This is a genomic window from Chitinophaga sp. 01L420 (genome assembly GCF_056399985.1).
Map to the genome: position 1 here is coordinate 1 of NZ_JBFTSK010000001.1, position 57,671 is coordinate 57,671.

At 43.3% G+C, this 57,671-nt stretch carries 57 protein-coding genes and 3 tRNA genes (1 of these 60 running past the window's edge); 26 read left to right on the forward strand and 34 right to left on the reverse strand.

Annotated features, from left to right (window positions below; translation table 11 throughout):
- Positions 1-603: 603 nt before the first annotated feature.
- Positions 604-1,482 (reverse strand): LysR family transcriptional regulator, encoded by an 879-nt coding sequence (locus AC1DP6_RS00005; RefSeq protein WP_477053043.1) that lies wholly within the window; start codon positions 1,480-1,482, stop codon positions 604-606.
- Positions 1,483-1,567: 85 nt separating this feature from the next.
- Between AC1DP6_RS00005 and AC1DP6_RS00010 the strand changes: the two genes are divergently transcribed.
- Entirely contained in the window at positions 1,568-2,164 is a 597-nt protein-coding gene (locus AC1DP6_RS00010) for a thioredoxin fold domain-containing protein (RefSeq protein ID WP_477053044.1), read from the forward strand.
- Between the two features lie 85 nt (positions 2,165-2,249).
- Here AC1DP6_RS00010 and AC1DP6_RS00015 read toward each other — a convergent pair whose 3' ends face one another.
- Positions 2,250-2,717: an ester cyclase gene (locus AC1DP6_RS00015; protein WP_477053045.1), complete on the reverse strand. Its 468-nt coding sequence runs from the start codon at positions 2,715-2,717 to the stop codon at positions 2,250-2,252.
- A 315-nt stretch (positions 2,718-3,032) separates the two neighbouring features.
- On the opposite strand from AC1DP6_RS00015, the gene AC1DP6_RS00020 reads away from it, so the two are divergent.
- Positions 3,033-3,689 (forward strand): GIY-YIG nuclease family protein, encoded by a 657-nt coding sequence (locus AC1DP6_RS00020; RefSeq protein WP_477023239.1) that lies wholly within the window; start codon positions 3,033-3,035, stop codon positions 3,687-3,689.
- An 88-nt stretch (positions 3,690-3,777) separates the two neighbouring features.
- Positions 3,778-4,239, forward strand: a complete 462-nt coding sequence (locus tag AC1DP6_RS00025) for a YybH family protein (protein WP_477053046.1) — start codon at positions 3,778-3,780, stop codon at positions 4,237-4,239.
- Between the two features lie 39 nt (positions 4,240-4,278).
- Here the strand turns inward: AC1DP6_RS00025 and AC1DP6_RS00030 are convergent, their stop codons facing one another.
- A complete protein-coding gene (locus AC1DP6_RS00030) occupies positions 4,279-5,052 on the reverse strand; it encodes a helix-turn-helix domain-containing protein (RefSeq protein ID WP_477053047.1) in 774 nt (257 codons plus the stop codon).
- Positions 5,053-5,238: 186 nt separating this feature from the next.
- On the opposite strand from AC1DP6_RS00030, the gene AC1DP6_RS00035 reads away from it, so the two are divergent.
- The 3 genes from AC1DP6_RS00035 to AC1DP6_RS00045 all read left to right on the forward strand — a co-directional run bounded on the left by AC1DP6_RS00035 (position 5,239) and on the right by AC1DP6_RS00045 (position 6,958).
- Positions 5,239-5,652 (forward strand): BrxA/BrxB family bacilliredoxin, encoded by a 414-nt coding sequence (locus AC1DP6_RS00035; protein ID WP_477053048.1) that lies wholly within the window; start codon positions 5,239-5,241, stop codon positions 5,650-5,652.
- 188 nt (positions 5,653-5,840) lie between these two features.
- A complete protein-coding gene (locus AC1DP6_RS00040; RefSeq protein ID WP_477053049.1) occupies positions 5,841-6,404 on the forward strand; it encodes a Crp/Fnr family transcriptional regulator in 564 nt (187 codons plus the stop codon).
- Between the two features lie 122 nt (positions 6,405-6,526).
- Entirely contained in the window at positions 6,527-6,958 is a 432-nt protein-coding gene (locus AC1DP6_RS00045) for a tetratricopeptide repeat protein (protein ID WP_477053050.1), read from the forward strand.
- Between the two features lie 20 nt (positions 6,959-6,978).
- Here AC1DP6_RS00045 and AC1DP6_RS00050 read toward each other — a convergent pair whose 3' ends face one another.
- Together AC1DP6_RS00050 and AC1DP6_RS00055 are read right to left on the reverse strand one after the other, a co-directional pair.
- On the reverse strand, positions 6,979-7,740 hold the full coding sequence (locus AC1DP6_RS00050) for a LytR/AlgR family response regulator transcription factor (protein WP_477053051.1): 762 nt from the start codon (positions 7,738-7,740) through the stop codon (positions 6,979-6,981).
- Positions 7,721-8,743, reverse strand: coding sequence for a sensor histidine kinase (locus AC1DP6_RS00055; RefSeq protein ID WP_477053052.1), 1,023 nt, complete (start codon positions 8,741-8,743; stop codon positions 7,721-7,723). Before AC1DP6_RS00055 ends, AC1DP6_RS00050 begins: the two co-directional genes overlap by 20 nt.
- A gap of 252 nt (positions 8,744-8,995) precedes the next feature.
- Between AC1DP6_RS00055 and AC1DP6_RS00060 the strand changes: the two genes are divergently transcribed.
- From AC1DP6_RS00060 to AC1DP6_RS00080, 5 genes are read left to right on the forward strand one after another with little or no spacing between them, the layout of a single operon-like run.
- The gene (locus AC1DP6_RS00060) at positions 8,996-9,934 is read left to right on the forward strand and encodes a heme-binding domain-containing protein (RefSeq protein ID WP_477053053.1); all 939 of its coding nucleotides are present in this window, start codon (positions 8,996-8,998) and stop codon (positions 9,932-9,934) included.
- Positions 9,935-9,941: 7 nt separating this feature from the next.
- The gene (locus AC1DP6_RS00065) at positions 9,942-10,412 is read left to right on the forward strand and encodes a hypothetical protein (protein WP_477053054.1); all 471 of its coding nucleotides are present in this window, start codon (positions 9,942-9,944) and stop codon (positions 10,410-10,412) included.
- A gap of 11 nt (positions 10,413-10,423) precedes the next feature.
- The gene (locus AC1DP6_RS00070; protein WP_477053055.1) at positions 10,424-11,218 is read left to right on the forward strand and encodes a DUF1223 domain-containing protein; all 795 of its coding nucleotides are present in this window, start codon (positions 10,424-10,426) and stop codon (positions 11,216-11,218) included.
- Between the two features lie 8 nt (positions 11,219-11,226).
- On the forward strand, positions 11,227-12,264 hold the full coding sequence (locus AC1DP6_RS00075) for an alpha/beta fold hydrolase (RefSeq protein WP_477053056.1): 1,038 nt from the start codon (positions 11,227-11,229) through the stop codon (positions 12,262-12,264).
- Between the two features lie 32 nt (positions 12,265-12,296).
- Entirely contained in the window at positions 12,297-12,719 is a 423-nt protein-coding gene (locus AC1DP6_RS00080) for an organic hydroperoxide resistance protein (RefSeq protein ID WP_477053057.1), read from the forward strand.
- A 118-nt stretch (positions 12,720-12,837) separates the two neighbouring features.
- On the opposite strand, the gene AC1DP6_RS00085 is transcribed toward AC1DP6_RS00080, so the two are convergent.
- Positions 12,838-13,662 (reverse strand): hypothetical protein, encoded by an 825-nt coding sequence (locus AC1DP6_RS00085; RefSeq protein ID WP_477053058.1) that lies wholly within the window; start codon positions 13,660-13,662, stop codon positions 12,838-12,840.
- A gap of 697 nt (positions 13,663-14,359) precedes the next feature.
- On the opposite strand from AC1DP6_RS00085, the gene AC1DP6_RS00090 reads away from it, so the two are divergent.
- Together AC1DP6_RS00090 and AC1DP6_RS00095 are read left to right on the forward strand one after the other, a co-directional pair.
- Positions 14,360-14,839 carry a DUF2975 domain-containing protein gene (locus tag AC1DP6_RS00090; protein ID WP_477053059.1) on the forward strand — a complete coding sequence of 160 codons (480 nt, stop codon included), beginning with the start codon at positions 14,360-14,362 and terminating at the stop codon, positions 14,837-14,839.
- A gap of 3 nt (positions 14,840-14,842) precedes the next feature.
- On the forward strand, positions 14,843-15,055 hold the full coding sequence (locus AC1DP6_RS00095; RefSeq protein WP_477023254.1) for a helix-turn-helix domain-containing protein: 213 nt from the start codon (positions 14,843-14,845) through the stop codon (positions 15,053-15,055).
- A gap of 141 nt (positions 15,056-15,196) precedes the next feature.
- Here the strand turns inward: AC1DP6_RS00095 and AC1DP6_RS00100 are convergent, their stop codons facing one another.
- From AC1DP6_RS00100 to AC1DP6_RS00110, 3 genes are all read right to left on the reverse strand, one after another.
- The gene (locus tag AC1DP6_RS00100) at positions 15,197-16,387 is read right to left on the reverse strand and encodes an MFS transporter (RefSeq protein WP_477053060.1); all 1,191 of its coding nucleotides are present in this window, start codon (positions 16,385-16,387) and stop codon (positions 15,197-15,199) included.
- A gap of 83 nt (positions 16,388-16,470) precedes the next feature.
- Positions 16,471-17,043 (reverse strand): Crp/Fnr family transcriptional regulator, encoded by a 573-nt coding sequence (locus tag AC1DP6_RS00105; RefSeq protein ID WP_477053061.1) that lies wholly within the window; start codon positions 17,041-17,043, stop codon positions 16,471-16,473.
- 273 nt (positions 17,044-17,316) lie between these two features.
- Positions 17,317-18,264, reverse strand: coding sequence for a GlxA family transcriptional regulator (locus AC1DP6_RS00110; protein WP_477053062.1), 948 nt, complete (start codon positions 18,262-18,264; stop codon positions 17,317-17,319).
- Between the two features lie 87 nt (positions 18,265-18,351).
- Here AC1DP6_RS00110 and AC1DP6_RS00115 point away from each other — a divergent pair, with 87 nt between their 5' ends.
- Positions 18,352-19,326, forward strand: a complete 975-nt coding sequence (locus tag AC1DP6_RS00115) for a quinone oxidoreductase family protein (RefSeq protein WP_477053063.1) — start codon at positions 18,352-18,354, stop codon at positions 19,324-19,326.
- A gap of 48 nt (positions 19,327-19,374) precedes the next feature.
- Here the strand turns inward: AC1DP6_RS00115 and AC1DP6_RS00120 are convergent.
- Positions 19,375-19,448 (reverse strand) — tRNA-Pro (locus AC1DP6_RS00120).
- Between the two features lie 127 nt (positions 19,449-19,575).
- A complete protein-coding gene (locus AC1DP6_RS00125; RefSeq protein ID WP_477053064.1) occupies positions 19,576-20,454 on the reverse strand; it encodes an MBL fold metallo-hydrolase in 879 nt (292 codons plus the stop codon).
- Positions 20,455-20,612: 158 nt separating this feature from the next.
- Between AC1DP6_RS00125 and AC1DP6_RS00130 the strand changes: the two genes are divergently transcribed.
- A complete protein-coding gene (locus AC1DP6_RS00130; protein WP_477053065.1) occupies positions 20,613-21,119 on the forward strand; it encodes a GNAT family N-acetyltransferase in 507 nt (168 codons plus the stop codon).
- 193 nt (positions 21,120-21,312) lie between these two features.
- On the opposite strand, the gene AC1DP6_RS00135 is transcribed toward AC1DP6_RS00130, so the two are convergent.
- From AC1DP6_RS00135 to AC1DP6_RS00150, 4 genes are all read right to left on the reverse strand, one after another.
- The gene (locus tag AC1DP6_RS00135; protein WP_477053066.1) at positions 21,313-22,287 is read right to left on the reverse strand and encodes a hypothetical protein; all 975 of its coding nucleotides are present in this window, start codon (positions 22,285-22,287) and stop codon (positions 21,313-21,315) included.
- Positions 22,288-22,779: 492 nt separating this feature from the next.
- Positions 22,780-23,355 (reverse strand): ASCH domain-containing protein, encoded by a 576-nt coding sequence (locus AC1DP6_RS00140; RefSeq protein WP_477053067.1) that lies wholly within the window; start codon positions 23,353-23,355, stop codon positions 22,780-22,782.
- Positions 23,345-24,202, reverse strand: coding sequence for an SDR family oxidoreductase (locus tag AC1DP6_RS00145; RefSeq protein ID WP_477053068.1), 858 nt, complete (start codon positions 24,200-24,202; stop codon positions 23,345-23,347). Before AC1DP6_RS00145 ends, AC1DP6_RS00140 begins: the two co-directional genes overlap by 11 nt.
- Positions 24,203-24,263: 61 nt before the next feature.
- Positions 24,264-25,067 carry a DUF6597 domain-containing transcriptional factor gene (locus AC1DP6_RS00150; protein ID WP_477053069.1) on the reverse strand — a complete coding sequence of 268 codons (804 nt, stop codon included), beginning with the start codon at positions 25,065-25,067 and terminating at the stop codon, positions 24,264-24,266.
- 92 nt (positions 25,068-25,159) lie between these two features.
- On the opposite strand from AC1DP6_RS00150, the gene gcvH reads away from it, so the two are divergent.
- Positions 25,160-25,552 (forward strand): glycine cleavage system protein GcvH, encoded by a 393-nt coding sequence (gene gcvH / locus AC1DP6_RS00155; RefSeq protein ID WP_477053070.1) that lies wholly within the window; start codon positions 25,160-25,162, stop codon positions 25,550-25,552.
- 95 nt (positions 25,553-25,647) lie between these two features.
- On the opposite strand, the gene AC1DP6_RS00160 is transcribed toward gcvH, so the two are convergent.
- From AC1DP6_RS00160 to AC1DP6_RS00200, 9 genes are all read right to left on the reverse strand, one after another.
- Positions 25,648-26,772: a 2-aminoethylphosphonate--pyruvate transaminase gene (locus AC1DP6_RS00160; RefSeq protein WP_477053071.1), complete on the reverse strand. Its 1,125-nt coding sequence runs from the start codon at positions 26,770-26,772 to the stop codon at positions 25,648-25,650.
- 5 nt (positions 26,773-26,777) lie between these two features.
- Positions 26,778-28,100, reverse strand: a complete 1,323-nt coding sequence (locus tag AC1DP6_RS00165; protein ID WP_477053072.1) for a DUF5690 family protein — start codon at positions 28,098-28,100, stop codon at positions 26,778-26,780.
- A gap of 141 nt (positions 28,101-28,241) precedes the next feature.
- Entirely contained in the window at positions 28,242-29,717 is a 1,476-nt protein-coding gene (phnY, locus tag AC1DP6_RS00170) for a phosphonoacetaldehyde dehydrogenase (RefSeq protein WP_477053073.1), read from the reverse strand.
- Between the two features lie 94 nt (positions 29,718-29,811).
- Complete coding sequence (gene phnA, locus AC1DP6_RS00175) at positions 29,812-31,059, reverse strand: phosphonoacetate hydrolase (RefSeq protein ID WP_441573326.1); 1,248 nt, start codon at positions 31,057-31,059, stop codon at positions 29,812-29,814.
- Positions 31,060-31,431: 372 nt separating this feature from the next.
- Positions 31,432-31,896 (reverse strand): PIN domain-containing protein, encoded by a 465-nt coding sequence (locus AC1DP6_RS00180; RefSeq protein WP_477053074.1) that lies wholly within the window; start codon positions 31,894-31,896, stop codon positions 31,432-31,434.
- The gene (locus AC1DP6_RS00185; protein WP_477053075.1) at positions 31,880-32,107 is read right to left on the reverse strand and encodes a UPF0175 family protein; all 228 of its coding nucleotides are present in this window, start codon (positions 32,105-32,107) and stop codon (positions 31,880-31,882) included. The genes AC1DP6_RS00180 and AC1DP6_RS00185 overlap by 17 nt, the downstream gene beginning before the upstream one ends.
- A 152-nt stretch (positions 32,108-32,259) precedes the next feature.
- Positions 32,260-32,333, reverse strand: a tRNA-Pro gene (locus tag AC1DP6_RS00190).
- A 166-nt stretch (positions 32,334-32,499) separates the two neighbouring features.
- Positions 32,500-34,896 carry an ABC transporter permease gene (locus AC1DP6_RS00195; protein ID WP_477053076.1) on the reverse strand — a complete coding sequence of 799 codons (2,397 nt, stop codon included), beginning with the start codon at positions 34,894-34,896 and terminating at the stop codon, positions 32,500-32,502.
- A gap of 189 nt (positions 34,897-35,085) precedes the next feature.
- Positions 35,086-35,493: a hypothetical protein gene (locus AC1DP6_RS00200; protein WP_477053077.1), complete on the reverse strand. Its 408-nt coding sequence runs from the start codon at positions 35,491-35,493 to the stop codon at positions 35,086-35,088.
- Positions 35,494-36,073: 580 nt separating this feature from the next.
- Here AC1DP6_RS00200 and chrA point away from each other — a divergent pair.
- A complete protein-coding gene (chrA, locus tag AC1DP6_RS00205; protein ID WP_477053078.1) occupies positions 36,074-37,405 on the forward strand; it encodes a chromate efflux transporter in 1,332 nt (443 codons plus the stop codon).
- Positions 37,406-37,466: 61 nt separating this feature from the next.
- Here chrA and AC1DP6_RS00210 read toward each other — a convergent pair whose 3' ends face one another.
- The 3 genes from AC1DP6_RS00210 to dnaA form a co-directional block, all read right to left on the reverse strand.
- A complete protein-coding gene (locus AC1DP6_RS00210; protein WP_477053079.1) occupies positions 37,467-37,916 on the reverse strand; it encodes a hypothetical protein in 450 nt (149 codons plus the stop codon).
- Between the two features lie 726 nt (positions 37,917-38,642).
- Positions 38,643-38,731 (reverse strand) — tRNA-Ser (locus AC1DP6_RS00215).
- Between the two features lie 388 nt (positions 38,732-39,119).
- A complete protein-coding gene (gene dnaA / locus AC1DP6_RS00220) occupies positions 39,120-40,553 on the reverse strand; it encodes a chromosomal replication initiator protein DnaA (RefSeq protein ID WP_079469646.1) in 1,434 nt (477 codons plus the stop codon).
- Positions 40,554-41,105: 552 nt separating this feature from the next.
- On the opposite strand from dnaA, the gene AC1DP6_RS00225 reads away from it, so the two are divergent.
- From AC1DP6_RS00225 to AC1DP6_RS00240, 4 genes are all read left to right on the forward strand, one after another.
- A complete protein-coding gene (locus AC1DP6_RS00225; protein ID WP_079469647.1) occupies positions 41,106-41,492 on the forward strand; it encodes a DUF3127 domain-containing protein in 387 nt (128 codons plus the stop codon).
- A 161-nt stretch (positions 41,493-41,653) separates the two neighbouring features.
- Positions 41,654-43,213, forward strand: coding sequence for an NAD(P)/FAD-dependent oxidoreductase (locus AC1DP6_RS00230; protein WP_477053080.1), 1,560 nt, complete (start codon positions 41,654-41,656; stop codon positions 43,211-43,213).
- A 56-nt stretch (positions 43,214-43,269) separates the two neighbouring features.
- A complete protein-coding gene (locus AC1DP6_RS00235; protein ID WP_477053081.1) occupies positions 43,270-44,214 on the forward strand; it encodes an ABC transporter ATP-binding protein in 945 nt (314 codons plus the stop codon).
- A 16-nt stretch (positions 44,215-44,230) separates the two neighbouring features.
- Positions 44,231-45,541, forward strand: a complete 1,311-nt coding sequence (locus AC1DP6_RS00240) for an ABC transporter permease (RefSeq protein WP_477053082.1) — start codon at positions 44,231-44,233, stop codon at positions 45,539-45,541.
- 99 nt (positions 45,542-45,640) lie between these two features.
- Here AC1DP6_RS00240 and AC1DP6_RS00245 read toward each other — a convergent pair whose 3' ends face one another.
- Together AC1DP6_RS00245 and AC1DP6_RS00250 are read right to left on the reverse strand one after the other, a co-directional pair.
- Positions 45,641-46,585, reverse strand: a complete 945-nt coding sequence (locus AC1DP6_RS00245; RefSeq protein ID WP_477053083.1) for an NAD(P)H-dependent flavin oxidoreductase — start codon at positions 46,583-46,585, stop codon at positions 45,641-45,643.
- Positions 46,586-46,705: 120 nt separating this feature from the next.
- Positions 46,706-47,698: a sugar phosphate nucleotidyltransferase gene (locus AC1DP6_RS00250; RefSeq protein ID WP_441573316.1), complete on the reverse strand. Its 993-nt coding sequence runs from the start codon at positions 47,696-47,698 to the stop codon at positions 46,706-46,708.
- A 227-nt stretch (positions 47,699-47,925) separates the two neighbouring features.
- On the opposite strand from AC1DP6_RS00250, the gene AC1DP6_RS00255 reads away from it, so the two are divergent.
- The 5 genes from AC1DP6_RS00255 to AC1DP6_RS00275 all read left to right on the forward strand — a co-directional run bounded on the left by AC1DP6_RS00255 (position 47,926) and on the right by AC1DP6_RS00275 (position 52,133).
- The gene (locus AC1DP6_RS00255; protein ID WP_477053084.1) at positions 47,926-49,203 is read left to right on the forward strand and encodes a serine hydroxymethyltransferase; all 1,278 of its coding nucleotides are present in this window, start codon (positions 47,926-47,928) and stop codon (positions 49,201-49,203) included.
- Positions 49,204-49,366: 163 nt separating this feature from the next.
- Positions 49,367-50,200: an ABC transporter ATP-binding protein gene (locus AC1DP6_RS00260; protein ID WP_477023292.1), complete on the forward strand. Its 834-nt coding sequence runs from the start codon at positions 49,367-49,369 to the stop codon at positions 50,198-50,200.
- 9 nt (positions 50,201-50,209) lie between these two features.
- Positions 50,210-51,022 carry a hypothetical protein gene (locus AC1DP6_RS00265; protein WP_477053085.1) on the forward strand — a complete coding sequence of 271 codons (813 nt, stop codon included), beginning with the start codon at positions 50,210-50,212 and terminating at the stop codon, positions 51,020-51,022.
- A gap of 12 nt (positions 51,023-51,034) precedes the next feature.
- Positions 51,035-51,406, forward strand: coding sequence for a GntR family transcriptional regulator (locus tag AC1DP6_RS00270; RefSeq protein ID WP_441573312.1), 372 nt, complete (start codon positions 51,035-51,037; stop codon positions 51,404-51,406).
- Position 51,407: 1 nt separating this feature from the next.
- On the forward strand, positions 51,408-52,133 hold the full coding sequence (locus AC1DP6_RS00275; protein ID WP_477053086.1) for a hypothetical protein: 726 nt from the start codon (positions 51,408-51,410) through the stop codon (positions 52,131-52,133).
- A 128-nt stretch (positions 52,134-52,261) separates the two neighbouring features.
- On the opposite strand, the gene AC1DP6_RS00280 is transcribed toward AC1DP6_RS00275, so the two are convergent.
- The 5 genes from AC1DP6_RS00280 to secA all read right to left on the reverse strand — a co-directional run.
- Positions 52,262-53,437 (reverse strand): M20 metallopeptidase family protein, encoded by a 1,176-nt coding sequence (locus tag AC1DP6_RS00280; RefSeq protein ID WP_477053087.1) that lies wholly within the window; start codon positions 53,435-53,437, stop codon positions 52,262-52,264.
- Entirely contained in the window at positions 53,421-53,861 is a 441-nt protein-coding gene (locus AC1DP6_RS00285) for an SPOR domain-containing protein (protein ID WP_441573309.1), read from the reverse strand. The genes AC1DP6_RS00280 and AC1DP6_RS00285 overlap by 17 nt, the downstream gene beginning before the upstream one ends.
- 31 nt (positions 53,862-53,892) lie before the next feature.
- Positions 53,893-54,561: a deoxyribose-phosphate aldolase gene (gene deoC, locus AC1DP6_RS00290; protein ID WP_477053088.1), complete on the reverse strand. Its 669-nt coding sequence runs from the start codon at positions 54,559-54,561 to the stop codon at positions 53,893-53,895.
- Between the two features lie 91 nt (positions 54,562-54,652).
- A complete protein-coding gene (locus tag AC1DP6_RS00295; protein WP_477053089.1) occupies positions 54,653-55,012 on the reverse strand; it encodes a four helix bundle protein in 360 nt (119 codons plus the stop codon).
- Positions 55,013-55,174: 162 nt separating this feature from the next.
- A protein-coding gene (gene secA / locus AC1DP6_RS00300) for a preprotein translocase subunit SecA (RefSeq protein WP_477053090.1) crosses the window boundary here: on the reverse strand, positions 55,175-57,671 show its 3' portion. 827 nt of this gene lie beyond the right edge of the window; only the last 2,497 of its 3,324 coding nucleotides appear in the window; the start codon falls outside the window, past its right edge — the gene reads right to left on this strand; the stop codon is at positions 55,175-55,177.

Sequence of the window (57,671 nt, forward strand, 5' to 3'; positions counted from 1 at the left end):
CTTATAAGGTATCCTAATTATAAAACACCCTCCTTCAGGAGGGTATTTTATTTCAATATTGACAATATACATTTCGAACCTTTTTATAACAGATTTGTTAAATCAGAAGGCCTCTAAAATAAAATAACATATCCTTTGACTCAAAATAACTTTAAATAGCCGATGCAATAATATACACCCCGATATCAATAATGGAGTTAGTGAAAACCCTTTCCTGCTCCTACACCTGGTTGGCAGCATTCATCTGGAACATACCTGTGTGTATGCCGGTGCTATGTGTACCGGAATCAGATGGTATCCATGCCAGCTCACCGGGATCCAAACTCAATATGATGAACAGGTTGCGGACTGGGACCGCACTATATAGTTAATGCAGATCCAATTATCCAGTGGTGTGGCGATTTTCCTGCATTTCTACCCACACAGGTGGCTAACCTGACGAGCACACTGGCAATGATTGTATAGTATTGTAGGTTCGAATCCTGCCCTGTTCACGAAGTTCTCGTTATACAGCGCCGATCTCACGATCTCACAATCGGCGCTGTGGCATTTTCAAAGAAATAGAGATAAAAAACTCTCACAATCGGATAATAGTTAAGCAACTTATTGAAAATACTCCTTCACTGCAGATACAAACAAAGGTATCAGCGGATGGCTCTTATTCAGGCTGGCCGCCCTCCACACCCTCTTTTTGAGAGGTGATTTCAACGGCAGGGTCACGATATCCTTACTTTTCAGGTAAGGAGCAATTACCCAGGTGGCGAAAATGCCAATCCCCATACCCGCATTGATCATTTCAACGATGGCCTCTGTCAGCTGAATACGGGTAATGCTTTTCGGTCCCGTTTCCCGGAAAAACTCTTTCGAAAAATGGTTATGCGTGCCATAACCATCATATATCAGCAGGTCTTCTGTAGCAAAATCAGCAGCCGTGAGCGCTGTTTTTGTACGCGTATAGGGATGAGCCCGCGGTAACACCACCACCAGGTTATCTGAAAATAAATTGGTGGTATAGATAGCCGGATGATCCGGTTTCTCTGAAATAATCGCCAGGTCCAGTTCTCCGTTCAACAGGTACTCCAGCGGTCTTTGTGTAGCCCCCGCTACAATCGATATTTCCACCTGTTCTATCCGGGATTTTAAGCGGGTAATAATTTCCGGCAACCAATGATAACAGGTATAACATTCCGTGCTGATACGCAGGCTGGATACCTTGCCTTTTTTAAATGCGTGTATATCCTCATTTAAGCGCGACAGTTGCGGCAGGATCGCGCCGGCACTTTCCATGATGCGTCTTCCTGCATGCGTGAGCAGGAGCTTCTTATTTACCCGTTCAAAAACGGGCAGGCCCGTTCTGTTCTCCAGGTCTTTTAGCTGGTGACTTAATGCTGATTGCGTAAGAAACAAGCTATCGGCGGCTTTGGTGAGAGATCCATGTTCCACAATACGTTGCACCAGGAGCAGGTCGTTGCTTATAATCATGAATATTTTTAATTAAAAATACGAAAACTATTCATTTCACTCATGAATGATGACGACCTACCTTTGACAAATAAAAAATCAGATCATGGAAACAGCCATAAAAAAATTTACCGAAGCAGATGTAGACAATGCTTTTGAACTGGCACGGGCCACACAAAAACCGGTGTTGATAGATTTCTGGAACACCAACTGTAAAGGTTGTGAGCGGATGGATGCGATCACCTATGAAGATGCATCCGTACAGGAATACCTGGATCAGCATTATGTGCTGGTGAAATATCATGCCAGCAAAATAAGCAGGGAATTTTCCAAAACCTATCTGCCCAATGCGCTGCAATGGACACCGGCACTATACATATACTCACCGGATGGTGCAGTAGTGCGTAACGTAGCAGGATATCATTCGCCCAAACAGTTTATCATAGAACTATCTATCGGCCGTGGAGCCATGTTAATGCGTAAGGGAAAACATACAGAAGCATTGGAGTTATTAAGTCATCTCACCATCGCAGCGGAATACCCGGTGCTGGATCAGGAAGCCATGTACTGGGCCGGTGTGGCATCGTTCTTTGCCAACCGGAAAGATTTCAGGGATATAGTGCCTTACTGGAACAAGCTGATAGCTACTTACCCTGGTTCTACGTGGGCAGAGAAGGCCGATATTTTACCTGCAGAAATATAGAAAACATTTGAGATCCCGCAGGGGGCAAACAAAATCTATTAACAAGAGCAGGTGTCTCCATTCCATAGGAGACACCTGCCTTCTGTTATTTAACTGTTTTAAGCAGCCCTAATTGCTGCAAGGCAGTAACGCCATCATCCAGCCCTATTTCGGCTACAATTTTACCGTTCTCTATTTTAAGTACAGTGGTTCCGGTAAAGTGCATCTTTCTCCCGGTAGCCGCAGGTAAAGACCCTGCTAAAAAATCACTGAAAGCGGGCCCTGTATGCGTACCTCCACCTTCCCAACGACCCACCACATAATCGCCTTCAGCGATAAGGTCTGCTGCGCCCCAGAAATTAAGATCCGGGAAAGCGGCGCGGAAATCAGTCATAAAAGCTTTGATATCTTCATGTCCTTTCCTGGGTTCGTGCAGCGAATACTGCAACAGCATATCTGGCGCGGCCAGTTCTTCTACAATTGACAGGTCACAGGTGTCACCCCAGAAATTGGTAAACCAGCGTCCTACAATCGCTTTGTTGATTTCTTCTTTTGTTTTTTCGAGCGTTCCCATAATTTGAATGTTTAGTTTTTCAATTGTTTTAATTCACTAACAGATTCAAAATTACGGGCAGCTATAATGGATAGTAACCCGGTTCTTGCGGTTCTAAAATAAAGCGGATATTCCTGATTTCAGCAAGTTCCGGGTTGCGTAAAGTAGCCGATCATCGTATCATTGCAGATGATGCCAACACGGCCATAACAGCCACTAATTAACATCTGTCCCGACTCAAATTATCATTTACCATCATTCTTCAATTTTGTATATAATAATCATAGTCGTAAATTGATATCTTAATTCTCATTTAACAAGCGCGAAAACCACCTCATGGAGCAAGTACAAGTCGGTAAATGTGTGTACATTCTGAATACAGGAAAGAACCTGTATAAGATTGGCAAGACGCAGGACCTGCATAAGCGGTTAGCGGCTTATCATACACACTTGCCCGTTATGTTCCGTGTTATCCGGCAATATGCAGCATTAAACATGACCGACCTGGAAGAAAGTCTGCATATCCTGTTTCAGCATAAACGTGTAAAAGGAGAATGGTTTGAATTAAGTAAAGACGACCTGATCATCTGCGATAATGTAGCCAGAAACTATGCCCTGCAAGGGTTACAAAAACAGCCTCGTAAGTATAATGACATCACTTTTAGCAACAACCCCATGTTACAAGTGATGGAAGCCAATGAAAAATACCTGCAGGATTACTCCCGGATTGTAGATGATATCAAGCTGGGACTTAATAACAATGAAGTTTTTGAGTTACACGAAGGCACTGTTAGCAAAGTTATTATTGAAACCGTCCGGAGACTGATGCGCTACCGTACCCCCAATTCGGAATTCCTGGGCAAATGGCTGCGGGTGGCCAGCGAACTAAGTAGCAATGCCAGTGAGACCAGCATTCTCCAAAAATACAAAGGGCAGGTGAGTCGCTCTACCATACAAATGATCAAAAGGATATTGCATAACCAGCTGTACTGATTCATTTTCAACATTTACTATTTTGTTCGTTTTCTTACAATTCCAGGTGTCTGGCAGTTATGATATTTGTAAGAAACAAACTAAACTTATGAAATCAGCCCTCCCCGTGCTCCTGTTTATCATGGCCATATGCTCTCTTAACGGTATGGCACAGTCACAGCAGCATACCAGTCTGGATGATGCCAAAAAAGCCATTGCAAAGGCCAATGCTGTTCACTTCAGCTTGTTTGCCAAAAATGATGGATCTATTCTGAGCCTGTATACAGAAGATGCCTGTTTATTAATGCCCGGTGCACCTGCCTTCTGCGGACGGGAAGGACTTGCAAAATTCTTTGATGGTGTGTATGCCGCCGGCTCCAGAGACGGAAAAATTATTACCCTTGATGTTTATGGCGATGGAGAAGAATATGTAACAGAAGAAGGTCTCACACAGGTATTTGATGCCAATGGAAAAATGCTGGGTGAAGGCAAATATATTGTGATCTGGAAAAAGACCAAAGACGGCTGGAAGATGTTCAGAGACATGTTTAACAGCAGTCAACCTAAATAGTATGATCTCCTGCCAAACGGGCTTTTTTGCAGGGCTCCATCACCCGCCAGAACGAATGGCGGAGGGTGTTAGCCCTGTAAATCTTTTGAACTCCTTTATAAAATGCGCCTGGTCGAAATAGCCACAGTCGTATGCAATGGTAGTAAGCGATATATCCCCGGACTGAATCAGCTGCAGACTTTTATTGAACCGCTGAATCTGGAAGAACGCCCTCGGCGTAAGGCCCACATTATCGAGAAACAGTTTCTGAATATATCGTTCGGAAAAGCCGTATTTATCAGATAAGTATTTAATATTAAATAATTCCCCTTCTGTGCTGATATGACTGCATATCCGCTCAAGCATGGTGATCTTATTATTCAACTTCCTGCTTTTATGTAATCGTTGAATCAGGAAAAGCTCCAACTCCCTCACTTGCTGCGCTATGGTCCCCGCATGAATCAGCCTGTCATAGAATTCGCCGGACTCCTTTCCTAGAAGACCTTCCAGGTCTACCGAATCATTGGTAAACTCTGCAATGGGGTTAGGGAAAAAGAGTGCATTGGCATAGGGACGAATCCTGGCTATGAGTATCGTTGTACCCTTCGTGGCGGAGAGTCGGGTAGGTACCGTCAGTTGGCCCAGCACCTCTACTTTGGGCACATCAATGGGTCGCCCATTGATAATGGTACTGGCCATACTTCCGGAAATATTGACGGCAAAGTCAATATATCCACTGGGGAAAAATGTTTGGTCTATCATATCCTTTTCCGTAGTAAACACCCAGTAGCCTTGCACGTAGGGTTTCAATATATGGGAAGGAGAGAATTGCATAGGGGCGATGTGATCATTGGTCAGATGAATGTAAGAAAAATGTACTACACCGGAAAAAAAAATAGCCTGTTACGAGAGGATATAAAATCGCGGAAAAGATCCGCCAACAAATTTTGAACCTTTTCTTTGGCATGTTGTTAAATGGGAAGTTTTCAGTCGTATTTATTCACCTCAAAATAATATATCATGCCTTATTCCCCTTTATTAGTAAAACCCTTCAGAGACGAATTAATTACCGTGGGCGTTCAGGAATTAACCACTCCTCAAGCCGTTGATGAAGTAATGAACAAAGACGGTGTTACCATGATTGTCATTAACAGTGTTTGTGGATGTGCGGCTGGCTCAGCCCGGCCGGGAGTCAGACAGGCAATGGAACATAGCAAGAAGCCAAATACGGTTGCCAGCGTATTTGCCGGACAGGATCTTGAGGCTACTGCAAGATTCCGCAGTCATATAGCAGACATTCCACCATCTTCTCCTTCCATTGCCCTTTTTAAAGACAAGGAACTGGTTTACTTCGTTCCTAAACACAGGATTGAAGGACGCGATGCGGCATCACTTGCCAATGATTTAATAGCTGCATTTGATGAATTTTGCTAATCGAGGTATTTTAAAATAAAGAACAGCTAATCAAACAAAAAGGTCCGCCTATGGCGGGCCTTTTTGTTTGATTAGCTGGAGCTGAAAACTTCTTCCATCATTAATATTATCTTCGGATATATATTTAACTAAACACAATGACTAAACTGCCAGCCACAGGCGGCAGGCACAAAAAACGAGCACCCACTATGCAAGAAGTACAGGCCTGGCTTAAAGAGGTCGCCGACTTAACTGACGAAGAGGCTCAGGCCATTAACAGTAAACTGATCCCGCTTCCATGCAGAAAAAATACGATTCTCCTTAAACAAGGACATAGTTGCGAATATATCTATTTCATTGAAAAAGGGTTTGCCAGAGCCTTTCTTACAAAGGATGGGAAAAATGTTACGACCTCGTTTGCCAGGGAAAACGATATCGTTACCTGCATGTATTCTTTAATCACTAAAAGAAAAAGCAACGAAACTATTGAGATCTTAGAAGATGCTGCCCTACTTAGAATTAGCTACGCAGAACTACAAGCGTTGTACAAGACCTATCCAAACATAAACCGGCTCGGCAGAATCCTGCTGGAGAAATACTTTGTTGAACTGGAAGAAAGAACGCTCTCCCTGCAATTTGACAGCGCTTTGGAAAGATACCAGAAGTTAGTAACCAACCAGCCCGATGTACTGCAGAGGGCCTCCCTGGGACAAATAGCCTCCTTCCTTGGCATGTCACAGATTACACTTAGCCGTATAAGAAGCAACATCTAAATACCATTTTTTAGCTTTTGTTAAAAACGGGCGTCCATAATATCCGGATTTTTGTCTTGCAAAAACAATCGGCAGCGATAAATGACGCCGGACAAAATTCATTACTACATCAAATATGATTTATGGAGGACGTTAGAATGGATGATGTACTTTATGGGGAAATTACTGCTTTATCCACAGCAGGAGATCTGCTTTCAGATGCGAATGATTATGAAGGCGCGTTAAAAAAGTTCAAAATGGCGCTTGACCTGGTACCGTTTCCTAAAACGGATTGGGCGGTATCGCTGTGGCTGTATGCCAGTATCGGAGATATCTACTTTTTAATGAAAGCATATAAAGTAGCCGGTGAAAACTTTTCCAAAGCACTACATGCTCCAGATGGACATAAAAATGCTTTTATACATTTAAGGTTGGGTGAGATATTTTACGAAACTGACAACCCGGATAAAGCCATGGATCACTTACTCAGAGCATATGAGTTAAAAGGCCGTGAGATTTTTGAAATCGAACATGAAAAATATTTCGGGTTCCTCAAAAGTCATGTGTTCATATAATTATAACCCCATGTCTTCCTTCAACGATTCTCCATCCATTGCAGAAAATGAGTAATTTTTTCTTTTCCTACCACCAGCGGTTCATCGGTAGGAACGCTTAGATGCAATGCCAGCTTTCGTGCAGAGTAATGTTCTACCTCTTTAATGGCATCAAAGTTCACCAGATACTGCCTGTTCAGCCGATAAAACTGTTTGGAAGAAAGCTGTGACTGTATCTGCTCCAGCGTTTGCGGAATAATGTATTTCTGCTGCTGGAAAGTAACCATATAAGGTGAATCATATTTGATGTACAAATACGCGATCTGATCTGTACGTACGGTGATATACTTGTTATTATGAAATACGAGGAAACTGGTTTTACCTTCATTCTTGTCCAGTCTCTTGATCAGCTCCTCCCAGTCGGACTGCTTACGCTGCTGAAAGAAATCCCTGAAATTGTCCATCTTTTTAAAAGCAGCTTCCAGGTCACCAGCAGAAAAGGGTTTCAGCAGATAATCCACACCGTTTGATTTAATGGCATCCATGGAATACTCCCCAAAAGCAGTACAGAAAATCACAGGAGAAGAGATCTTCACCATCTTGAATATTTCAAAACACAAGCCATCTGACAACTGTACATCCATGAATATCAGGTCCGGCGGTTCATTCGCAGATAAATAGGCCACTGCCTGCTCAATACTATTCAACATAGCATCCACACTTGCATCAGGTTTAATTTTGGCAATCAGTCCTGATAACGATTTGGCCGCTTTAACTTCATCTTCAATAATGATGATCTTCATTGATTACCGGTAATTTTACAGTAAAGGTTGATGTTTCAGGACATATATCAATATTCCTGTTTAACAGATGATTATACCGTTCGTTAATATTCTCCAGCCCAATACCTGTAGATGCTTCAGGCGTGATTTTAGGTTGTACATTATTCTTCACCACAATAAAATCATTCTCTGAATAGACCTCCACATGCAACGGCTTATTGGGTGCTACCACATTATGCTTAATACAATTCTCCACCAGCAACTGTAGCGTAAAAGGTGGAATCATGGATTTCTGCAAACTTTCTTCCACCCGGATATTCACTTCAAACCCTTCTTCAAAACGCGCTTTGAGCAAAAAAATATAAGCTTCCAGAATTTTCAACTCCTCAGATAAGTGTATCAGGTCCAGCTTCCTGTTCTCCAGCGTAAAACGGTAAAAATCAGACAGCTTCAGGATAAAATCAACACTATGCTCATCTTCACTCTCCACCATATATTTGAGTGTATTGAGTGTATTAAATAAAAAATGCGGATTTACCTGTTGCCGTAATAATTCATACTGAGCCGCCAGGTTATCCATCCGGGTACGCTCCAGCTCTATGCTCACCCGCTGGTTCTGATAGGTCTGATACAGCATATGAATAAACATATAAAAGGTCAGGTTAATCAATACCCCTCTCACTTCAAACATCAGCATTACCGGCCCGAAGTTAATATGCGTTAATATCAGCTGCTGTATATACGACAGCAGGAACATCACCACCAGACCGACCAGCAGATTTTTAATCAGGGGATAGAGCGAAAATCCCCTGGCCACTTCATGTGAAGTATATACTGGTAAGGTTTTCATATTATAATACCATACAAACAGGGAGAATACGAATGTAATCAGCGAATTGGCGATCACCTCATAGATATTATACTGATGCTGTATCAGGTTGGGCAATGATACAATCACCCCTAAGAAGAGAGAGCTTAACCATATAATACGGCCTGAAATCTTAAAGGCTTGTCTTTTTTTCATAGCAGACCAAAGATAAAAGTATTTGTACAACAAGGGCAAAAAACAAGACCGTATCTGGCGTTTAACACCCTGAACCGGACATAATCCACCCCGACATGGTCAGGCCGGAAAATGGCCGCTTTTAAGCCAAATAAAGCGGATGCTGTTCAGGTTCCGATCTGTCCGGGTCACCCCCGATTTTGCCGATTACAGGGTATTCTGTTTTCAGGGGCACCCGGGATACTGTCTCTTTGTGTCATAATACTTCAAAACATGAAATTTTCAAACCGGCTAAAAACAATCACCATCTCCGCAGTAGTACTTGCGGTAGTAGTTGCAGTGGCATCCTTCACCACTCCTGTGGCAGACAACCCTCCGGTAACCGGGGAAATACAGGTACCTGCAGAGGTGAAACAAATGCTGCAACGTGCCTGCTACGACTGCCATTCCAACACTTCCAACCTGAAATGGTTCGATAGATTACCTGTTGTGGCCGGGTTGGTAAAAGAAGATATACTCACCGCCCGCAAGCATCTGAACTTTTCCGAGTGGGATAAATTATCAAAAACAGAACAGGAATCTGCACTCTGGGAAGCATATAATATGATCAACTCCGGTAATATGCCGTTGCCTTCCTATGCCGCGCTGCATAGCAATGCGAAAGTCACGCCGGCGGAACTATCCGGCCTCCGCAACTATCTCAACACCAGGCGCGCAAAGGTTGTTCCCGATACCACTAAAGCCGCTGCAGCGGCGCAACAATGGAAAAACCCGGCTGTATCCACTCCACAACTTCCGGTATCGGCGAATGGCATCCGCTATATGCCGGAATTCCGCCAGTGGCAGGTAATGAGTACCACTTCCCGGTTCGACAATACCACCATGCGCGTGATGTTCGCCAACCCGGTTGCCATGCAGGCTATAAAGGAAAATAATATCCACCCATGGCCTGATGGTGCCGTTATCGCTAAAGTAGTATGGGACAAAAACATAGATAATGAAGGTAATATACACCCGGGCAAGTTCCTGAATATACAGTACATGGTTAGAAACAAAGCACTATATAGAGATACCGATGGCTGGGGCTATGCTAAGTTTGAAACACCGAACCTTAAGCCATACGGCACCCTCATGACCTTCAAATCCTGCGCTTCCTGCCACCGCGCAGCCAACAAAACCGGTGGTATTTTCGATCTGTCTACCTTAAACTAATATAGCCATGCGCGTTATACTCTTCATGATCATTGCGGCCACCGCATTCACAGGATGCTCCACCGCTAAAAAAGATCTTCCTGCCATCAGGCCTTATGTGTTCAATGATAGCGGTCTGCATGTGATCACCGCCATCATCAATGAAAAAGCAGGATCTGTTGCCATACTGTACGGCAACAAAGCAGCTGTGGGCTATCATACCAATCACCTGGCCACGCACCAACCGGCAGAACAATATACACTGGTTACCTACCGTGAGCAGGATAACAAACTCTGGTTTGGCAGCTATATCAATGGGGAACTGCTCAGCGTGGAAACAGTAGATATGCATCCACTGGCAAATGGACAACAGCCCGATTATTCAATACGGACATATAGCGGAAACGCAGCTACGGAAAACAACGCTGCCGCCAGAACCACATTCATTACCACCCAGGATCCGGCATGGTATCCCGGAGATCTTCCATCATCCATCTAAAATCATCACACATGAAATCATTGATCGTATCCGCTTTCAGCATAGGAATGCTTTGCTTCAGCACATTGATAGGTTCCTGTAATACTTTATACGGAAACAATTCCACCCCGCTGGTAAATGCCGACAGCACCAAAGGATTTGCAGTAGTAGAACTCTTTACCTCTGAAGGCTGCTCCAGCTGTCCGCCTGCAGATGAATTGCTGGCAAGACTTGAAAAAGAAAGTCAGGGCAAACCACTCTATCTACTGGCCTTCCACGTAGATTACTGGGATCACCAGGGATGGCGCGACAGCTTCAGTCAGCATATCTTTTCTGAAAGACAACAACAATACGCCAGCTGGCTACACCTCCCCAACATATATACTCCTCAGATGGTCATCAATGGCGGCAGTGAATTTGTAGGCTCCGATGTTGGCGGCGTAACACAAGCTATCAGCAAAGCTTTTACACAGGAAACTCCGGATAACTTTTCCCTGCAAACGAAGATGGCCGCGCAACAAATGGAAGTTACCTGGCAATTATCTTCTCCACAAAAAAATACCAGGCTACTACTCGCGCTTGTACAAAAGAACGGACAAAGCAATGTAAGAGCTGGTGAAAACGCTGGCAGAAAGCTTTCTCATGTTCAGATAGTGCAATCACTGACGACTGTAGATATCAGGAAAACAACCACTGCATTGCTGCCTGTTCCGGCTGACTTTAATACGCAAAACTGGGAGCTGATCGGGTTTATACAAAAAGAAAGCAATGGTCAGATCATCGCAGCTACCAGAGCAGATCTTCAACACTTCTCCACCAACAAATAATTACTGACATGAAACCGTCCAAAACATACGATCGCCGTCACTTCCTGGGAATGGGCACACTGGCATTAGGCGCACTGGGTTTACCCTTTCGTTCCCTTGGCGCTATGACTGCCACAGAGAAAAGTAAAAGCACCAGCATTAGCATTCCGTTTAAACCGATAAAACAAATCAATGCCGGCGTACTCAACATAGGTTATGTGGAGATGGGACCAACAGATGGTACGCCTGTAATACTTCTCCATGGCTGGCCTTACGACATACACAGCTATGAAGCCGTGGCGCCGCAACTGGCAGCGAAAGGATTTCGCGTCATCGTACCGCATCTGCGTGGCCATGGCACTACAACGTTCCTTTCTCCGGACACCATGCGGAATGGCCAACAGGCGGTAGTAGCTCTCGATATCATCGCACTGATGGATGCCTTGCACATAAAAAAAGCAATACTGGGCGGATACGACTGGGGCACCCGCACCGCCAACATCATGGCCGCCTTATGGCCGGAAAGAGTACAGGCGATGGTATGCGTAAATGGATATCTGATCAATAACCGCGAGAAAAATAAACAGCCATTACCCCCACAGGCAGAATGGAGCTGGTGGTATCAATTCTATTTCGCTACCGAAAGAGGCAGGGAAGGATTGGAACAGAACCGGGAAGAACTCGCCAGGCTTATCTGGAAATTCAACTCTCCGGCATGGAAATTCGACGACAGCACTTTCAAGGAATATGCCGGCTCTTTCAGCAATGCGGACTATACAAATGTGGTGATCCACAACTACCGCTGGCTGCTGGGTATTGCTGATGGCGATCCTGCTTATGATACGCTGGAAGCCAGGCTCGCAGAGGGTCCCGTTATCAACATCCCCACCATTACACTCGATGGAGATGCAGACGGCATCGCCAAAGCCACCGATGGTCAGGCATACAAAAAGAAATTTGTGGGTATACATCGCCATTACGTAATACCGGGAGCGGGGCATAATCTTCCTGGCGAAGCACCGGAACGCTTTGCCCAGGCTATTATCGAAGCAGCGTCACTTAAGTAATTAATCTATTTTATAAATAAAAAACATTTATTATGAATACCAATACCACCACCACGAAAATACTATACACCGGCAAAACCCGCACTACAGGCGGTCGCGAAGGCAGTTCCAGCAGTACCGACAATCAGCTTAATATTAAACTGGGGGCACCTGGCAGCGGAAAAGGCACGAATCCGGAACAGCTGTTTGCTGCAGGATGGTCCGCCTGTTTCATAGGCGCCATGGGCCTTGCAGCGCATGCACTGCGCATTAAGCTCCCGGAAAATACTGCTGTAAATGCTGAAGTAGATCTCATGAACACAGATGGAGCATATAGCTTACAGGCACGCCTATACGTTGAATTACCAGGAATAGAAGAAGAAATAGCCCGGCAGATCGTTACAACAGCACATGCTACCTGCCCGTATTCAAAGGCCATCCGGAATAATATCCCGGTTGAAATAGTAGTGTCATAAAACCAAGCGCGGTATGCGGTAAGTTGACGGGTAGCCTCTGGGCTGCCAGTTTTTTTATTGCGTTTTATATCTAAACAAGGTAACTAAAGCGCTGGCATGATTCCAGTTCTTCCATATACTATTTGATTAAAAAAAGTCCCAGGGAATAGCTGAACAAATAATTTTGGCCTTTTAACTCAATCATTTTAGGTTGCGTCATATCCTCGCACTTAAACTTATATTTAGCAACCTGATAATATACCAAATAAACAGGGGAAGCTATCCTCCCATTTTGCCACCGGACCAATATATCGTCATCGAATGTTTCCAGCGCTGCTGGTAATTTAGTGAAGTCATTTTTATACAGGTCATCTTGTCTTACGAGCAATACGTTATTCTTTACTTCAAAAACATCACATCTTTCTTTGTGTACCACCTGGTACTCACATGGCTTCAACCCATAAGGTTCCAATAGCTTAATTTCATAGTCATCAAGCATCTTAAACTTTATGCTGTCTGCAAACTGTGGACCCAAAGCCTCAGATTTTTTATCAATACTATCTTTAAAAACAACTGTTTTAAAGTAGTCATGTTTTTTATAGTCTGGATAATCATACTTTTCTCTATTGAAGTACAAACCTCCCTGCTTGTCAAGATAAAATGGCAATTTCCAGTCAAAGGTTTTCTCAATGATCACTGTTCCGTGAGTGTCGATAATTTTAAATGGAAGATGGCTGTCGTCTGGCTTCAATAATATCCTGTCGTCCTTTAAGAAATCCACTTCGGAGAGATGTTCCACACCGAGCACCTTTATAAATTTCGTAGTATCTTTTACAAGATCCGCAAGGAAAGGCAATTCTGGATGTGTATCCTTTTTGGGGAATGGATTACACGCCAACAGCGTTCCCATTAAAAATACCAAACAAACAGCTACCTGAAAGATTGAAATTGGGGCTCTTTTCATATTTTTCTTTTCATCTGGATAACATGACATTGTCTAACAATGCTCTTTCCCAGCATCTAAAATACAATATAAAACAAATAACAGTCAGACAAAAAAATGAACGATAACGAGACAAAACGACTTTCACGATTGACTACAATTTTAACTCAAAATCATTTTTCCAAACAAGCTGTAAGGCTTGTCTTTTATATCAAATCCTCCCGAAAAAAATCTATCACCTGGCGTGATGCTGTTGATGTTAAGTATTGACGGATTTATACATTGCCACCCAAACTGATCGATCCACAGGCATATCCATCTGTCATTCAACTGGAATCAAGCTATTTTGCCCCATTTTGATGAATAAGCCCCTTATACCTGCTTCCTTTAAACAGTACATCTTTTTTATCAGCCAGAGCCTGCTATAGTTACGCTACTATGGCCAGTTCTGAACGTCATCCCCGCATCAAGTCCACCTCTCCTGCACGGCTTCTATATGTCCTATGCCTGTGCCAGGTATAAGCTCGACGGAGTCTACATAATAAAGAGGTAATGCTGACTATAATGATGGGGGTGCCTAATGCCCTATATCTTAAAAGTTATATTTAGAGACAAGGAAGATAACTTTTCCACCATTTCTCAAAAACGCTAAATATTTATTGTTTATCAATAAATATTTATTATTTTTACAACGCCATCCAAAATTCATAAAATCATTATGAAAAGAATTTCAATAATATTTCTTCAGGCAGTCATCGTGCTTATCGGCATGGTAGCACTTGCCATTTTGATTCGACTTCCCTTAAGCGAAGGAAGAGCCGCAAACTTAGATTTGTTTAGCATTTACGCTGACCCGTTCATCTTGTATGGATATGCAGCATCCATCGCTTTTTTTGTTGCGCTATACAAGGCGTTCAGATTACTTGGATATATCGGACAAAATAAAGTATTCTCATCAAGCTCTGTTAAGGCTTTAAAGAGCATAAAGTATTGTGCAATCGTACTAAGTGTTTTAATTGTAATAGCAGGACTATATATAAGGATATCCCACAATAAAGAAGACGACCCTGCGGGTTTTCTTGCCATTTGTATTGTGACTACTTTTGTGTCTGTCGTAATAGCAACTGCTGCAGCAATATTTGAAAAAATATTGCAAAATGCCATAGATATGAAATCCGAAAATGACTTAACAATTTAAGCTATGCCAATTATTGTAAACCTAGACGTGATGATGGCAAAGCGAAAAATTTCTCTAAATGAACTTTCTGAAAGAGTTGATTTGACATTATCTAACCTTTCAATCTTAAAGACAGGGAAGGCAAAAGCAATTCGTTTTAGCACATTAGACGCAATTTGTAAAGCATTAGACTGCCAACCAGGTGACATCCTGGAATATGTAAATGACGAAAAATGACCAACGGACCGCTAACAAACGATTTGGCAGCAGTCAGCATTACAAGCGGAAATAAAAAAGGACAGGATAGCATAAATGCTATCCTGTCCAGTCTGGTCGGGGCAACTGGACACATTTCGAACTTTCTTATCCCAGACTTAATCAGCGTTCAGTAGCCTTGTTTCTCTGATAATTCCAAATCCCCAAAAGCAATGCTACTAATACGAAAACTCCGCCCACCCAAGGCATGGCATGTAGGGAGAATCTGTTCACAACGATTCCTCCCACCAGTGACCCAAAAGTCACTCCAATATTAAATGCAGACACGTTTACAGCAGATGCAATGCCACCACTTCCCGGCTTGTTTTTTTCCGATAGCTGCACTACCAGCAGTTGCAATGCAGGGACATTTCCGTACGCCAGAAATCCCAACATCAATACAAGCGCAATAACAAAAAGCTTACTATCCAATACAAATGACAAAAGGAATAATACAATGGCGTGGAAAAGGAATAGGTACACCAAAGTTCTCGACGGCTTACGATCAGATAACCGTCCTCCGGCAAAATTTCCTATAGCTACCCCAACTCCAAATATCAATAAAACAAGATTAATGGCGTTTCCGGAAAAGCCCGTGATACTTTTTAATATAGGCGATAAGTAAGTGAACAAAACAAAAGTCCCTGTATAGGCAAAAATATTAGACAACAATACGATCAGGACGGAGGAACTTCTGAATACATCAGGAATGTCCCTTAACCTTAATGCAGCCGTTGGTTTAGGCTGTTGCGGTAATACAATGCCAAGCGTTACTAACCCTACAATAGCCCAAATGATAATTGCCAAAAAAGTGTTGCTCCAACCATAATGAGTACCAATATAAGTTCCCAGGGGAGCGCCTACAACTGTAGAAATCATTAGCCCCGAAAAAACCAATGATATGGCGGTTGCTTTCTTGTTGTCTGCAACCATATTGCTGGCCACCACCACTGCGTGTGCTAAAAACAAACCATTGGCAGCACCAGTGATTACCCTGCTCATGAGTAGCATTGAAATGTCTTTTGCAAAAAAAGCGATCATATTTCCAAAAACAAAGGAAAGGAGCGTCAGTATCAGCAGTTTTTTACGTTCTATGCTTCCTGTAAGTGCCGTAAATAGGGGACCTCCTATGGCAATGCCCAATGCGTACATGGTAACCAATAGACCCGTTGAAGAAAGCGGGACGGATAAATCGGATGCAATGGAGGGTAACAACCCTACAACAACAAATTCTGCTGTTCCAAACCCGAATATGCAAAAAGTTAAAGCCCAAATAGCCGAAGGTATCTTTTTTGATGTTGCTTGCTCTATCATTAATCTGAATTTTATTTCTACAAAATTCAGTTTGGAAGAAGAAGCATTAAAGGAAGTAGATCACAAAACGAGCGTGATAAATATCACGCGCTTTGGGACGTTAGCCTGCTCAAGGTTTCTCTCGAAATGCCTAAATAAGAGGCGATCAAATTTTTGGGAACCCGTTGTAAAAGGTCTGGATATTGCTGTATCAGGTACTCAAAGCGTTGCTTCGCATTGAAGCTAATGAGCGACAAGATTCGTTTTTGCAAGGCGATATACCCTGAAGTTGTTTTTTTACGAAAGAAATACTCCATTTTTCGCATTTCCAGACAAAGCTTTTCCTTGTTTTCCAATGAGATATAAAGTGTTTCGCTGTTTTCAAGACAGTCCACATTCAAAGTGGCCAGGGTTTGGCCATAAAAAGCTGAAGGGTCTGAAATCCACCAATTTTCCGTTGCAAAAAGTATAATATGGGTTTTTCCTTTATCGTCAATATCCCAGGATTTCAACAAGCCGCTTATTACAAAATAATCATATCTGGCGTAGTCGCCATTTTGTATGACATACTGATTTTTCAGAAACTTCCTATACGAAAAGTGGGACAGAACATATTCAAACTCATCGTTCGTTAGCTGTACTATTTCTTCGATATGTGCTCTTAGTTGTTGGCTCATTTAACGCTTAATTTGTTTTCAGTGCTTTCGTTATACTTCCCCCAAACGATGATGTACGCTTCATGATATAGCTACGGGTAAAGTTAGTGTAAAGGGCTTATCAGGAATGATAAAATCACCCTACGCCTAAATTTAAACAAAAGATCACAGGTACAGTACAACTAACTCATATAGCAGCCACTATTAACATTTTTATTGTTTGACCTGTAATGTATCCGTTGGTTGCCAGCACTAAGCGCGTGAAATATATTGAACAGAAAAGTCAGCTATCACTCATCTCCCTGTTTCCCTGCGGAATTCCCCTGGCGGCATGCCAGTAATATTAGAAAACAAGCGTGAGAAGGAAGCCAAATCCTCATACCCTACCCGGTAGCAGATTTCGGAAATACTGAGTTTAGTTTCTCCCAATAATTTCTTCGCTATTTCCATTCGTTTTTCCTGGATCCATTTACCCGGACTGGTATCCAATTCTTCCCGGAACTTGCGTGATAACGTCCGGGAAGACATACCCATTTGCCCGGATAGAAAATCCAGACTGAGGATCTCCATATTATCTTTTAGCAGTTTGGTGAGTTGTTTTTCAAAGCTGCCAATCATCTCGGTAGCCGGAATCTCATAAGGGCTTTGAAATTCGCGCGCAGGCGGGAGTACCATTATTTTCCGTACACGTTTCAGCTGCTTTGCAAAACCGAGGTCTGTTAGCAGGCTGCTAATCAATTCCAACCCGGCAAAGCCTCCGCCGGAAGTATAAATATTGTCCTGTTTCACTACAATTCGGGAAGGTTCCCAGCGTACTGCAGGAAACCGCTGTTGTACCTCTCCTTTCAACCACCAGGAGATAGTAGCCCGCTTCCCATCCAGCACACCATTGGCGGCCAGGAGATAAGAGGCTCCGCAGGTGGCCGCAATAATGGCGCCGTGCCGTTGTGCGGCCTTAATAAATGGAGCCGCCCGTTTTGCCTCCAGTGCCAATAAATGGTGTTCGGGGGTAGCCTGTGCTCCAGCACCTGCTAATAAAATCAACACATCTGCTTTTTTAGAAGGTGTTGTTCTTGCATTAAAAGAAATAGCAGAACGTGAAACAGCGTGTGCATGTTTGGACACAAACTCAAAAGTAAAAACTTCCGATTCATTCACTGTATTCATCGCCTGCAATACTTCTACCAAACTGGAGGCTATCGCTGCATAAAAACCGGAAGGTAAATAGATAACGAAATGCATGTGTCTATTTTTGCATAGTAATTGTCAGATAAGACATATCGAAGATAAGAAATGCCCGGTAATATTGTTATTCAAACAAACAAAGCAATGAAAGCAATAACATTTAGCCGCATCGGCGCACCGGAAGAAGTACTCCAATTATCTGAAGTGCCAGTACCGGCTATAAAAGATAACGAAGTATTGATCAGGACAACCGCAGCCTCAATAAACCCAGGAGATTTTCTATTTATTCAGAACCTGTACCCGGAACCCAAAAAACCTGTATTCCCTCATCAGGTTGCGGGCAATCACGGCGCTGGTATTATAGAAAAAGTAGGGAAAGAGGTATCGCTGCAACCGGGCAGCCACGCAGCATTCAGCTATTACAATTCCTGGGCGGAATATGTAGCGGTTCCGGCGGAATGGCTGATCCCCTTACCAGCCGATTATCCCCCTGAACTAGGTTGCCAGTTCGTAAATCTGATTACTGCATGGGACTTGTTGAAACAGTCGGACGTTAAGCCAGGACAGTGGCTGGTGTTGACTGCTGGTAATTCTACCATATCAATATTGGTGTCTCAACTGGCAAAACTTTTAGGAATACGTGTTATTTCCATAGTACGTCGTGTGAAGCAAGCACATTTATTGGAATCACTAGGCGCCACCGTGGTAATAGACCTTTCGGCGGAACAGGAAAATATCATACAACGCATCATGGATATTACCGGCAATAAAGGCGTAAATGGTATTATTGATAATGTCGGCGGTCCGGTTACCGGGGAATTGATCCGGTGCATTGCCTTTGGCGGCAAACTAATTATCAACGGTGGTATGAGTGCGGAGAAATACACACTTCATAATTTCGACATTCTATTAAAAGGTCTCCAGGTTCAACCACATGTGTACCGCTACTTTTTCACGCCACCACTTCCGGAAGATATTGCCATGCTGAAGGAAATTGCAGAAATGACTGCCGGTTTTACTTCAAATGTTTTCGCGGGGCATGCGCTAGAAGATTTTAAAACAGCCATCGAAGAGAGTATACACTTTCCAGAAAGAGGAAAACATATTTTCAGCATGTAGCCGAATAAAAAAGCCATACAGTTCACACTGTATGGCTTTTTTTCTAAGTCGGGGCGGCAGGATTCGAACCTGCGACCTCCTGCTCCCAAAGCAGGCGCGATACCGGGCTACGCTACGCCCCGTCTCCGACCTTTTGTAGCGGGATGCAAATGTAGGAAATAAAAGTTCACAAAAACAAATCCTATGAAAAAAATTTTCGTAAAAGAAATTCCGGGCAACAAACACACACCTTTAAAAACAGCTACTACGCTACTTATTAACCGGATCCCCGGATAATATATCCTTCACTGTTAGTCCGGGTAACAACCGGAATACGGGGATATTTATCGCATATTTCCCGCACAAATCTTTGATGCTGCGATCTATCTGTTCCGCTGAATACCTTGAGGAGAAATGCCCCAGGATGAGTTGTTGCACAGAAATCTGACTGATCATTTCCATTACTTCTTCCAGTTTACTGTGCTTATTTTTATGGGCGATCGCTTTCACGTCTCCTTCACTGGCCAAAAACGTGGCTTCATGTATCAGTATGCCCGACTGATCCCATCGCTGCAGATCTGCTACGGGTGTATCGCCGGAATACCCTACCAGGTTAGTCCTTACCTCCATGGTAGTGCTTTCCTTGCCTTTGTCCATGATAATCTGTTTAAGTGCCGATGCCGGCAAACCGGCCAGCTCCGGTTTTACTTTCTGTTTTACCTGCATCACTTTATAACTCAGACTTCTGATTATATCTTTGTCGGTTGTTACATGTTCATTGCGGATAGGTACTACCACCAGGTCTTCTTTCACCCATATTTCGTCACCGGGAGCAACGGCCTTCCATTGTACACCTGTCGTATTTGGATCAAATTTTTTTAAGAATTCTTCCATGGCCGGAAACGATTTGCTATCGCGTGGATAGCAGATCACTGGAAAACCGTCCCGTGCATTTAACTGGTTAAGTTGCAATAATCCGGTCAGGTGATCCCGGTCGGCATGCGAAATAAATACATAATTAATTTTCCTGCTCTTCTGTAATAATGCGGCTGTTAGTCCATCACCTGCATCCATTAAAATACCCAGCTCTTCTAAAAGATACCAGGTAGAAAACAATGCAGTAGAGTATCCTGATATTGTTAATTTCATCTGTCAGTTATTGTTATATTATAAAGATAGATATATTACATTAAACCTTCTCTATAAAGACTTATCTCAAATCTGATCTGGTATAAATAAACAAAACTGAATCTGTTTTAATTCGCATTAAAGTTTGAATTTTACCATCGCTAAATTCATACTTTATCATGAAAATTATCAACGGCACCATCGAAGACATTGACATCATATTCAGCTTGTATGATGCGGGCACCATCCTGCAGAAAAAAGTGGCCCAGAAGCACTGGCTGGGATTTGACAGGGCACTGATAGAAAATGAAATCCGTGAAAAAAGACTGTGGAAGATAGTAGTAGACAACCAGATTGTATGCGTTTTTTCTATTGCATTTGAAGATCCTTTTATCTGGAAAGAAAAAGATAAAGATCCGGCCATTTATATTCACCGTATAGCCACCCATCCTGATTTCCGGGGTAATGGCTACGTGAAAAGTATAGTGGACTGGGCTAAAGTTTATGCAGTAGAAAATGGGAAAGAGTTTATCAGGATGGATACAGGAAGTGGCAACGACAAACTGAATGATTACTATGTAAGCTGCGGATTCAATTACCTGGGTATTATCGCTACCGGCGATGCACCGGAACTACCAGCGCACTACAGAGGTGGCACTTCCAGCTTATTTGAAATATCCTTGTAATAAACCGGAGGCGCCTGTTATTGCCTCCGGTTTATTGTTTCTTTACTGCTGCACAAATTTAAATTTCTGCGCATTAGAAGTGTTGCTACCACGGGGTTTATAGTATCCACCACCGGCACTAGCTGGTATTATTGGTAGCAGAAATAATTTTATAAGTAGTTCCCGAAATAATACCACCACCACTTGTACCGCATCAAAAATAGAAATCAATTTCGCCGTTGCTGGTGCTGCTGTTTACAATTACGCTGTTATTACCGGAAGGCGTGGTAATAGGTCCACCGGAAACTGACCAGTTAAAAGTAGCTGGAGGTGTGCCTGTGCGGGTAGTAAGCTTTATGTTCTTCATCCTGACCAACGGATCATCGGGCCATTGCGTAAGATCGCTGGTATATGCTTCCCAGCATTCTATTACGCCTGTGGCCTCTGTAGGCCGTGTTACCGTTACATCTGCTGCAGGATACCCGGTAAATGATTCCTTATACACCCAGTCGGTACCATTGTTGGATATGTAGGTAATAACGCCTTGCAGTGCAGTGCCTGGAGATACACGTACGTATTTCCCATGGAAATACTTACCTCCCAAAAAATACCAGTTGGCAATGGCATAAAATGCACCACCTGCAGTCCCGCCCCACATCAACACTGGTTGCAGCGAACCACGAGAAATACCATTCCACAAAAAGGTGGTAGCAGTGCTGCTGGCTTGTTGTGGCACATCGGGTACAATCCAGTTAGTAGAAAAAGATTTGATGTTGCTGGCGGCTGCCGATACCGTATAGCCGGGATAGTTAGTTCCGTCAGCAGCAGCAGCCGATGCAATGCGTTCAGTACCTGCGCCGGCTGCGCTTTTAAATTTTGCCGCATACGCATAGGGATCAGTGGCGGTCAACTCCTCATTTGATAATGCGCCGATGTCCTGGATCACTTTTCCGGAGGCTATTTCCACTTTTTGCAGCCGCCCGTTTGTTATCCTGGCAGTAGTTTTATCATCTACTTCAAATACATCGTCAGCAGATACCATACCATAAGGAGTTTGGACCATTTTGTCCGGTGGGACCGGCATCTTTTCACTGTTGTTGGAGGTAGCCTGATCTTTTTTGCAGGAAGCCATGATACAGGCAATACTCAGCGTGGCGGCTGCCAGCCGGAACAATTGATTTTTTTTCATTGTTTTTATTTTTTGGGTTTTACAATAAATAAATGCTGATAGCCGGCATCATTAATGCGCTATTCATAACAGGGTCATAGTTATTTGTTGATTAGTTAAATAACAAAAAGATACGGGCACAATAATTTCTCATTGTACTGTTTTGAAGGGTTAATGTAAACGGGAAAACTAGTTCATGGGTGTTGATTTGGATAGTGCCATTTTGTTGTTCACCGGGCCTTTCATTGATTGGGTTACTTTTGAGAATATCGCTTCATTGTAGCGCTGTAGTGCTCCCTGCTTTTCATTGATTATAAATCTACATCAAATGTATTGAATTTACAAGGGCCATTAGAAAATACTTATAGTTTTACATCCTAACTGTTTCTATATCATCACTAAAAATAAAACGAAAACTATTTCAGCGGCAAGCTGAAAATTAAGCTCAAACGCTCCCAGGAAAGAGAAGTACTAGTGAGTAAGTCCTTATTTATGCAGTGGCAGGACAAGTAATTATAACCTGCCCAAAAATGCAGTCCCCAATGGAGAAATCGTATAGCCGGGATGCTGACTGATTGTTAATCCCAGGTTCTTCAATTTTCTGACATGTAGTTTCAGCCAATCCTTTTCCATTCCTGTTTTAACCGCGAGTTCCGCCGCCTTTAATTTCGGATGATCACGGATAATAGTTAATAGTGTGGTTGTCCATTCGCCTTGTTTGCTGTACTGATCTAACCGGGCCAGCTTAGTGCGTAGTAACTCAAAATCCTCGGGTGTCAGTACAGTTTGCTCCCGCAGGGATATGCGCGGATCTTCTGCATGATAACGAACTTCAATTTTGTAAATATCTCCCTCCGGAACAGACTGCAATAATTTCAGCAGGTCGGCCAACTGTGCAAATCCAGCGGCCATTGCATCTTTTTTCGTGATGACCGTTAAACTAACAGTGCTTACTTTTCCTATGCGGACAACTCCCACTGCTGTCTTTACTTCGCTGTTTTCCTTCACGGAGAGCCTCTTCCATCTGCGAAAGGCGAGGGAAATTTCCCCGGATTTTATTCCGTCAAGATGTGTTTGTTTAAACAGCATATGTTTTGAGATAATCCGTTAAGGAAGTCCTTTTCCGTTGCAATAATATTTCGAGTGTATCGTCTGTATGAGAAAATTCACCTGTTTTAATTCCTGCCGCCATGCTGACCAGTAAATTAATGATTTCCGGCGGCAAATGGAAGGTCGTTAATGCACTGCGGTAGGTGTCCTCAGTGATATCTACATAATCTAAAATGGTTCCCTTCTGCGCAGACAGTATTGCGGCAATGTCATGAAAACTATATGCCTGTTCTCCAGTGATTTCATATATTTTGCTCTCGTGGCCGTTACGTAGTATCACCTGCGCTAATGCCGCCGCAATATCCAGCCGGGATACAAAACTTACTTTACCGTTTCCTGCGGGATAGTAAATGGCGCCCTCTTCCAGGGCATTACCAATGAGTTCCGGAATCGCTTCCATATACAGACTATTGCGGAAAAAAGCATAGGGAATACCCGTTTTCCTGATGGCATTTTCAGTTTGCAACGCCTGCTGTGTTGGCAGAAAAAAAGCGTTAGGCTGAGGAGCAACGCTGCTGGTATAAATAATGCGTTGCACGCCTCGTTCCTGTGCAGCCATCACCACATTATATTCTTGTTCAATTCCGGTGGCGCCGATACTGGTAGCAGATATCTGCAATAATTGCTGTACACCTTGCAACGCCTGTTGTAATGAATGTTTATCATCGTAGCTCGCCTTGCGTACCTGCACACCAGCCTCTTGAAGTTCCGGCACCTTAGCCGGATCCCTTACAACGGCGATGAGCTGTGTGGGTGGTATCCGTTGTAGCAGGTGGGAGATCGTTGCTATGCCTAATTTTCCATTGGCGCCTGTTATTGCTATCATATACTTTTTCCAACAAAGCTATGACGGCGTAGCACCTCAAAATAGAACAGAACCGGCAACTTTATTTTATCAACTCAGGAAAATTGGCCACTATTTCATTCGTTTGGCGGTGGAAATAATGAGGTATCATACCGGTAAATGATTTAAACTCCCGGATAAAATGCGATTGGTCGGCGTAATTGTTTTCGAATGCGATATCCGACAATTGCTGATATTGACGACTGCGCAACTGGCTTAATGAGGCCTGGAATCGGGTAATGCGGGTATATAATTTAGGGGAGATACCTACCGTTTGTTTGAAAGACCTTTCAAAATTACTTTCAGAAATATAGAGCTCCCGCGGGAAGTCTTTAAGTACTACATTTCCTTTTGCCGCATATATTCTGGATAAACAATATTTCACTTTATTATTTTCCTTTCTTTTATTTTTTTTTATCAGGGAGATGAAAAAAGCAGACAGTACATCTACGCTTTGAGCAATGGATACAGCGTTTAGCAATTGTGCAGTAAGGTTTATACCTGTTACCAAGGCTACATCCAGATGCTGATCTGTTAATTCATTGCCATTGATACCAAAGATAGTACTGATGGCATCCGGATAAAAATAAACACCGACAGATCTGAATGGCCCTATAGCTATTTGTTGGGTATGTTGGGTAGTTTGTCCGTATATAAACACAGACGGCATTTTCTGGCCGCTGCCATCCAGGAAGGTGTTACTATCCTGAAAGATAAGTCCGGGGTTCCCATCGGGGATTATTTTAAAATGCTTTGGGGACAAATCCGGGCAAGTATTTTCCAACACCCAAAAGTACTGGACGTACTGTTGAAGTGCAGGTGTGGGTGGTATTTGCTCGTATCTCATTAATTAATTATTAATTGTAAAACATACTTATAAACAAAATCCGGCCTAAAACGTTCTATTACCATTTCAAAGATAACTAAACCTCCATAACCATGACTACACCTGAAAACTTACGTTATTCACAGGACCATGCCTGGGTGCTTGTGAACGGCAACAACGCCACCATTGGGATTACATATCATTCCCAAAAACAATTGGGCGAAATCGTATACGTAGAGCTGCCGAAAAAAGATAGTATCATTGATACCTATAACGCATTTGGTACTGTTGAATCAATAAAGGCTGTTATTGAACTTTTTACACCTGTAGGGGGAGAAGTCATCGAGGTGAATGAAAGTTTACAGGACGAACCTGCAATAGTAAATGAAGACCCATACGGGAAAGGCTGGATGGTCAAATTAAAAATGAATGCTCCTGATGAGGTGAAAAAGCTGATGACAGCGAAGGCGTATGATGATTTTTGTAAAGAAGAAAGTGCAGGATAAATAAATTATTGCGAAAAAGCCTTACAGGAATCCTGTAAGGCTTTTTTGTGATAATTAAACGATTGTTGCGACGCCGTCGCAACAATACACGTATATCAGGCTACTGCCGTACCATTCGTTACTCCTTCCGCTTTCATCACTTCTTCTATAGCCGCTACCAATGCCTTTACATCCTCCGGAAATATCTGTCCGATATTACCGATGCGAAATGCATTGGCCTTGCCTAATTTTCCCGGATAAATAATAAATCCGCGCGCATTCAGCTGCTCATAGAAGCGTTCAAAGTTAAACGCAGGATCTTCCGGATAAAGGAAGGAAGAAATAATATGTCCCTGGATTTCCGGACGGAGATACTGTTTGAATCCGAGAGCCGACATCCCCTCGTCTAATACAGCCTTATTCTCTTTATACCTTTTTTCTCTTGCAGCAATACCACCCTCTTCTTTCAATTCCTGCATGGCCTGGCGGAAAGCCATCAGACTCAGGGTAGGAGGTGTAAACCTGAATTGTCCGTTTCCTTCCAATCCTGCCCACTGTTCGTATAAATCGAGGCTCAGACTGCGCGCCTGTCCTTTAGCCTTTTCCAGCTCACTTTTTTTGCAGATGGCGAAAGCAAAACCAGGTACCCCTTCAATACATTTATTGGAAGATGAAACTAAGAAGTCTATTTCCATCGCTTTCATATTCATCTCTACCCCGCCAAAGCTACTCATAGCATCTACAATGAATACCTTATTAAACTGCCTGCAAACGGCGCCTATTTCGCCAATAGGATTAAATAATCCGGTGGTGGTTTCACTATGAATACAAACTACATGGGTAATCTCCGGGTGGGCGGTTAATAGTTCTATCGTAGCGGCCGCCGTTACAATTTCATCTTCTGCAAATCTCACCACCTGATGACGCAACTGATGGATACCTGCCATTTTCGCAATCCGGTCGCCATAAGCCCCATTGGCCAGGATGAGTAGATGATCATTTTTACCTACCACACTACTAATTACGCTTTCTACACCAAACGTACCAGAGCCTTGTACCAATACGGTTTCATATCCATCTTCCTTTGTAACATGTGCCAGTGTTAATAATTCGCTACGGATCTGTTTCACCGCATTTACAAATTCATCATCTCTTGATCCCATATCCCGAAGCATCGCTTCTTTCACAGTGAGGGAGGTGGAAAGTGGACCAGGTGTAAACAATAATTTCTTTTGACTCATGTTCATTAAATTAAAGGTTGTAATTTCTTCAGGTTATTCACTTCGGGATTTTTCCGCCCCATCTTACGGTTAAAAAATAAGGCAATCAATAATAGGAGCACTGCACCAGTCAATGTGAGCAGGTAACTGAAATGCATCAGCACTTTAGACCAGCTCATATCTCTCATAAAAAACTCTTTGTATAAAAGCAGCGCTACACTGCCCATATATCCCAGGGCATCGCAGATGTAAATGAAAAAACCCACATTGGCTTTTAGTTTAAATAAGGCAATCATTCTTTCGAAAACGGCTACCTGTATTGGAATGTAGGCTAAAAATAATCCCATGCCGGTGAGCAACATCCACCAGAATGGTGTTAGCTGCCGGAATTGAAAAAGTAGGGTACTACCGCCACAAAGCAATACACCAAATAAGATCAGCCATTGCGTAGCCCAAAAACCTCTGATATTATTTCGTATCAGCGACAAGCAGCCTACTGAAATTAATACTACCAGGCCACTGATCATCTCTGTTTGTGAAAACACCGACTTATCCCAGGAAGGCTGTATTTCATTCCATATTTCCACAGAAAAATTATCACGAAAGTCTCGCATGGTGGCTAAAAAGGCGTACATCAACACAAAACACACCACACCACCTCCCACTTCTTTTAATACTGATCTCTTATTCTCCTTCGTCATAGGTACTCTTTCTACACGCAACAACTTATCTGTTTCTGTAGGAGGAGGAATAGTAGCCAACATCCAGGAGAAAAAAAGAAATAACGGAAGAAAAAGAAAACCGATTAAACAAGGCATCCACATTTCGGAAACAGCAGGCAACCAGTCATGTACAGTAAAGTAGACTGTTTTTAAGATGCCTGAAGACACAATCAGGCTAATACTCAATCCCATGCCCAATGCCTCCGTAAAACGCCGTCCTTCCAGGTAATTAAAAACAATGCCCCATACCATGCCCAATGGCAGGCCATTAAAAAAAAGAAAAATGAAATTATAAGGTGCAGGTATCAATCCAAAAAATAACAGACTTATTTCTGCAAAAAGAATTAAACTAATGATCAGTTTCTGACGATTTTTAGGTTTCAGCTCGGAAATAATTTTAATACCAATAAACTTGGATGTCATATATCCCAATGCCTGTGCAACAATCAATACGGCTTTGTAATCCATTTCCAGGAAATGATGCCCTGCATAAGTACCTGCAGTAAAGGGTTTACGAAAGGCATACATGCAGAAGTAGGCGCCAAAAGCCGCTATCATAGACCATGCAATAAAAAATGGTTTTGAACTGTTAAGTTGGCTGGTAAGCACACTCGATTTTGATTTCATCGAAAATTATTTTTACTAATTTTTACAGATGGTATTGAGTTTCGGCACAACCAGTTATTACACCAGTCAATTCTAAAAAGCCCCGCAAGGAAATAATCCTGGAGCGTCTTTTATTTAAACGAATCGATTATTTTCTTACCATCACCATGGCATTGAAAATGTTTTTACATAGGTGAAACATTTCATGGCTTCGATCACACCTTCCTTTACTCCCAGCCCTGAATCCTTGATACCGCCAAAAGGGGAGCTTTCGATACGATAACCAGGTACTTCATTAATGTTCACTGTTCCTACTTTTAATTCCTTTACAAAGCGGAGCGCATACTCCATGTTGTTGGTAACGATACCGCTGGATAAACCATAGGCCGTACTGTTACTTAAGGCAATCGCATCATCAATATCTTTAAATGTGAGCACAGGAGCCAATGGACCAAATGATTCATGTACCACCATTTCTGCGTTTCTGGGTACATCAATGATCACGGTAGGCCCCAGCAACGCTCCTTTCCTTTTTCCGTCCAGTACTACTTTTGCGCCTTGTTCCACCGATTTCTTCACCACTGTTTCCAGGTAAATGGCCGCCGCTTCATCAATCACGGTACCTACTTTGGTGTTTTCATCGGCAGGATCACCACTGGTATATTCTTTTGCTTTTGCCACAAATTTTTCCACAAAAGCATCTTTTATCTTTTCATGGACCAGTATTCTTTTCACGGCCGTGCAACGCTGACCACTATTACGGAATGCGCCTTCGGCAGCCAGGAATACGGCTTTATCCAGGTCTGCATCTTCCATAATAATCAATGGATCGTTACCGCCTAATTCCAGGATCACTTTTTTGTATCCTGCGGTGGCAGCAATATGTTTACCTACCGCCACGCTGCCGGTAAATGATACTATTTCCACGCGGCTGTCTTTCACCAGCGATTCTGCTATTTCTTTGGTAGGTCCCAGCAGCACGCTCAGCATGTAATGCGGGAGCCCGGCTTCATACAGGAGTTCTACCAGCTTCACAGCAGTGAGTGGTGTTTTTTCTGATGGCTTCAGGATCACCGGTGTACCTACGGCAATAGCAGGTGCGATTTTATGTATTACCTGGTTAAGCGGATGATTAAACGGCGTGATACAAACAGCCAGTGACAAGGGTTCCCGCAGGGTAAAAATTTTACGCGCCTTACCGCTGGGTGAAATATCGCAGGAAAATATCTGTCCATCATCTTTCAATGCTTCAATGGCAGCAAACATCAGCACATCATGTGCCCTGCCTGTTTCATAGCGGGCTTCCCTGATAGCCAGACCGGATTCTGCACTGATCACCTGTGCAAATTCTTCTTTCCGCTCTGTGAGCAGTTGCCTTGTTTTTTCCAGGATCACGTAACGCTCGTACCTGGTTAATTTTTGTCCACCTTTTAATGCCGCTTCAATGGCTTGCTCTGCATGTGTAGCATTCGCCAATGTAACGGTGCCCACTAAACGATTATCATAGGGACTGCGGACTTCCAATACTTTATCTGATTCAATAGCTTTTCCTGCAACATAACATGGTAGCGCGATAACAGATGTGTTGTTCAGGTTGCTGACTTTTTCCTTTATTGTTGGAATGAGAGGCTCGCTCATAATAAATAGTTATTTGCTTTTGATAAGCGGCATTGTCAACCTGCACGGTTACAATGCCTCCTCTGTTTTATTTAAGTAGCAAGTGGCTGCTGTATTAGTTATTTGTTCCGTTCACGGTGAAATCGAAAATGTCAAAATTTCTTGGATCGCCAGCTGCTTTCATTTTGTAGGTTTCATTCAGGGGATGGGAAATGACCATAGGCACCATTTCTTCATAACGTCCGCCGTGGGAGCGTAAAGTACCATCCAGTGCAGAAAGGTCGTGGTATTGTGGACGACGGCCTACTACCACATCTCTTCCGGACAATACTACGAGGTCACCGATGCGGTCTTCCGGCTGCTCCAGCACGTGTACGGCAGTGGCTTTGTCATATACTTCGGTAATACCGGGTTGTATGGCCAGCCAGTCTTTGATTTCAGTGATCTTTGATTTATCATTTACATGTACCACTACATAAGACCCTAAAGCGCCGTGGTGCTTCACATAAGGATCTGTAATAGGGCAGATAACCCGGAAACCATTTTCCCCGAATTTCGCTTCCAGCATATCTTCCACAAATAATACATTCGGGCTGCCGTCGGCTTTTACTTTTGCGTTCATTCCGTGATCTGCAGTAGCACCTACAATGGCACCCAGTTTTATCAGCTTTCCTATTTCCGCATCCATTGCTTCATAAAAATCCAGTGAGGCGGCAGCATCGGGTGCATAGGTGTGCTGCATGTAATCTGTGAGCGACAGGTACAGAAAATCAGCCAGGCCATGTTCTATAAAGGCAACGCCTGCACGAAGTACAAACAAACTTGCATCAGCACTATAAATAACAGGAGTAGGGTGTCCTACAATTTCTTCCACACCATCTACGCCGTGTGTTTCTTTCTTTGCCTGGTTTGCTTTTTCGGCGGAGATAGCAATGCCCTGCATTTTGTGAGAAAGGATATCTCTCAGTTTTTCTTTAGCAGTAACTACCGCCACTTTTCTTCCTGCATTAGCAGCAGCAGCCAGCAACGTCTCTGCTCTCAGGTATTCTGCAGAGTTCATCATCACTTCCTGGTCTTTCGCTGCATCATAGAAAAAATTACCACTGATACCATGTACTGCCGGTGTAACACCAGTTACAATAGATGAGTTATTTACATTGGTAAAAGAAGGTAAAGCGCCACGCACCATCCCACGATAACCGGCTAACGCCATTTTTTTCAGATTGGGCATACGATCAAATGCCATGGTGGTGTCCAGGTACTCATCTGCCGACCCATCCATACAAATTACTACAATAGGTTTTGCAGCTGGTGTATATTGGATACCATTTGCTGAAAACGCCTGCGTTGAAATACTACTCATCACTGATTTTATTTTATATTATGTTATAAACAACATTTAAGGAGCTGCCATCAATGGCTGGCTCCCTGAATAAGGAATTACTTTAGTACACAAATGTTTAGTTATACTTATAAAAGTATAGTATAAATATACAAACATTTATAATAAAAAGTTCACAAATACTAAACTTACGCAAACGCTTGTGTAGGGAGAGGAATGGCGCAGATGATAGAGAAAACGCGGAAAAAGTGATATGGTAGCGCACTAAAGAGTCATAATATTTAATTATAGCGCAAAAACTTCTGCTTTGTATGGGTTGGGCAAGGGGAGCAAGTGAGGGGAGTGTTTTGATTGGTAGAGGCACCGTACTAGATATCTGATACTTGAACGGAATCATTCACCGGCGGTCTTCAGAATTTCATTTAAAACATTTCTTGAAAACCTGAAATTAGTTTGTTGAATACGATCCAGTAAAGGCTTGATGCTTTCGATCAAACCAAGCTCCTTTGCTTTCAATAAGATCCCTAATGTTCCGGTATAAGTAAGATGTAATTTAGCTGCAACCTTTCTTGCTTTCAGATCATCCAATATAAGCAAAGCTGGCTCTTGCTCAAGAGCTAGTGAAATTGCACTAGCCTCACCTTTATCAACTTCTAACTCTAAAATGTCCTGATAATGCAGATCTACAATAGATTTTATTTCAACCCAATCAGGAAGTTGCTTTCCAAATTCTTCAGCTATTGTTAGCGTAGTAGAAATAATGCCAAACACTTTTTGCGACAAATGCAATGAGTCGATTTTATCCAATAAGATAAAACAACTTGTATCAGCAATAACTACATTATATTTTGGAGGCATCGTTAGTAATATCTGAAACGGGGTAGTTAATTAACGAGACATCATAGTCGCCTAATACTTCTGAAAAAGCAACTTTAGAAAGCCCTGCTAATTCAGCCGCTTGTCCTAACGACAATCTTCCGATTTCATATAGCTTAGCCGCAAGAAACCGGGTAGTTTCTCTTGGGTCCAGATCAACCTTCTCAGGTACCTGTAAAGTTATTGTACTCATAAACTCCTCCTTTTTTGCGATACAGACAAGCTATCGCGTTTGAAAAAAAGCGCTTTTTTTCAAATTTAAACAAAAAAGAATTGAAGATGCTTCATTTTGTCAAACATAAAAAAAGCCTTACAGTTTACACTGTAAGGCTTCAATTTTCTAAGTCGGGGCGGCAGGATTCGAACCTGCGACCTCCTGCTCCCAAAGCAGGCGCGATACCGGGCTACGCTACGCCCCGAAATCCCTTCTTAGCCCGTTCTCTCTGCTTTATCGGCGGCCCTTGTGGCACTACCATTGCTTCAATTGCGGAGTGCAAATGTAGGAAAATGTTTCACATAAAAACAAATTTTTTTTGATAAAAAATAGGGAATCTGATAAAACATGCCAGCACAGCGCATTTCCCATTACTCAGATCGCAAACTTTTTACAGGATTAGTCATCGCTGCACGGATAGATTGGTAACTCACCGTCATAAAGGAAATAACGATGGCAATGACGCCGGCAATGACAAAAAACCACCATTCGAGATGAATATGAAAGGCGAAATTCTGCAGCCATTTATTCATCACCCACCAGGCGATGGGAAAGGCAATGATCAATGAAAACGCTACCAGCTTAATAAAATCTTTTGATAACATCCCAACAATACCAGCTACGCTGGCTCCCAGCACCTTTCTGACACCTATTTCCTTAATACGTTTTTGCGTAGCAAAAGTAGTGAGCCCAAAAAGTCCCAGGCAGGAAACAATAACGGAGAGCACGGCGAAGATGTTAAACAACTTGCCCATACGCTGTTCTGCTATATATAACCTGGATAAGTCTTCATTGATAAATCCAAAGGAAAAAGGGAAATCCGAATATACCTGTCGAAATACTTTTTTCATGGTACCCAGCATATGATCCATATTGGCAGGTGTAGTTCTGATAACGATATAACCGGTATTTCCGTTAAAATTCCCTGCACTGCCATTCCTGATAATGAGGGCCTCTATTGGTTGCTGTATTGGTTTAAAATTAAAGTCTTTCACTACTCCCACAATTACCCCTGCTCTGCCATCCATGGCAAGTTTCTTCCCAACAGCAGTTGCCTCTTCCAGGTGCATTACTTTCAACGCTGCTTCATTCACTACAAAATTGTCATCATCTCCCTTAAACGCTTTCGAAAAAAATCTGTCGGTCTTTATGTGCATACCAAAGGTGCTCACAAACTGATCGTCTACCCAGAGTTGCGGGAAAACACGATCATCCTGTGGTGTTTTGGCGTCCCACTCCACCGACCTGGTACCTGTGGCCAAATCAGTGGGCAAGTGACTGATAAAAGAATAATTGGTGATGTCCGGGTATTGGCTCATCGCCGTTCTTATGGCCTGTTGGTTGCCCTGCAGATCACCCAGGCGGGGGATAGGCACATACATCAGGTTCTCTTTATTATAACCAATATCCATGGTACGGATAAACTGCAGCTGTTTATAAACAACAATAGTGCTCACGATCAGGATCACGGCAATAGAAAACTGTACTACAATCAGGCTGTTTCTGAAAAACGTTTTACGACCATGCAGCATTTTCACACCCTTCAACACTTTCACCGGGTTAAAAGACGAGAGAAATAACGCCGGGTAGCTTCCCGAGAGCAGGCCAACAACTACAGCAATTCCGGCAAGCCCTGCCAGCATCTTTACATTAAGTAGATGGATAGCAATAGATTTGGCAGCCAGATCATTGAACAATGGTAACAGCACCACTGCCATCATTAATCCAATCAGCAGGGAAATAAACGACAACAACAGCGCCTCACTCAAAAACTGTATCACCAGTTGGGAACGAAGGGCACCCACTGTTTTACGCAGCCCCACTTCTTTGGCACGTTGTCCGGATAAGGCGGTAGACAGGTTCATAAAATTAATACCAGCGATCAGCAGAATAAAAATGGCGATCAGCGAGAAGATCCTTACATGCGCATAGCTACCCTGCCCCGCTACATCCAGCATATAACTGGAGTGCAGATGTATATCTGACAGCCTTTGCAGGAAAAGCTTCCCATTGGTGCCGGAATGATCATTCTTCCGGTAAACATTCATGATCTGTTGTTGCAGCGATGCCAATGCTGTTGGGGTTGCATGAAAATGATCGTTCACCTGTATATAGGTATACACATCAAAATTAGCCCAGGCCTGCTGCGGATTAATGGTCCTGCCATATAACTCTATAGGCACCAGCATATCAAACTGCAGATGCGAATTATGAGGAATATCTTTTAAGATTCCGGTCACCTGTAAATCGTTTCCGTTATAATCGTTATCGATGTGCAGGGTTTGTCCCATCGCACGGTCGGCACTGCCAAAATACTTCCTGGCGCCACTCTCCGTTAGTACCACCCCATCAGGCCGAACTAACAGACTACGGGCATCGCCCTGCAATACCGGGAAGCTGAAAATGCGGAGGAAGTTGGTATCGGCATAATAGATGTTCTTCTCCTCAAATTTCCGGGTACCTATTGTTACCATGCTTTGCAACGCTGAAATCCGGGAAGCGCGCTTAATAGCGGGAATACCCTCGTTAATGGCGGTACCAATTGGCACAGGCACCACCGCTGCATTAATACCAGACACCTGGCCGGTTAACCGGTAAATACTGCCAGCATTCGCATTAAACTGATCATAGCTTAATTCATCCTGCACCCACAGAAAAATAAGTATGCTACAGGTCATCCCTGTGGCCAACCCAAAAATGTTAAGCCCGGAAAATAATTTATGCCGGAAAAGATTCCGGAAGGCTGATTTCAGATAGCTCCTGAACATACGATAATGAATTATTCCTTTTTGCGGGGCGCCAATAAAATGCCAGTTATAGAAATATTAAAAACAACACCTTTACACATGTAAAAATAAATAACATGTCCGGTAGCAATACATAAATCGTTCAGTTTTAAGGTGCACAAAAAAGGGAGTAGCATACACTACTCCCTTAAAAACGATGATGCCAATCTATTATTCGGCGCTCTTCTTTCCGTTGTTCTGTGCATTAATAGCTTTCAGCTGCGTAAGCTGATCTGCTGTCAGGATTGTCTGATACTGCTGTTTGCGATAGGCAGATATTTCTTTGGAACCTGGTCCGCCTTTCTGGCCACTTGCTTTCAGGGCATCCTTCCGGCGTATACATTCTGTATTTACCGCCAGCACTTTCTGGTATTGATCGTCGGTGAGATGTAATTTAGTCTTTAACTCATCGGTATAAGCAACTGCGCGCTTTTCAGGAGCAGGCAATGCTTTAGGAGCAGGAGCGGCGGCTGGAGCAGGTGCGGCGGCTGGAGCAGGTGCCTGTTTAGGCGCAGCGGTTTGTGCGAAGGCCGGAGATACCGCCAGCAGGATAGCGATTGCAGCAATTAACTTTTTCATGTGCGTTTATTGTTTTAATACCGGCAGTAAACCAATTTCCTTGCCAGCGAACAATAACGCCGCTTTTCGGAGCTTAAAATCTCCTTAAAAGGCAATAAATCCTCTCTCACAGCGACTTTCCGCATGATACTTCCGGAACAATATTTCCCAATCCATGCTACTCAACGTTCCGTTCAATTTTAGCATAACGCCTGCTACAGGAAGTGATATTTAAACACGCCTTTTATTTCAATTCAAAAAAGCAAAAGAGCCTCAAATTTCGCCGCACACCAACCAGGATTACCCCGAGGTCACCTGACTCATTTTAAAGGCCAAAAGACGCCTTATTTTACCGCAAATAAACAACATAAAACCTTGCACAGAAGGCATTTTAAACATACCTTTGCATCATATCATCACCGCTGAAAGACAGCACATTTTTTAATAGCAAAACAATCTTTAAACCGGCGCTTATTGCCGGATAATTCCTTCCGCTTTATACATCTCTCAGATGACGGTAACTGACCACACGTAGTGTTCAATACGGCGATGCTATGTCCGCACTTTTTTGCTGCGCAGGAAGGGAGGTATTTAAATTTATATGGAAAAACAAAAAATAACACCTCACCCGGAGTTTAAAGAAGCGTTGAAATTCTGGTTCAAATTAGGATGGATCAGCTTTGGCGGTACGGCAGGGCATATAGCCATTATGCACGACTACCTGGTGGACAAGAAAAAATGGATCAGCAACAGTAAATTCCTGCACGCCCTAAATCATTGCATGATACTGCCAGGGCCGGAAGCACAACAATTGTCCATTTACATTGGATGGCTGTTACATGGAAAGCGGGGAGGGCTGGCAGCCGGAATATTGTTTGTATTACCGTCTATGTTTATACTGCTGGCACTTAGCATCACTTATGTACTATTTGGCAGCATCCCCTGGGTTACCGCCCTGTTTGCAGGTTTAAAGCCGGCAGTGATTGCAATCATCGTTCTGGCGATGTTTAAGATAGCACAGAAAGCTTTGCATGGTCCGCTGCATTATTTTGTAGCAGTAGTAGCTTTTGTGTGCATCTTCTTTTTCAACACCTCGCTCATTACCATCATTGGGGGCACCATCATGTTCGCTATTTGCTACAGACTGATACGTCCTGCTGCATTACAGGTAAAGCCACCGCAAGCCGAAGCAACAGGTGATGAAAGCGGATATGTGCTGAATAAAAATACACTGACTGCTGACAGTGGATTAAAAATAAAGCCGGTATTACAACTACTGGGCGTGGGGCTCCTTCTCTGGCTGCTTCCCTTTCTCCTGTTCTTTTTGTTCCTCAGCGATTTTAGTTTCTGGAAACACCTGAGTCTCTTCTTTACACAAACAGCCTTCGTGACCATTGGCGGCTCCTATACAGTGTTACCTTATGTGGCACAATTCAGCGTTACGAAACTGAACTGGCTGAGTAAACTGCAAATGATGGACGGATTTGCACTGGCAGAAACAACACCCGGTCCATTGATCATCGTATTGTCTTTTGTGGGTTTTATGGCAGGATACAACCATTTTGGCGGGTCTTTATGGATGGGAACAGTGGGATTGCTCGCCACAACTTACTTCACGTTTTTACCCTGTTTCCTGCTTATTTTCATAGGGGCGCCTTTAATTGAAAAAACGCATGGCAACGCCATGATTGAAAATACACTGGGACTAATCACCGCTGCAGTAGTGGGTGTTATACTGAACCTTACTCTTTATCTGGGTAAAGATGTATTATTCCCGGATGGCATCATGATCAACAAACTGGATCACCTGGCATTGGCCTGGATACTGGTTTCACTGGTATTGATGCACCAATTCAAATTGAATATTTTATACCTGATTGGATTAAGTATGGGGTATGGGTGGCTGCATTATTTACTACAGGGAGTATGGTAGCGAACACTGGACACTAAACAACAAGCCTTGCTATTGCCTTGCAGCAAGGCTTGTCAGCTTTTTATTCCGGCAGTAAACCATTCTCCTTCAACAAACCTTCTTCATCTCCGGCAATAAAAGCAAAGATCTTCGGTTCATCTCCTGTTTTCTGCAGGAAATAAATCACATCAAAATCAATAGCCACTTTTTCACCATCCTTCCGGAGATAGGTAGAAAGCCAGCGAATCTTTACCATGGCATGAAAGGTATCCAGTAAAGTAATGGTTTGCTCTCCGATCTTCATGGATTGTGTGCCGATCTGTTTATAATGTTCATATCCTTCGGGAACGGATGCTATAAACTTCTTATCATTATGGGCGCTCATGACGCCCTTTGGACTGGCTTCTATAAAATATTCTGCGAACTGTGCTGCTACTTTTTCCGCATCCACACTTTCTCCTTTAAGAGCATCCTGAAAGCCCTTTTCATAATTTTTGAAAAAGTGATGGATAGCTGTTTTGAATGTACTCATATGGCTATTTTTATGGTTACGGTACATGTATAGAAAACAATGCCATATCCATTGGGCTCACCAAACCCGCTATGACATTAAGCTTCAGGCAACGCGACTAACCTGACAGGCCCTACAGCAGTACAGACTTAACCGGTGGTAATGCTCCACACCTTGTTGATAAATTTCGCCGGATCAGCAGCAAAAAACAGTTCACATTTTATTTAACACTGATAGCACCTTACAGCACATAAACCTATTTTTGCATTATCTGTCCGCCAAACCCAGGCACTAAATAATCACTACTACCGGGAGCCAAAACCAACAGCAGCTATTCTTACTAATCTTAAAGAGCTGCAGACAGGTAAAGGAAAACATGGTACCGTAAATGATGCACAGGGACCGGCTATTATGCTAAAAGAAAATATTACCAATAATAGGTAGCCATGTTCCTACGGCTAAACTACTGGACTGCTTTGAAGAGGATAATAACAGCTCCCTGGTCATTGAATATCTACATGGAAAATTCCTAACAGGCAACTGTACCAGATAAGAAAAGATCAACCATGGAAAAATTCTGACGCGAAATACCGGCTCCGGATCTTTGGATATTATCTGCAAATAATCATAAGCGAAAAGAAAAGTCAATGAAATTTATAGTGCGATAAGGGAGAGGATATACAGCAGAAGAAATGCTCAAATGAAAAAAGCCTTCAAATCTTACGACTTGAAGGCTTTTAATCTCTGCGGAGAGAGAGGGATTCGAACCCTCGATACAGTTTAACCCGTATGACGGTTTAGCAAACCGTTCCTTTCGGCCACTCAGGCATCTCTCCGTATTTCCCTGAAGGGGTTGCAAAAATAGGAAAAGTTTTATATTCTCCAAAAGCATTTTCATTTTTTTCTGGTTTTTTTTCAAAAAGCCTGGTACAGGGATACTTTATCCACTAATATGGTGCTTGTCAATCCCTTTATCCATAGGCATTTCAGCGCAATACAGCTATTTCTCATTTTCATGTGCCAGCATATAAAACAGACAAATGATCGTTAAAAAAATAGCCAACCGACTGCATCAAACATATAGTCTCCGGGCGTAATGACTGAAAGCAGTCAGGGCAATCGCATATAAAATAAACAATATATTACAAATGCAGTGCAGGATAAAAATACGGATGCCATTCTTTTCAGAATGGCATCCGTAAAATAGGTTTATGGGGATGGGCCTTACATAGCGGCCAGTTGTACTTTCTGTTGCAATTCAATTACACTGTCACGGAAGTTATTATCTGTATCCATCAGGTCTTTCACTGTCTGACAGCTATGAATCACGGTAGTGTGATCACGGCCACCAAAATGTTCACCGATTGTTTTCAAGGAATTTTTGGTAAATGATTTAGCAAGATACATCGTAATCTGCCTGGCCTGCACAATTTCACGTTTACGTGTTTTTTGCAGCAGCTTATCATAAGGCACATCAAAATATTCGCACACCATTTTTTGTATGCTTTCGATGGTAATTTCTTTGGAAGAAGTTTTTACAAAAGATTTCAACACACGCTTCGCTAACTCCAGGTCTATTTCTTTGCGGTTCAGTGATGACTGTGCCAGCAATGAAATAAGGGCGCCTTCCAGTTCGCGTACATTTGTCTGAATATTGTATGCAACATACTTCACCACTTCCTTCGGCATCTCCAGTCCATCATTCCGCATTTTCATTTCCAGGATTTCCATCCTGGTTTCAAAATCAGGAATCTGTATGTCTGCACTCAGACCCCAGCGAAAGCGGCTCAGCAACCTTTCCTGTACACCATCCAGATCTTTGGGCGCCTTGTCAGACGTTAAGATCAGCTGCTTGCCAGACTGGTGTAAATGGTTGAAGATAGCAAAGAAAGCATCCTGTGTTTTCTCCGCACGGGCAAAGAACTGGATATCATCTACAATCAACACATCTATCAACTGATAGAAGTGAATAAAATCGTTGATGATGTTATTCTTGGAATGATCTATAAACTGATTAATGAATTTCTCCGCACTTACATACAACACCGCTTTATTAGGGTGTATACGTTTCACATCATTGCCCACTGCCTGTGCAAGATGGGTTTTCCCCAATCCTACACCGCCATATATTACCAGCGGATTAAAAGAGGTGCCACCGGGCTTCTCAGCCACCGTTTTACCTGCACGTCTTGCCACACGATTACTGTCTCCTTCTACATACGCATCAAACGTATAGTTGGGATTTAGCTGCGAGTCAATTTGTACCCTTTTAATACCCGGAATAACAAAGGGATTCTTAACCGGATTGTGAATCGTTAAAGGAAAATCTACTTCATTGTCTTTTTGAGGTTTTGTAAACTGCGTAGGCATGTTTACTGTCCTGGGATGCTGATGTGGTGTACCGTTCTCGACTACAATGCGATACTCCAACCTGGCTTCTTTGCCTAATTCTCTTTTGATGGTTTTTCCTAACAATCCCACGTAATGCTCCTCAAGGTATTCATAAAAGAATTGGCTGGGGACCTGGATGGTTAAAACATTGTTTTCAAGTTTAATGGGTTTAATAGGTTCAAACCATGTCTTAAACGGCTGCCATTCTACTATATCCCTAATTATATTAAGACACTTTTCCCAAACTTGTTCGCAAGTTTTATTCATTGAGATAAAAAAAATTAGTTGTTTCTTAATTAAGGATGCTTAGTTCTCGAATTCGAAATTCCCCAACGTAGGATGTTGAAAAATTTTCAGACAGGATGACGAATATCTGTAGAAAATGTTGAAAAAAAAAATTTATCTACCCTTGTTTATATTCTCCTGATTACAGAGTACCAAAACTCCTCTTTCCACTACTGCCGTGGCTTTACAGCCCTGACGTGACAAGGTTTTCAATACTATAAACCCCATTGATTAACAGCACCTTTATCTTCTTCATTCTCCTTTTTATCATAAATATGGATATATAATTGATAAAATAATATTGTATCCTTTCTCTCAAAAAAAATCGTTCACTGATAAAAGCCGAGATATTCACACTTTTTCCGGAGAGGGTGCAAAACTATGTTAGTATCTCCATTTAAAAAAATGTATTCGGGGATAGTTATTATGAAACAATTTATTTATATCCGCGCGCACCGGATTAATAAAAAATATTTGCACGCACTAAGGCGAATACCTTATCTTTGACCCTTCTGAATTTAAAATAATTTTTCTATGAGTTTTGAAATTACCGGAAAGCTGATTGTGAAGTACAACACGGTACAACGTAGCGAAACTTTTAAGACAAGAGAGTTCGTTATAGAGAAGTCCGATGACATCAATGGCCGTGTTATCAACAACTACATTAAGTTTCAGTCGGTGCAAGACCGCACTGGTATTGTTGACCGGTTCAATGAAGGTGAAAACGTTAAAGTTTATTTCAATATCAAAGGCACCAGATGGGAAAAAGATGGTAAAGTAAATTACATCACCAACCTGGATGCATGGCGTATGGAATCTGTAATGGCAGCACCTGCTCCGGGTACAGATCCTCAGCCTAACTACAATACACCTCAGATGCCTGCCGGCGGAGGTGATGGTGGTGATGATCTGCCGTTCTAAGCTACAACACAACGCGAAAAGCATAAAGCTATTAAAGCGAAGATGGAAGCGTATAAAACCGCTACTGTCTTCGCTTTAATAGCTTTTTACTTTACGCTTCTCCCTTTTACCCTTATTAGCTATCTTTGCAGCAGTTTTAGGATAACCACCTAACCGCTAATATGATACAACAAATATCTCTCAAATTACTGCCGGCAGATGCTGCCTCTTCTACACATATCACACAGCACGCCGCTGCTGCTCTGAGTGTAAAACCCAAAGACATTACAGGATTCAATCTGCTGAAACGCTCTATAGACGCACGTTCCAGACAAGCGTTCTTTATCCTTACCCTACAGGTATTTGTAAATGAACCATTCATCGAAAGGCAACATACCCATCCGGTATATCCTTCCCTCCCAGCCAATGCCCCACGGGTATTGATTGCTGGCGCAGGCCCCGCAGGTCTCTTTGCTGCACTCCGGCTCATAGAAGCAGGCCTGAAGCCTGTTATCATTGAACGTGGTAAAGATGTACGCGCAAGAAGAAGAGACCTCGCAGCACTTAATAAAACCGGTATCGTAAACCCCGACTCCAACTACTGCTTCGGCGAAGGTGGCGCCGGTACCTACTCCGATGGTAAACTATACACCCGATCCAATAAGCGTGGTGACATTAACCGCATACTCAACATATTTGTTCACTTCGGCGCAGAAGATAAAATAATGATCGACGCGCATCCACATATTGGTACCAACAAACTCCCAAATATCATCACTGCCATGCGGGAGCAAATTATCAACAGCGGAGGAGAAGTACACTTCGAACAAAAAGCAACCGCCATACAAATAAAAGATGGCGCCGTTACCGGCGTACAAACCGCCTCCGGACAAATCTTCGAAGGCAAACAATTAATCCTGGCCACCGGCCACTCCGCACGTGATATATTTATCATGCTGCACCAACAAAACATTTTACTGGAAGCAAAACCCTTCGCCCTCGGTGTCCGGATAGAACACCCGCAGGAACTGATCGACAGCGCCCAGTATCATTGCGATGTACGTGGCGAATTCCTCCCCCCCGCCAGCTATAGCCTGGTAGAACAGGTAGATGGCCGCGGCGTATTTTCTTTCTGTATGTGCCCCGGTGGCATTATTGCCCCCGCAGCTACAGATCCCGGTGAACTGGTTGTAAACGGATGGTCCCCATCCAAACGTAATAACCCCTTCGCCAACTCCGGTATGGTGGTAACAGTAGATGAATCTGACTTTGCCCCGTTTGCACACCACGGCCCACTCGCCGCCATGTATTTTCAACAGGCAGTTGAAAGACAGGCCTACGTCGCCGGCGGCGGTAACTTCGTTGCGCCTGCACAAAGAATGACCGACTTCGTTGCCAGAAAAGTATCGGCCTCCCTGCCCGCATGCTCCTACGTACCCGGCCTGCAAAGCACCGACCTCCGTACTGTATTACCCAAAGTAGTACACCAACGCCTGGCAGGCGCCTTTAAAGCATTTGGCCGTAAAATGAAAGGATACTATACAGAAAATGCCGTACTCGTGGCAACAGAATCACGCACCTCTTCCCCGGTACGTATTCCCCGCAACAACGACACACTCGAACATCCACAGGTAGCTGGCCTGTATCCCTGCGCAGAAGGCGCCGGATATGCCGGAGGTATCGTATCTGCCGCTATGGACGGAGAACGCGTGGCCGCCATTATTGCCGATAAACTACGATAAATATCCGGGTAGCATATTATGATTAATTATTGCGGATTAATCATTAATTTTTCACCATGAACCTACTCGAAGTTAAACACCTGAAAAAGCATTATCAAACCCATAAAGCGGTGGATGATGTTAGCTTTGATATACAACAGGGCAACATCTTCGGATTACTCGGACCCAACGGCGCCGGTAAAACAACCCTACTACGCATGATTACCGGCATCTTCTACCCAGATGAAGGCCAGATACTCTTTAACGGCAAAAAATTCGATCCGGAAAACGATGTACAGTATATCGGCTACATGCCGGAAGAAAGAGGACTGTATAAAAAAATGATGGTAGGCGAACAAACCCTCTACCTCGCCCGCCTGAAAGGACTCAGTAAAAAAGAAGCAGTAGAGAAAATCAAATACTGGTTCGATAAGTTCGATATCAACTCCTGGTACAACAAAAAAGTAGATGAACTCAGTAAAGGCATGCAACAGAAGGTACAGTTCATTTCTACCATCCTGCACCAACCCAAACTACTGATACTGGATGAACCCTTTTCTGGCCTGGATCCTATTAATTCCAACCTGATCAAACAGGAAATATTTAATCTCAGCCAGCAAGGTACTACCATCATCTTCTCTACACACCGTATGGAACAGGTGGAAGAAATCTGCGATCATATCATGCTGCTCAACAAAGGCCGTAAGATCCTGGATGGCAGCGTACAACAAATACAGCAGGACTTTAAACAAGGCCTCTTCAAAGTAGGTTTGGGTACCATGCCTAATCCGGCTCAAATGGCCACCTGGCACTTTAATATTGTGCAAACACATGATAAAGCGTTTACGGTGAAAATGAATGAAGACAGCACCACCAATGATATCCTCCTGCATTTTATCCGCCAGGATATCCCTGTCACTTATTTCGAAGAAATCCTTCCCTCCATCAACGAGGTATTTATCACCCAGGTACAGCAAACTGAAAATGCCACCGCCAACGTGGCAGCTCTTCCACTGATCTGATTATTCTGCTTACTTTATGGAAAAAATATGGCTCATCATAAAACGAGAATTTTTTACCCGCGTCCGTAAAAGATCTTTCCTCGTCACCACTTTGCTCGTGCCAGTGGCCTTTGCGGCCATGATCATTGTGCCCATCATCCTGGCTACCTCTTCCAGCGAACATAAACGCATCGCTGTAGTGGATAACAGCGGATTATTCGAAAACAAATTCCCCGATACAAAAGGGGTGTATTTCAAATATCTCCGGCAACAAAACATCGACAGCCTCAAACTGCACTACGAAGCACAAGGCTATGAAGGCCTGCTGTACATTCCACAGTTTGATATCAGCCGTCCTTCCGGCTTCGAATTTTATAGCAGCGGTCAGGCCAGCATTACCATTGAAAGCAATATCAACAAGGATATCAATGATATCATTGAAAAAAAACGCCTGGAACTGCAAGGGATTGATCAATCCAAAATGGATGGGATCCGGTCTAATGTGGAAGTCACCTTTAAAAACGGTAAAGAAGAGAAAAAAGGTAATTCCTGGGTGGCCTATGGTGTAGGCTATGCCAGCGGATTTATTATCTACATTGTCCTGTTGCTGTTTGGTACATCCGTTATGCGGGGTGTGATGGAAGAAAAGGTTAGCCGTATTGCAGAAGTCATGATTTCCAGTGTGAAACCCTTTCAGCTCATGATGGGCAAAATCATCGGCATTGCTGCAGTAGGACTGTTACAGTTCTTTATATGGGGCGTTCTTGTTACGGCCATTTATTCCCTCATTCCTTTGTTCTTCTCACCCGAAAGTATGCAGGCTGCAGCGCAGGGCGGCGCTATGGCCCAGGCCAGTCAGGCTGATCAGATAGAAATGATTCACAAAATGAGAGAGGTGGTTGGCAGCATTCAGTGGAGCCTGATCGTTCCCTGTTTTGTTTTGTATTTCCTGGGAGGCTACCTGTTTTATTCCTCTTTGTACGCCGCTATTGGCAGTCTCGCTAATGAAGATGCCACCGATATACAACAACTCACTATTCCGGTAACTGTACCTATCATCATTGGTATCATGATTATGATGAAGGCCGTACAGGACCCCGGCAGCCCCCTCGCGGTATGGGGCAGCATTATCCCCTTCACATCACCCATGGTGATGATGGCCAGGCTGCCTTATGGCGTGCCAGGCACCGTACCTTACTGGCAACTGGCCCTGTCGTTTATTTGCCTCATAGGAGGCTTTATACTCACTACCTGGGCAGCCGGCAGAATATACCGTACCGGTATATTGATGTATGGCAAAAAAATTACGTTAAAAGAAGCGATGAAGTGGGTAGTGAGGAAACCGTAAAGCTGTTAGCTGTTAGCTGTTAGCAAAATGCAGCGGAGATTTATGGGGAGAGCAACTGGTATTCCTTCCTCTAAAATCTCCGCTGCATTTTGCTAACAGCTAAAAGCTAATAGCTAACAGCTTTATTGTTGCTTGGAACTCTGTCCATATTTCTTCCAGCACAAGGGCCGCGGGTTTTATCTCATGTATCAGTGCACTCACCTGGCCTATTTCCAGTTCCCCTTCTTCGAGGTTACCTTCAAACATACCGGTTTTGGCCCGTGCCCGCCCCAGCAGTGCTTTCAGTGCATTTACATCTGCCCCGTTGTCTTCGGCTTCTTTGATTGCCTGATAGAAATTGTTTTTGATCAAACGTACCGGGGTGAGTTTCTTTAAACTGAGCATGGTATCACCTTCTTTTGCGTTGACCACCGCTTGTTTAAAATTTATATGGGAAGATGCTTCGGGGGTCGCTACAAAACGGCTGCCTATCTGTACACCGGAGGCACCGAGTGCAAAAGCTGCCGCCATGGCTTTTCCTGAACCGATGCCACCCGCTGCTATCACAGGTATTTGTACCTGTTCGCATACTGCCGGAATCAATACCATGGTAGTTGTTTCTTCACGACCGTTATGGCCGCCGGCTTCAAAGCCTTCTGCTACTATTGCATCTACGCCGGCAGCCTCGCTTTTCAGGGCAAAGGCTGCACTGGATACTACGTGTACTACTTTTACACCGGCAGCTTTCAGTACCGGTGTCCATGTTTTTGGATTTCCGGCAGAAGTGAATACAATTTGTACCCCTTCTTCCAGGATAATATTTATCAGCTGATCTATATCAGGATATAGCAAAGGTATATTTACGCCGAAAGGCTTATTTGTAGCCTGTTTGCATTGCTGTATATGCAACCGCAATACATCGGGATACATACTGCCGGCGCCTATCAGCCCGAGGCCACCGGCGTTACTAACAGCGCTGGCTAAACGCCAGCCACTTGCCCAGATCATACCAGCCTGGATAACAGGATATTGAATATTGAATAAGGAAGTGATACGGTTGTTCATAGAAGCGAATATAGAAAGAATTACGAATTAGGAATTACGAATTACGGATTTGTAGATAGACCGCCAATTATTGATCTACCCACAAATCCGTAATTCGTAATTCCTAATTCGTAATTCTTTCTACCCCAGATCTATTTCCGTATTGTCACCAATGTTCAGGCTCTGACTCAATCCGCGGATATTGGCATCGCTGCCGATGAGCGAAGATTTCAACACCACTTCATACAGGTTACTGAAAGAGCCGATGATGGAATCTTTTACGATAGAGTAATTGATCACGGTATTATCTCCTATGGCTACATTAGGGCCAATAATAGCGTTCTTGATATTACATCCTTCCCCTATGCTTACCGGTGGAATGATGATCGTATTTTCATACGGTAATACGGGGTTATTGGCGAGCTTATATTTCTTCAGCAGAATGGCATTTGTTTCCAGCAGGGTGTCTTTACGACCACAATCAAACCAGTTGGATACTTTAAAGCCATTAAACTGTACGCCATGTTCAATCATGCATTCCAGCGCATCTGTGAGCTGGAACTCATCATGTGATTTTATTTTATTGTCAATGTTGCTTTGCAGGCAATCATAGAGTTGTTGCGTTTCTTTGATCTTGTAGAGTCCTACCAGTGCGAGGTTAGACTTAGGGATCTGAGGTTTTTCCACTACGCGGGTAATTTTGCCTGTTTCATCCAGTTCTGCTACGCCAAAATTACGCGGGTCATCTACTTTCTTCAGGCCCAGCATAGAATAAGGAGAGTCGATGACTTCTTTGAAATCACATTCACAAATGGTATCTCCCAGTACGATCAGTATTTCATCGGTACCTACGATGTCGCGGGTCAGGGATAAGGCATGGCCGGTACCTTCGCGACTGTTTTGTTGTACAAAGTGACAGGTAAGTTGTGGATACTTCTTCTCCACATAGTGCTGGATTTTTTCGCCCAGGTAACCTACCACAAATACAAATTCGTTGATACCTGCATCCACCAGCTGATCAATAATGATACTAAGAATGGTTCTGCCGGCTAAAGGTATTAATGCTTTAGGCTGTGTATATGTGTGTGGACGAAGCTTGGTGCCTGCCCCTGCCACTGGTATTATTGCCTTCATTACTTGTTGTAGTTAGGATGATAGCTATTGCTGCTCGAATGCCGCGAAAATAGGACAAAAAAGCCGAAAGCGGAAAGCATAAAGCTATTGTTGCGGAGACAGAAGGATATAATACGACTGCTACACCGCTGCAATCTTCCTTACCCTGGCTTTTTACTTTATGCATTATGCTTTCCGCTTGCAATTGATCCCGCTTTAATTTATTTTTGCACCAAATTTAAGGCAACATGCAAAGAGACCAGCAAATATTTGATTTAATTGGCCAGGAATTGGAGCGTCAGCGCCATGGCATTGAGTTGATCGCATCTGAAAACTTTACCAGCTACCAGGTAATGCAGGCGATGGGACAAGTGATGACGAATAAATATGCCGAAGGTTATCCTGGCAAAAGATATTATGCAGGCTGCGAAATTGTAGACCAAAGCGAACAACTGGCCATAGACAGAGCTAAACAAATATTTGGTGCCGCCTATGTGAACGTACAACCTCACTCTGGTGCACAGGCCAATGCTGCTGTAATGCTGGCAATACTCCAACCTGGTGATAAAATCCTGGGACTGGATCTGAGCATGGGTGGTCACCTGACCCATGGTTCTGCTGTAAACTACTCCGGCAAGCTTTACCAGCCTCATTTCTACGGTGTTAACAAAGAAACCGGCCTGGTAGAATATGATAAAATGGAAGAAATCGCGAACCGCGAAAAACCAAAACTGATTGTTTGCGGTGCATCTGCTTACAGCCGTGACTGGGATTACAAACGTATCCGCGAAATAGCTGACCAGGTAGGCGCCTTTGTAATGGCTGATATTGCACACCCTGCAGGTCTGATCGCCAAAGGATTACTGAACTCTCCGTTTGCACATTGCCATTTCGTTACTACTACCACCCACAAAACACTGCGTGGTCCACGTGGCGGTATGATCATGATGGGCGCTGATTTCGAAAATCCATTTGGTCTGAAAACACCAAAAGGCGAAACCCGCATGATGAGCTCCCTCATTGATACATCTGTATTCCCAGGTATCCAGGGCGGTCCACTCGAACACGTTATTGCCGCTAAAGCAGTTTCCTTCTTCGAAATCCTGTCTGACGATTATACCGTATACGCTAACCAGATGCTGAAGAATTCCCAGTCAATGGCGAAAAGCTTCGTTGGCAAAGGCTATGAAATCATTTCCGGCGGTACCGATAATCACCTGATGCTGATTGACCTGCGCAATAAAAATATCTCCGGTAAAAAAGCAGAACAAACACTCGTAAAAGCGGATATCACTGTTAATAAAAACATGGTACCATTTGACGATAAATCTGCCTTTGTTACCTCCGGTATCCGCATAGGCGTTCCAGCTATCACTACCCGTGGTATGAACGAAGGCCATATGGGCCAGATCGTTGACTGGATCGATCAACTGCTGATGGATGCTGATAACGAAGCACTCATCACCAGCGTAAGAGGCGAAGTAAATACGTTCATGAAACAGTTTACCCTGTACCCTGAACTGTAAGTATAACTACCTGCTATATAAGTTATAAAAGAGGAAGTCTTATACAGACTTCCTCTTTTTTGTGCCCTCCTTTTTTTTTCTCTCCCAAAAAAATCTTTTGAAATATTAAAAATCCCATTATCTTTATAGTGTACTAGTTAAGTAGTACACTAAACCACATGATATGATTAACATCCAATCCCTGACATTCAGCTATCGGAAAAACAAGCCCCTGTTCGAAAACCTGCAACTACGCCTGGAAGCAGGCCACATCTATGGTTTGCTGGGAAAAAACGGTGCGGGCAAGTCTACCCTCCTGAAACAAATGGCCGGGCTGTTATTCCCCGACAGCGGCACCTGTGAAGTAATGGGCTTCGCTTCTGCCAAAAGACAACCCGCCTTCCTGCGGGAAATATTCCTGGTGCCGGAAGAATTCTATCTGCCTAAAGTGAGCGTTAAAAAGTATGTGAATACCTACGCCCCTTTCTATCCCAACTTCGATGAAGCAGCGTTTTTCAGGTACCTGAAAGAGTTTGAAATCCCACGCGATCAGAAACTGACGGAAATGTCTTACGGACAAAAGAAAAAAGTGCTGATCAGTTTTGCCCTCGCCACCAACACCAAAGTACTGATCATGGACGAACCTACCAATGGGCTGGATATCCCGTCCAAAAGCCAGTTCCGTAAGGTGATTGCAGCAGCCGTGAGTGAAGATAAATGTATTGTCATCTCCACGCACCAGGTGCGCGACCTGGATAACCTGATAGACAGCATCGTTATTATAGATGGTCACAAAATCATTTTCCGGGAAGATGTGCAAACGGTAACGGATAAACTGAGTTTCAAAACAGTGAGTCGCATGGAAGAAACCACCGGTGTATTGTTCGCCGACAGTAATCTCCGTGGCCATACCATCATTACCAAAAATGCCGGTAACGAACACAGTAAAATAGATATGGAGCTGTTGTTCAACGCTATACTCACTAATCACAAACCTATCCAGGAAATATTCAACTAATTATTACCCATGCAAGCAAATAACGTTTTCAACCTCCGGCGCATGCAGTTCTACCTGCAGAAACATGCCACAGATCACCTGCGTCTTTACTGGATGGGAGCCATCGCCATATTCGTATTATCAACAGCAATAGGCGTGCTATCGATACTTTCGCACCACAGGTTTGAGCATTTAAGTGATTTAATGCCTTTCTATTATGCTGGTTTGTTCTTAGGTGGACTCCTCTTTACCAGCCGCTCGTTCAATGAACTGGCCAACAAAGAAAAAGGGGTAGACTACTTAATGTTACCGGCGTCCCAATTCGAAAAATTCTTTACGCTGTTCCTGATCAGCACCATTGGTTATTTTCTGTTTTATCATCTCAGTTGTTACCTCAGTTTCAGGATCATTGAAAATGTACAATTCTCTATCACCGGACAACAGATAGAAAGAAACTATAAATTCATTAGCGACCCGGATGAAAAAAAGTATATCTACTATGGCTACTTTGTGTTACAATCCATCTTCTTACTCGGCGCTACCTATTTTCATAAATATAGTTTCCTCAAAACAGTATTCAGTGTATTCATTTTCCTCTTTGGTCTGTATTTGATCAACTGTATAGTGATTACCTTATTATTCGGGCTGGAAGGAGAATTCTGGAAAAGAGCCATGCCATTTGTAATGGTGAATAAACTGGAAGGCGGGCCAACATCCTGGCACACCACCACTTACCTCATTCCCCGCTGGTTGCTGGATGTATACCTCTTTACCATAAGATTTATACTAGCACCTGTGTTTTGGACCATGGCTTATTTCCGGTTGAAGGATCAAGAAATTTAAAACTTTTGTGAGATGGAATTCAAAGAAACCCAAGCTATATACGTACAGATCGCGGATTATATCTGCGAACAGATATTGCTTAATAAATGGCAACCGGATGAACGCATTCCTTCCGTAAGGGAATTGGCAGTATTGCTGGAAGTAAACCCCAATACCGTAATGCGTACCTGCGAGCTATTACAGCAGCAGGAAATCATTTTCAATAAAAGAGGAATCGGCTACTTCATCAGTGCAGATGCCGTAAAGAAAATCAGGCAATTCAAAAAAGAAACATTCATCAGCAATGAATTGCCCAGCTTCTTTCGCAGCTTGTACTTACTGGATCTGGGCCTCGATGAACTGAAACCTCATTTTGAGAAATTCAAAAAATCTAATTTCAACTAATATGAAAACGAGTAAAAAATTATTGATCGGTTTCACTGGTGTACTCGTGTTTTTGATGTTGTTTGCTGCCACCCTGCTAAGGGTGAACTATAGCAAAGCGGTTACCAACGAAGAACAATACAGTCACCAACCTGCACCTGATCCCAAACAAAAATCAGAGAACCTTCAGCCGTTCAGTGTATTGGTGCTCACGAATGGTCAGGCAGATCTGTCCACCACCGAAACCCATCAGGAGGATACAAAAAATGGACAGGTGACCTACACACAGGGCATCAACAACGTAAATATCAGCAGGGGAGATACATACACATTGAATCATCATAGCAATGTAACAATCAGACAATCAGGCGATACCTTATTTATCCGCATGGATCAGCCAAATGATATCTTGCTTACCTGTCCATCACTGAAAATCATCAATAACAGTTACTGCAATGTATCGATAAGAGACTTCACCATACCGAATCTGACAATTAAATCAGGTCCTAATGCCGGTGCATTCCTGTCGAATAATCATTTCAAGTCATTGACTTATGCAGGTGAACTGGCGAACGACTTTTCTCTGTCCAGTGACAATACGCTGGATAGTGTAAAAATAACGATGGGGAAAAGTGGTGCACTCCGGTTTGAAGATATCGAATACAAAGTGGCAGATATCAGGGTAGATAGTTTACGGGAATTAAACATCTACGGTAAGGCCATCAGTTGTATTAAACAGATTAACTAACAATAACGACTACACATTTTTAGCAATAATTTCTATCGATATATAAACGGGCTTGTTTTTTAACCGGTCTTCTTTATTAAAAGAGATAAAAAAAAGTCCCGATTTTCATCGGGACTTTTCATTTATCATTAAAACTGCGTAGCTAAATAGGCCATGGTACCCATTCCTATTTCTATCGCATGTTCATCTACATCAAAAGTAGGGGTATGTACGCCGGAAGTAATTCCCCGGGCAACATTACCAGTACCCAGTCTGAAAAAGCAGGCAGGTACCACTTGTGAATAGAAAGCAAAATCTTCTGCCCCCATTCTGATTTCTGTATCACCTACATCGTCCGCGCCGAGGTATTCAGTAGCGAAGTGGCGGGCCTTCTTAGTCACTTCTTCATTGTTATATAACGTAGGATAACCTACCAGTATTTCAATATCTATTTCAGCACCCATAGCTTCTGCAATACCTACCGCCTGTTTACGGATCAGTTCATGTGCTTTAAAGCGCCAGGTTTCATCCATTGCCCTGAAGGTACCCATCAGCTTTACTTCACTCGGAATGACGTTGGTCGTAAATCCGCCGTTGAAAGCACAGATCGATAATACAGAAGGAGAGAAGGGATTGTTGTTACGGGAGATGATCTGCTGTAAACTTACGACCAGCTGAGATGCTACCAGGATAGTATCTACAGTAAGATGTGGCTGCGCCGCATGGCCGCCTTTACCTTTAATGGTAATATATATTTCATCGGCACTGGCCATGTACTTTCCTTCACGGAACCCCAGCTTACCGGCTTCCAGGGTAGGATGCACATGCATGCCCAGGATAGCGTCCGGACGTGGGTTTTCGAGTGCGCCTTCCTCAATCATAATACTGGCGCCTCCGGGATGTTTTTCTTCTCCCGGCTGAAACAGTACTTTGATAGTGCCTTCAAACTGATCTTTTAATTCATTCAATATTTTAGTAGCACCTAATACACAGGAGGTGTGTACATCATGTCCGCAGGCGTGCATCACGCCCACATTGGTAGATTTATAGGGCACATCATTGACTTCTGTAATTGGCAGGGCGTCCATATCAGCACGCAGGGCAATTATTTTGGAGGCTGGATTTTTCCCTTCAATCAGTGCAACGATGCCGGTGCCGGCAATGCCTGCCTGGAAAGGAACACCAAAAGCGGTGAGTTGCTGCTGTATAAAAGCAGTCGTTTCAAATTCCTGAAAGGATAGTTCCGGATGGGAATGCAAATGCCTCCTGACAGCGGTAAACTCAGGAGCATACGCCTTTGCCAGCTCTTTAATACGGTTCTTCATTCGATAGTTCTTTATCCGGTGACACGTTAATAATGGCTGGTACTACAAATACGCCTCCTGAAAACAGGTCAGATAATTTGTCCCGTAATTCGGCGGCTTCTTCACGACTTTTAAAATCGCCTACGCGCACTTTAAAATAGGGGGCCTGGTAATCGAGATAGGTACGATAGTCACCAAAGAGTTGCATCACTTTTGCTTTGGCTTCATTGGCATCGCCACGTTTGTTGGTGGAAATTACCTGCACCCGGAAACCAGACTGGTTACGGATGGCCAGGGTGTTAATGTAGATCTGTTTTTTAATCAGCACATCCACACGACTATCTTTTACCACCCTCACATTTCCGTTGGTTGCTGTTGCATTGTCTTGTGCCATGGCCCAACTACTTCCCAACAGACAGCAAACCAGGATGAATAACTTTTGCATGAATACTGTATAATTAACTATGAATAATTATTTATTGCGCCGCAGCGTCCTTGCTTTCCTTCACGATGCTCACACTGGCACTGGCTCCTATGCGGGTAGCTCCGGCTTCTATCAGCTCCTGGGCAAAAACAAAGGTACGAATACCACCCGAAGCTTTTATCTGTATGTTGGCAGGTAAATTAGCTCTCATCAGCCTTACCGCTTCTACTGTAGCCCCTCTTTCTGCATAGCCGGTAGATGTTTTCATGAAATCAACCCCGTACTTTGCATACAGCTGGCAACATTTAACGATCTCTTCTTCCAATAATATGCCACTTTCAATGATGATCTTGATCACTTTTTTCTTTTCCCGGATGATGTACATGATATTGGCGATCTCTTTTTCCAGGTATTCCCAGTCATTGTTTTTGATCGCTGAAATGTTGATCACCAGGTCCAGTTCATCTGCACCATCTACAATGGCCAGCACCGTTTCTGCTACTTTCGCTTCAATAGCGGAATAACCGAAAGGAAATCCTATTACAGTAGCTACTTTGGTGTTGGTAGCACCCAGGAATTGTTTGGCCAGCTTTACGTATAACGGCGGCACACAGGCAGCCGCAAAATCATACTCCACACATTGCATACACAGCTGTTTGATGTCTTCCAGCGTAGTAGTAGGTTTTAATATAGTATGGTCTATGTACTTATTGATATCCATAGAACAAAAGTAAAGAATTAGGAATTACGAATTACGAATTACGGAGTTGTGGGGAGATTTAAGCGGACTTCAGGGGAATTCGACTGGATCTTTAGGTTTTTTCTTTGTCTTTCATTTTTTTTTGTATTGATCCGATAATGCGAAGCAGTTCGTTGCAATCTGCTAATAATGATGTAGCCGGTGAAGGCTCCAGTAGTTGCGTATCTTTTAGTAGTCTAAGCCAGTACCTTGTCTCTCGTGCTTCTTTATAGGATATGCTTAATTTATTGATGAAATCTTTAGGAGATGAAGCTCCGATAGCTTCTTCTATATTAGCTCCAATCGAGGTTCCTGATCGTAATACCTGAAGTAATAAAGCCCTTTCAACTCCATTCTTAGTAAGATATTGGAACATCCTCACTATCCGAAGGCTAAATAAATAACTCTTATCAAGAATTATATTCTTCTTCATAGAAACAACCGGTTAACAAATAAAAATGGGCCGCAATTCAACATTTTAAAATGTTAAATCTGCGACCCATTGAAAAATATAAAATCTACGTTTACATCATCCTCACCAGTCTCCCCGCAACTCCGTAATTCGTAATTCCTAATTCGTAATTCCTAATTCCCATCACGCGTTCTTGCCATGGCATTGTTTGTACTTCTTACCGCTACCACAAGGGCAAAGGTCGTTACGACCAATTTGTGGTCCCTGGTGACGGATTGGCTCCGTTTTCACTTCTTCAGCAGTCTGGAAATCAGGTGCGCCAGCCTGATGGCCGTTGTGATCTACCAGGTCTTCATGAGAAGCACGCATACGGCTCATATCCGTTTTTTCTTCTACTGCTTCCCTGATTTCAGGTGCAGTTTCCTCTGCGTGGTTATTTACGGGGATACCGCATTTAGACAGGAAGGAAACGATATCGCGGCTGGTTTCACCATCCATTTCCTTGAACAGGTTGAATGCTTCGAATTTATAGATCAGTAATGGATCTTTCTGTTCGTATACTGCACTCTGTACGGATTGTTTCAGGTCATCCATCGCACGCAGGTGCTCTTTCCAGGATTCATCTATCAGCGCCAGTGTAATGCTGCGTTCCAGGGCGTTCATGGTTTCATGCCCCTTGGTTTCCACTACTTTCTGCAGGTTAGCCATTACGTTGATACCTTTTTTGCCGTCTGTAAACGGAATAGAGATATTTTCGATCTGGTGCCCCTGCTCCTGGTGAATGCGTTCAATCACCGGCAGGGTATTGCTGATCAGTTCATTTACTTTGCGTGTATAGTTATCTTTTCCTTCGTGATACAGTTTGGAAGACAGATTAGGAATATCTGTTCTGTTCAGTTCCTCCCTGGTAATAGCTGTATCGATAGAGAAGTTCATGATAGCATCCATTTTGAACGCTTCATAGTCACCACTTCCTTTGTGGGTGGTTACCATGTTTTCCGCTACATCATAGAATGCGTTGTCGATATCTATTGCCAGACGTTCGCCAAACAGGGCGTGATTACGTTTTGCGTAGATCACGGTACGTTGCTTGTTCATCACATCATCATATTCCAGCAAACGCTTACGGATACCGAAGTTATTTTCTTCTACTTTCTTCTGTGCTCTTTCAATGGAGCGGGTGATCATGCTATGCTGGATCACTTCTCCTTCTTTGTAGCCCATGCGGTCCATCAGACCGGCAATACGTTCTGAACCGAACATACGCATCAGGTCATCTTCCAGGGAAACGAAGAACTGTGAAGTTCCCGGATCACCCTGACGACCGGCACGACCACGTAACTGTCTGTCTACACGACGGCTTTCATGCCTTTCTGTACCGATAATTGCCAGACCACCTGCTTCTTTTACGCCGGGTCCGAGTTTGATATCCGTACCACGACCTGCCATGTTGGTAGCAATGGTAATGGCTCCCGGCAAACCTGCTTCCGCAACGATTTGTGCTTCACGGGCATGTTGTTTCGCGTTCAGTACATTATGTGCTACTTTATCGAAGGTCAACATCTTGCTCAGCAATTCGGATACTTCCACGGAGGTAGTACCTACCAGTACCGGGCGTCCTTTTGCCTGCAGTGTTTTGATTTCTTCGATAACTGCTTTGTATTTATCTCTTTTGGTTTTGTATACCAGATCTTCCGCATCGATACGGGTGATCGGGAGGTTGGTGGGAATGGTTACCACATCCAGTTTGTAGATTTCCCAGAGTTCACCAGCTTCCGTAGAGGCAGTACCGGTCATACCGGCCAGCTTGTGATACATACGGAAGAAGTTCTGCAGTGTGATGGTAGCAAATGTTTGGGTGGCAGCTTCCACTTTCACATTTTCTTTGGCTTCAATCGCCTGGTGCAAGCCATCAGAGTAACGGCGTCCATCAAGGATACGACCGGTTTGCTCATCTACGATCTTCACTTTTTCGTCCATTACTACGTACTCTACATCTTTATCAAATAAAGTGTAGGCTTTTAATAATTGCTGAACGGAGTGGATACGATCTGACTTGGAGGCAAAGTCCTGCAGTAATACATCTTTCTGCTGCAATTTCTCTTCTGGTGTAACTGACAGTTTTTCAATTTCTGCCAATTCAGAACCCACATCTGGCAGAATAAAGAAGTTTGCATCTTCTCCACCTTGTGTGATCAGGTGAATACCTTTATCGGTGAGGTCTACACTGTTTTGCTTTTCTTCGATCACAAAGAACAGGCCTTCATCTACTTTTGGCATTTCGCGTTGCTGATCTGCCAGGTAGTAGTTTTCAGCTTTCTGTAATAATACCCTGTTACCTGCTTCGCTGAGATATTTGATCAGTGCACTGCTCTTTGGCAAGCCTCTCCAGGCGCGCATCAGGGCCAATCCACCGGTTTTAGGATCATCTTTACCTTCGGCAATCAGCTTTTTAGCTTCCTGCAGGTATTGATTCACCGCTTTTTTCTGCATTTCCACCAGGTATTCGATACGTGGTTTCAATGCATGGAATTCCTGTTCTTCTCCACGTGGGATAGGACCGGAAATGATCAGCGGGGTACGGGCATCATCCACCAGTACGCTATCCACCTCATCCACCATCGCATAGTGATGCTTACGCTGCACCATTTCGTCCGGGTTGTGTACCATGTTATCACGG

Bases quoted from the DNA above. Each gene is read 5' to 3' on its own strand.
- AC1DP6_RS00005 (WP_477053043.1), bottom strand. From the start codon at position 1,482: ATGATTATAAGCAACGACCTGCTCCTGGTGCAACGTATTGTGGAACAT.
- AC1DP6_RS00010 (WP_477053044.1), top strand. From the start codon at position 1,568: ATGGAAACAGCCATAAAAAAATTTACCGAAGCAGATGTAGACAATGCT.
- AC1DP6_RS00015 (WP_477053045.1), bottom strand. From the start codon at position 2,717: ATGGGAACGCTCGAAAAAACAAAAGAAGAAATCAACAAAGCGATTGTA.
- AC1DP6_RS00020 (WP_477023239.1), top strand. From the start codon at position 3,033: ATGGAGCAAGTACAAGTCGGTAAATGTGTGTACATTCTGAATACAGGA.
- AC1DP6_RS00025 (WP_477053046.1), top strand. From the start codon at position 3,778: ATGAAATCAGCCCTCCCCGTGCTCCTGTTTATCATGGCCATATGCTCT.
- AC1DP6_RS00030 (WP_477053047.1), bottom strand. From the start codon at position 5,052: ATGCAATTCTCTCCTTCCCATATATTGAAACCCTACGTGCAAGGCTAC.
- AC1DP6_RS00035 (WP_477053048.1), top strand. From the start codon at position 5,239: ATGCCTTATTCCCCTTTATTAGTAAAACCCTTCAGAGACGAATTAATT.
- AC1DP6_RS00040 (WP_477053049.1), top strand. From the start codon at position 5,841: ATGCAAGAAGTACAGGCCTGGCTTAAAGAGGTCGCCGACTTAACTGAC.
- AC1DP6_RS00045 (WP_477053050.1), top strand. From the start codon at position 6,527: ATGGAGGACGTTAGAATGGATGATGTACTTTATGGGGAAATTACTGCT.
- AC1DP6_RS00050 (WP_477053051.1), bottom strand. From the start codon at position 7,740: ATGAAGATCATCATTATTGAAGATGAAGTTAAAGCGGCCAAATCGTTA.
- AC1DP6_RS00055 (WP_477053052.1), bottom strand. From the start codon at position 8,743: ATGAAAAAAAGACAAGCCTTTAAGATTTCAGGCCGTATTATATGGTTA.
- AC1DP6_RS00060 (WP_477053053.1), top strand. From the start codon at position 8,996: ATGAAATTTTCAAACCGGCTAAAAACAATCACCATCTCCGCAGTAGTA.
- AC1DP6_RS00065 (WP_477053054.1), top strand. From the start codon at position 9,942: ATGCGCGTTATACTCTTCATGATCATTGCGGCCACCGCATTCACAGGA.
- AC1DP6_RS00070 (WP_477053055.1), top strand. From the start codon at position 10,424: ATGAAATCATTGATCGTATCCGCTTTCAGCATAGGAATGCTTTGCTTC.
- AC1DP6_RS00075 (WP_477053056.1), top strand. From the start codon at position 11,227: ATGAAACCGTCCAAAACATACGATCGCCGTCACTTCCTGGGAATGGGC.
- AC1DP6_RS00080 (WP_477053057.1), top strand. From the start codon at position 12,297: ATGAATACCAATACCACCACCACGAAAATACTATACACCGGCAAAACC.
- AC1DP6_RS00085 (WP_477053058.1), bottom strand. From the start codon at position 13,662: ATGAAAAGAGCCCCAATTTCAATCTTTCAGGTAGCTGTTTGTTTGGTA.
- AC1DP6_RS00090 (WP_477053059.1), top strand. From the start codon at position 14,360: ATGAAAAGAATTTCAATAATATTTCTTCAGGCAGTCATCGTGCTTATC.
- AC1DP6_RS00095 (WP_477023254.1), top strand. From the start codon at position 14,843: ATGCCAATTATTGTAAACCTAGACGTGATGATGGCAAAGCGAAAAATT.
- AC1DP6_RS00100 (WP_477053060.1), bottom strand. From the start codon at position 16,387: ATGATAGAGCAAGCAACATCAAAAAAGATACCTTCGGCTATTTGGGCT.
- AC1DP6_RS00105 (WP_477053061.1), bottom strand. From the start codon at position 17,043: ATGAGCCAACAACTAAGAGCACATATCGAAGAAATAGTACAGCTAACG.
- AC1DP6_RS00110 (WP_477053062.1), bottom strand. From the start codon at position 18,264: ATGCATTTCGTTATCTATTTACCTTCCGGTTTTTATGCAGCGATAGCC.
- AC1DP6_RS00115 (WP_477053063.1), top strand. From the start codon at position 18,352: ATGAAAGCAATAACATTTAGCCGCATCGGCGCACCGGAAGAAGTACTC.
- AC1DP6_RS00125 (WP_477053064.1), bottom strand. From the start codon at position 20,454: ATGAAATTAACAATATCAGGATACTCTACTGCATTGTTTTCTACCTGG.
- AC1DP6_RS00130 (WP_477053065.1), top strand. From the start codon at position 20,613: ATGAAAATTATCAACGGCACCATCGAAGACATTGACATCATATTCAGC.
- AC1DP6_RS00135 (WP_477053066.1), bottom strand. From the start codon at position 22,287: ATGAAAAAAAATCAATTGTTCCGGCTGGCAGCCGCCACGCTGAGTATT.
- AC1DP6_RS00140 (WP_477053067.1), bottom strand. From the start codon at position 23,355: ATGCTGTTTAAACAAACACATCTTGACGGAATAAAATCCGGGGAAATT.
- AC1DP6_RS00145 (WP_477053068.1), bottom strand. From the start codon at position 24,202: ATGATAGCAATAACAGGCGCCAATGGAAAATTAGGCATAGCAACGATC.
- AC1DP6_RS00150 (WP_477053069.1), bottom strand. From the start codon at position 25,067: ATGAGATACGAGCAAATACCACCCACACCTGCACTTCAACAGTACGTC.
- gcvH (WP_477053070.1), top strand. From the start codon at position 25,160: ATGACTACACCTGAAAACTTACGTTATTCACAGGACCATGCCTGGGTG.
- AC1DP6_RS00160 (WP_477053071.1), bottom strand. From the start codon at position 26,772: ATGAGTCAAAAGAAATTATTGTTTACACCTGGTCCACTTTCCACCTCC.
- AC1DP6_RS00165 (WP_477053072.1), bottom strand. From the start codon at position 28,100: ATGAAATCAAAATCGAGTGTGCTTACCAGCCAACTTAACAGTTCAAAA.
- phnY (WP_477053073.1), bottom strand. From the start codon at position 29,717: ATGAGCGAGCCTCTCATTCCAACAATAAAGGAAAAAGTCAGCAACCTG.
- phnA (WP_441573326.1), bottom strand. From the start codon at position 31,059: ATGAGTAGTATTTCAACGCAGGCGTTTTCAGCAAATGGTATCCAATAT.
- AC1DP6_RS00180 (WP_477053074.1), bottom strand. From the start codon at position 31,896: ATGCCTCCAAAATATAATGTAGTTATTGCTGATACAAGTTGTTTTATC.
- AC1DP6_RS00185 (WP_477053075.1), bottom strand. From the start codon at position 32,107: ATGAGTACAATAACTTTACAGGTACCTGAGAAGGTTGATCTGGACCCA.
- AC1DP6_RS00195 (WP_477053076.1), bottom strand. From the start codon at position 34,896: ATGTTCAGGAGCTATCTGAAATCAGCCTTCCGGAATCTTTTCCGGCAT.
- AC1DP6_RS00200 (WP_477053077.1), bottom strand. From the start codon at position 35,493: ATGAAAAAGTTAATTGCTGCAATCGCTATCCTGCTGGCGGTATCTCCG.
- chrA (WP_477053078.1), top strand. From the start codon at position 36,074: ATGGAAAAACAAAAAATAACACCTCACCCGGAGTTTAAAGAAGCGTTG.
- AC1DP6_RS00210 (WP_477053079.1), bottom strand. From the start codon at position 37,916: ATGAGTACATTCAAAACAGCTATCCATCACTTTTTCAAAAATTATGAA.
- dnaA (WP_079469646.1), bottom strand. From the start codon at position 40,553: ATGAATAAAACTTGCGAACAAGTTTGGGAAAAGTGTCTTAATATAATT.
- AC1DP6_RS00225 (WP_079469647.1), top strand. From the start codon at position 41,106: ATGAGTTTTGAAATTACCGGAAAGCTGATTGTGAAGTACAACACGGTA.
- AC1DP6_RS00230 (WP_477053080.1), top strand. From the start codon at position 41,654: ATGATACAACAAATATCTCTCAAATTACTGCCGGCAGATGCTGCCTCT.
- AC1DP6_RS00235 (WP_477053081.1), top strand. From the start codon at position 43,270: ATGAACCTACTCGAAGTTAAACACCTGAAAAAGCATTATCAAACCCAT.
- AC1DP6_RS00240 (WP_477053082.1), top strand. From the start codon at position 44,231: ATGGAAAAAATATGGCTCATCATAAAACGAGAATTTTTTACCCGCGTC.
- AC1DP6_RS00245 (WP_477053083.1), bottom strand. From the start codon at position 46,585: ATGAACAACCGTATCACTTCCTTATTCAATATTCAATATCCTGTTATC.
- AC1DP6_RS00250 (WP_441573316.1), bottom strand. From the start codon at position 47,698: ATGAAGGCAATAATACCAGTGGCAGGGGCAGGCACCAAGCTTCGTCCA.
- AC1DP6_RS00255 (WP_477053084.1), top strand. From the start codon at position 47,926: ATGCAAAGAGACCAGCAAATATTTGATTTAATTGGCCAGGAATTGGAG.
- AC1DP6_RS00260 (WP_477023292.1), top strand. From the start codon at position 49,367: ATGATTAACATCCAATCCCTGACATTCAGCTATCGGAAAAACAAGCCC.
- AC1DP6_RS00265 (WP_477053085.1), top strand. From the start codon at position 50,210: ATGCAAGCAAATAACGTTTTCAACCTCCGGCGCATGCAGTTCTACCTG.
- AC1DP6_RS00270 (WP_441573312.1), top strand. From the start codon at position 51,035: ATGGAATTCAAAGAAACCCAAGCTATATACGTACAGATCGCGGATTAT.
- AC1DP6_RS00275 (WP_477053086.1), top strand. From the start codon at position 51,408: ATGAAAACGAGTAAAAAATTATTGATCGGTTTCACTGGTGTACTCGTG.
- AC1DP6_RS00280 (WP_477053087.1), bottom strand. From the start codon at position 53,437: ATGAAGAACCGTATTAAAGAGCTGGCAAAGGCGTATGCTCCTGAGTTT.
- AC1DP6_RS00285 (WP_441573309.1), bottom strand. From the start codon at position 53,861: ATGCAAAAGTTATTCATCCTGGTTTGCTGTCTGTTGGGAAGTAGTTGG.
- deoC (WP_477053088.1), bottom strand. From the start codon at position 54,561: ATGGATATCAATAAGTACATAGACCATACTATATTAAAACCTACTACT.
- AC1DP6_RS00295 (WP_477053089.1), bottom strand. From the start codon at position 55,012: ATGAAGAAGAATATAATTCTTGATAAGAGTTATTTATTTAGCCTTCGG.